The following is a 56,313-nucleotide window of genomic DNA, read 5'->3' as shown; positions in this document are numbered from 1 at the left end:
AAGCGCCGCGATCGGATCGCGGCGCTTTTTGATTGGTTATGGCGATGTGGCTAGACCGAGCTTAGCCCTGACGGTTTTTGGCGTTGTTGCCCTTGGGCTTGGGTTTGAAGCCGCCGTCCTTGCCGGCGTTCGGCTTGGCCTTCTTCTTGGTCCAGGCCTCGCGATTTTCCGGCGGCTTGTCGTCGGTGTGGGCCGGGCCGGCGGCGTAAGCTGGCTTCTTGTCGAACTTGCGCTTGGGCTTGAAGTCGCCGTCGCTGCGCGCCGTATCGTCGGAATAGGGGCGCTTCTTGGCAAAGGCCGGCTTCTCCTTGGAGAAGGCTGGTTTTTCCTTGGAGAAGTTTGGCTTGTCCTTCGAGAAGCTCGGCTTCTCCTGGCGCTGCTGCGACAGGTCGGGCGCGCCGGGAAGCGTCTTCACCCGGATGCCTTTTTCGAGCATGCCTTCCTTGCCGATCGACGACAGGAAGCGCTCGGCACCGTCGGCCGTCATCTCGACGAAGGTTTCATCCTGCTGCATGCGGATCGCGCCGATGTCGCGCTTGGTCAGTTTGCCGTGGCGGCACAGCATCGGGATCAGCCAGCGCGGCTCGGCGCTCTGCTTGCGGCCGACCGAAAGCGAGAACCAGCTGCCGTCGCTGAAATCGGCGCGCGGTGCGTCATAGTCTTCGCGCGGCGCAGATTTCTCGTCGCGGCGCGGCTTTGCGCGGCTGTCGCCGACGGCAACCTCGATCAGGTCTTCCGGAGCGGAACGACCCGAGCGGAACTGGCGCACGAAGGCAGCAGCCATCTGCTCGGCGCCATGACGCTCGATCAGGGCGCGAACGATCTCTTCTTCGTCTTCGCGGATCGGCTCGGCAAAGCTGGTGTCGGCGAGCAGGCGTTCGTCGTCGCGGCGGCTGACCTCGTCGGCTGACGGCGGGCGGGCCCAATTGGCGGTGATGCGGGCGTTTTCGAGCAGGCGCTCGGCCTTGCGGCGCTGGCTCACCGGCACGATCAGGGCGCTGACGCCCTTCTGGCCGGCGCGGCCGGTGCGGCCGCTGCGGTGCAAAAGCGTGTCCGGATTGGTCGGCAGGTCGGCGTGAATGACCAGCTCCAGGCCGGGCAAGTCGATGCCGCGGGCGGCAACGTCGGTCGCAATGCAGACGCGGGCGCGTCCGTCGCGCATGGCCTGCAGCGCGTGGGTGCGTTCGTTCTGGCTGAGCTCGCCCGACAGCGCCACGACCGAGAAGCCGCGGTTGTTGAAGCGGGCGGTCAGATGGTTGACGGCAGCACGGGTCGAGCAGAAGACGATGGCGTTCTTCGCCTCGTAGTAGCGCAGGACGTTGATGATCGCGTTCTCGCGGTCGTTCGACGCAACGGTCAGCGCGCGATATTCGATATCGACATGCTGCTTCTGTTCCGAAGCGGTGCTGATGCGCACGGCGTCGCGCTGGTAGTTCTTGGCAAGCGTCGCGATCGAGCGCGGCACGGTTGCCGAGAACATCAGGGTGCGGCGGTCATCAGGGGATTCCTCGAGGATGAATTCGAGGTCCTCGCGGAAGCCGAGGTCGAGCATCTCGTCGGCCTCGTCGAGCACGACGGCACTCAGCGAGGAGATGTCGAGCGAGTTGCGGCGGATATGGTCGCAAAGGCGTCCGGGCGTGCCGACGACGATGTGGGCGCCGCGCTCCAGCGCGCGCTTCTCGGTGCGCATGTCCATGCCGCCGACGCACGAAGTGATCGTCGCGCCGGTCTGCTCATAGAGCCATTCGAGCTCGCGCTTGACCTGCAGCGCCAGTTCGCGTGTCGGTGCGATCACCAGCGCCAGTGGCGCGCCGGGAGCGCTGAAGCGGCGTTGGTCGCCGAGCAGGGTCGGTGCCAGCGCCAGGCCGAAGGCGACGGTCTTGCCGGAGCCGGTCTGGGCCGATACCAGCGCATCCTTGCCCGCCAGATCCGGGTCGCGCATCGCCTTTTGAACCGGCGTCAACTCGTTGTAACCGCGTTTTGCCAACGCCTCGGCGATCGCAGGCGCGATCCCTTCGAATTCTGTCATCTCTCGTCTTTCGGATTTCGGTTTTCGCGCCGGTAAACGAACAAGACCTTGGATCAGGTCGTCATCAGGCGCCGATTGCCGCGGCCAGCATCTTGTCGCCAGCCTGTTCATGGCGCGCTACATACGCGTTCGGGCCTGAAATGTACAGTGCGCCGCTCAGGCGCCGGGTTCGTCGCTGCGTTGGCCGAATTCGTTCGGGCCCTCAGTGCCCGGCCAGAGGCAGAGCGCGATGAAGACGATGGGGCTCAGGACCGGGATGAACAGGCAAAGCGCCAGCGGTCCGGGATAGCCGATATCGTGCAGCCGCTTGATCGCCAGCATGGCGATCGAGAGCGTCGAAACGATGCCGGAGACGATCAGCGCCAGCGTCCAGAGCGCCAGTGCGGTCTTGTGGCTCTCGTGGGCGAGCATCTGCGCGACGAGGAACCCGCCGATCAGAAGCCAGAAAAGCCAGGAGAGAAAAAAGGGCAGGCGGGTGATGCGACCGGAGGGGCTGAAGAACAGCCAGGTCATGCTCGACCGCCGCCCCTCCGGTGTCATCTGATCAGTCTCGAAGCAGTTCGTTGATGCCGGTCTTGGAGCGGGTCTTCTCGTCGACGCGCTTGACGATGACGGCGCAGTAGAGGTTCGGAGCCGGCTGGCCGTTGCCCATGGTCGAGCCCGACGGCATCGAGCCGGCGACGACGACGGAGTAGGGCGGCACTTCGCCATAGGTCACTTCGCCGGTGGCGCGGTCGACGATCTTGGTCGACTTGCCGATGAAGACGCCCATACCGAGAACCGAGCCCTCGCGCACGATGCAGCCCTCGACGACCTCGGAGCGGGCGCCGATGAAGCAATTGTCCTCGATGATCGTCGGGCCGGCCTGCATCGGTTCCAGCACGCCGCCGATGCCGACACCGCCGGACAGATGAACATGCTTGCCGATCTGGGCGCAGGAGCCGACGGTGGCCCAGGTGTCGACCATCGTGCCTTCACCGACATAGGCGCCGAGGTTGACGAAGGACGGCATCAGGATGGCGTTCGGCGCGATATAGGCCGAGCGGCGCACGACGCAGTTCGGCACGGCGCGGAAACCGGCCTTCTCGAATTCGTTGACGCTCCAGCCGTCGAACTTGGAAGCGACCTTGTCCCACCAGACGGATTCACCCGGGCCGCCCCGGACGATTTCCATCGGGTTGAGACGGAAGGAGAGCAGCACGGCTTTCTTCAGCCATTGATTGACCGTCCAGTTGCCGTCGGCGCCACGCTCGGCCACCCGCACCTTGCCGCTGTCGAGCAGGTTCAGTGCCGTCTCCACGGCGTCGCGCACCGCGCCGCGCGTCCCGGTGTTTACGGAATCGCGGTCATCAAAGGCGGCGTCGATCGTCTGCGACAGGGAGGCGAGGTCGTGGTTCGTCATCGGAATTCCTTAAAGTTCGGCGGTTATCCTGCGAAAGCTCTACTGCATAATTCGGCAAATCGGAATCGATTTAAGGACAAAATTAAGCAGCGACGCAATGAGCGGCCATGGTGTTCTGCATCGGCTGGAATGCGTGGCGCCCGAGGCCCGTTCCGGAAAAGTTGAACCGCTTTTCGGCGGGTCCGTTCCGGCAGGGCTTGGCAAGCCCGGACGACTCCGGCATCAGAGGCATTCATGAGCGATGAAACAGGATAGGACGCGTCCGCCCGAGATGCCGATTGTCCGGAACGCGACGGGAAGACGATAGCATGGCACGCATGAAGAAGCGCAATCTGCGCCGTAAGGATGGGGTTTGGGATCCGCTGTCGGATAGCTCGCAGAGCCGGCAGCGGGCGCGGACGGTGCCGGTGACGCCGCAATCGGCCTCTCCCTCTTACCGCCTTGCCTATATCGACGACGATTTCCTCTGCCGCGAGGAACTGCGCCCCGTGCGGCTGCAACTCGAACTCTTGAAGACCGAGATGATGCTCGAAGAGTACGGGATCAACTCGACCGTGGTGATGTTCGGCGGCGCACGCATTCCCGAGCCCGGCGGCGACGCCTGGGCGGCCAAGAACGATACCCAGCGCCGGAACCTCGAAGCCGCTTCGGTCTACTACGAAGAGGCGCGCAAGTTCGCGCAGATCGTCTCGGAACATTCCGCCAAGCTGCACTACAAGGAATATGTCGTCGTCACCGGCGGCGGCCCGGGCGTGATGGAGGCGGGCAACCGCGGCGCCGACGATGTCGGCGCGCCGTCGATCGGCCTCAACATCGTGCTGCCGCATGAACAGGCGCCGAACCGCTTCGTGACGCCGGAGCTGTCGTTCAACTTCCACTACTTCGCCATCCGCAAGATGCATTTCCTGCTGCGCGCCAAGGCCGTGACGGTGTTTCCGGGAGGTTTCGGCACACTGGACGAGCTGTTCGAAACGATGACGCTGATGCAGACCGGCCGCCTGGCGCTGGTTCCGCTTATTCTCTTCGGGGAAAAATTCTGGCGCTCGATTATCAATTTCCAGGCGCTTGCCGAATTCGGCACGATCGCGCCGAATGATATCGACCTGGTCCACTTCGTCGAAACCGCCGACGAGGCCTGGGATATCATCGCGCGTTTCTACGAGACCGTCGATCCGCGATCGGTGCCGATGGCAAACGGAAGGCGCTAAAGAGCCTTACCCGTTCGGGCCGAATGCATCGTCCGATGCAGGGAAGACGCCGCGCGCCATATCTGGTGCGCGGCGTTGTCGTTTCGGGAGGATTCGAATTCACGCCTCCTCCTTGCGTTCGCGTCCGATGCGAGGAGGAGGCGCCACGCAGACGACATGCTCACCGGGCGGGGGAGCGTGTCGCCATCCGGGTTAGATCTTCTTCGTCTCGATCTTTTTGGTGAAGTCGGCGGCGTCGATGACGCCGTCACTGTTCTTGTCGCGGCGCTTGAACATCTTCTCGCTCGCGCTTGCGACTTCGGCAGCGCTTAAGGAACCGTTGCCGTCGGTGTCGACCCGCTTGAAGGCCTTGGGCCGCATGCCAGGCACCATGGCTGGTCGTGCTTCCCTAAGCTGGGCAAGCGCCGCGTTGCGCTCCTTGCCTTCCTTGGCCTTGGCTTCGAGCCAGGCCTTGCGGGCGTCGCGGAATGCCTGGCGTTTCGCCTTCATCTCGTCGGCGCTGATCTGGCCATCGCCATTGGTGTCGAAGGTTTTGAAGTTCGTGGTCATGCGCGCCTGAAACTCGTCGAGCGAGACCTTGGAATCGCTGTTGGTGTCCAGTCGCTTGATCATGCGTTCGGCCCGCTGCTCGGGCGTCATCTTGTCTCTGGCGGCAAATGATGGCGCAGCCATTCCCGTGACGGCGACGGCAAGGGCGGTTACGCCAAGGATCAGGGTTCTGTTCCGCATCATGCTTCCTTTCGATCGGGTTATCCCTGAACGAATGATAGGCAGCCGGGCGGCGGGCACCAGTTAAACTTTGGTAATTTAAGTCTTTGGCGGGAAAGGGGTTTTTCCCTGGCCAAATTGTGTCGACGTCAGAGGTCGGCGACCACGCGCTTGAGGAAGCTGGCGAGATCCTCGGTGACGTAATCGATCTGCTCGTCCTCGTCTCCGGACTGCTCCCAGGATTCGGCGAACTCGTATTCGAAGTTGCGTGGCACCAGTAGAACCGTCTTCATCCCGAGCGTTTTCGGAACCAGGAGATTGCGCGGCAGGTCTTCGAACATCACGGCATTGCGGGTATCGACCCGGTGCAGGCTCATGAACTTGTCATAGGTTTCGCCGGCCGGCTTCGGCACGAAATCGGCAGCGACGATATCGAAGATGTCGTTGAAGTGATCGAGAATGCCGAGCGCCCGCGCGGTCATCTCCGCATGCGCAACGCTGCCGTTGGTGAAGATGAACTTGCGCCCCGGCAGCGCCTTGATCGCCTCGCCCAGCGTCGGGTCCGGCGGCACGATGCTGTAGTCGATCGCGTGCGCCTTTTCCAAGAAGTCGTTCGGGTCGATACCGTGATGGATCATCAGGCCTTTGAGCGTCGTGCCGTGGTCGCGGTAATAGTCTTTCTGCAGCTTCTTCGCATCCGCCGGCTCGAGCGACAGCAGCGCCGAGACGTAAGCCGTCATGTTGCGGTCGATCTGCGAGAACAGATTGACGTGATGCGGATAGAGCGTGTTGTCCAGGTCGAAGACCCAGTCGGTGACATGGGCGAATTCGTCGTGGGTCGGCAGGCGGTCGAGCTTTTTCATGACCGCCTTATGACATGGCGGTGAATGGCGGCAAACGACAAAATGCACGTCCCAGCGTGGGTTGTCCTGCCGACGCACACATTTCCACTTTGAATTGCCAAAACGGCATGGCATCTTTCGGCCGGCGCGGTTTTTGACCTGGGACGGCAGATGCCAATGTCGGATGAACTGTTCTATCTGCTGTTTCTGTTCGGATTTTACGCAACGACAGTCGTTACCTATTTCGCTCTCGGCTACGGCCTCACCTGGTTCAACGAGCGCAATCCAGAGAGAAAGATTCAGAAGGGACGCGGTTCTGACAAGCGCCGCAAGGCGGAGATCCGCCAGAGCCTGGCGTCGATGTTCAGCGCCTGCCTGCCGCTGACGATCGGCCTCTACGCCCAGCAAAAGGGCTGGGCGCCGGCGCCTTGGGCTCTCCACTGGTGGGCGGCGGTGCCGCTCTTCGTCCTGTGCATGCTCCTCTACGATGCCTGGTTCTATTTCATGCATCGACTGCTGCACACCAAGTGGCTCTACCCGCTGCACGCCCTTCATCACAAAAGCGTCGCACCGACGATCTGGAGCACCTATTCGGAGGCTGTCCTCGACAACTTCCTCTTGCAGAGTTTTTCAGCCGTCATCGTTTTCGTCGTCCCGTTTCCGCCAGCGATCCTCATCGGACACCGACTGTTCGAACATTTCAACGGCATGATCGGGCACTGCGGGTTCGAGTATTTCGCCTCGTCGACGGCGCGTTATCCGTCTCCTCTGTTGTGCACGACGTTCCATGATCAGCACCATTCCGGCTTCAAGTACAACTACGCCAACTATTTCTCCTTCTGGGATCGCGTGCTCGGCACGATCGCGCCGAACTACGATCAGCGCGTGAAGACCTTCGAAGAAGAGGGGCCGCCGCTCACGTTCCGTCAAGCCGGCGACCTGGCGGAAGTTCAGGAAAAGACGGAGTAAATCGCCGAGACCGTACGGAGTTCTTGGCAATGGCCGGACCCGCATGCTAGCTCGCAGCCATGGAAACCTGGGTACTCATCACCGTCGCTGCGGCCTTCCTTCAGAATGTCCGCTCCGCCATGCAGAAACACCTGAAGGGCGTCATGGGCACGACCGGCGCGACCTTCGTGCGTTTCGGTTTCGGCCTGCCTTTTGCGTTTCTCTATCTTTTCGTGCTCTGGCGTGTGGCGGGCCATCCGCTGCCGGTGCCGAATGGCACATTCTTCCTCTGGGCGGTGATCGGCGGGCTGGCGCAGATCGCGGCGACCTTCCTGCTCGTGCACCTGTTCTCCTTCCGCAACTTTGCGGTCGGCACCGCCTATTCGCGCACCGAGCCGGCGCAGGCAGCACTCTTCGGCCTCATCTTTCTCGGGGAGAGGGCAAGCGAGGGCACGCTGGTGGCGATCGCCATCTCCGTCGTCGGCGTGATGCTGATTTCGGTTGCCCGCACGACGCTCAGCCCACGCTCGCTGGTAACCTCGGTTTTCAGCCGCACCGCCGGCATCGGCCTTCTCTCTGGAACGTTCTTCGGGCTTTCGGCCGTTTCCTATCGTTCGGCCTCGCTGGCGCTCGCGCCCAGCCTGCCGGCGCCGGACTACATGATGCAGGCCAGCTTCACGCTCGGCTTCGTCATTCTGCTGCAGACGGTTGTCATGCTGATCTGGATTGCGGCTCGCGAACCGGCCGAGCTGAAGCGCATCGGTGCCGCATGGAAGCCTGCCTTCGTCGTCGGTTTCGTCGGCGCCTCCGCTTCCTTCGGCTGGTTCATGGCGATGACGTTGCAGCAGGCGGCGATCGTGAAAGTGGTGGCGCAGGTCGAGATGCTGTTCACGTTCGCCTCGTCCTTCTTCATCTTCCGCGAGTGGATCAATCGTCTCGAACTTGTCGGCTGCCTCCTGATCGTGCTCGGTGTGGTAACGCTCATCCTCCTCTGAGCTGTCGCCGGAAAAAATAGACGCCCGAAAACCGGCGCCCGCCCCGTCGGAGGCATGCTAGAAGGGCTGCATGTTGTTCGACCTTCCTTCCGACGAAACGCTCTACGATGCCCTGATCGCACGCAGCACCGAATACGAGGGCGCAGCCTTCGTCTGCGTCAAGACGACGGGCATCTTCTGCCGCCTCTCCTGTCCCGCCCGCAAGCCCAAGCGGGAGAACACCATCTTCGTCGGTTCGATCGGCACCTGGCTCGAGACCGGTTTTCGCCCGTGCCAGCGTTGCAAGCCGCTCGCGACCGTCGGTGCCAAGGATCCGCTGGTCGACGATCTGCTGCAGGCGCTGGAGGCGGCACCCGAGCGCCGCTGGACCGAGGACGACCTGGTTCGCCGCGGACACGATCCGTCGACCGTTCGCCGTGCCTTCAAGCGCAATCTCGGCATCACCTTTCTCGACCTTGCCCGACATCGACGCCTGGGCCTTGCCGCAAGGCAGCTCGCCGACGGCGGCCGGGTCATCGATGCGCAGATCGACGCCGGATACGAATCGCCGAGCGGCTTTCGCGCCGCCTTTGCCAAATTGCTCGGCGAGGCGCCGGCGATGGCGCAGGGCCGAGAGCTTCTGTTTGCCGACCGCATCGATACGCCGCTCGGACCGATGGTGGCGGTCGCCGACAAGACGCATCTGCACATCCTCGAATTTCACGATCGCAAGGCGCTGCCGACCGAGCTGGAAAACCTGAAGCGCAAGACCCGCTCGGCGATCGTGCCGGGCCGCACCGCGCCGATCGATCAGATGGCGACGGAGCTGAAGGCCTATTTCTCCGGCGAGACCACAGAGTTCCGCACACCGCTGGCGCTTGGCGGCACCGCCTTCGAGCGCGCGGTCTGGGCGAAGCTCGTGAAAATTCCGCTCGGCGAAACGCGTTCCTATGGTGACATCGCGCGCGAGGTCGATACGATCCAGGCCGTACGTGCTGTCGCCAAAGCCAACGGGTCCAACCAGATTGCCATCGTCATTCCCTGCCACCGCTGCATCGGCGCCGATGGCTCGCTGACGGGATATGGCGGCGGGTTGTGGCGCAAGCAATGGCTGCTCCGGCACGAAGGCAAGATGAAACCTGTGGGATTGTTTGCGGAGGAAATGCAATGAACCAGACTGAAAAGGCCACTGAATTCGCCGCTCTGCATCGCAAGGGCGATCCGGTGGTGCTCTACAATATCTGGGACGCCGGCAGCGCCAAGGCGGTCGCCGAGGCGGGAGCCAAGGCGCTCGCTACCGGCAGCTGGTCGATTGCCGCGGCGCATGGCTTTGGCGATGGCGAGAAGGTGCCGCTCGCACTGCTTACCGATATCGCACGGCTGATCGTCAGTTCGACGGAGCTGCCGGTCACGGTCGATTTCGAGGGCGCCTATTCCGACGATCCGGCAACGGGGGCCGCCAATGTCTCGCGGCTGATCGACGTCGGCGCCATCGGCATCAACTTCGAGGATCAGGTGGTCGGCAAATCAGGCGTGCATGCGGTCGAAAAGCAGGCCGCCCGCATCCGTGCGATCCGCGAGATGGCGGACCGCCGCGGCGTGCCTTTCTTCATCAACGCCCGCACCGATCTGTTCCTGCAGGAGAGCGATGCGGCCCGCCATGCCGGCCTCGTCGACGAGGCGATTGCGCGCGGAAAGGCCTTTGCCGAAGCCGGCGCCAGTGGCTTCTTCGTGCCGTGGTTGGTGGACGAGGGGTTGATCGCCAAGGTCTGCGATGCCTCGAGCCTGCCGGTCAATGTAATGATGCGGCCGGGCGCACCGGATCTGAAGACACTGGCCGGCGCCGGCGTCGCCCGTGTCAGCTACGGCCCGTTCCCCTACCGGGTGATGATGGAAAAGTTGAAACAGGAAGCCCAGGCCGTTTACCAGGCCTGAACATTTCCAGGAAAAGTATGAAGCGGTTTTCCGTCAGGAAATGCGCAGAAACAAAGAGACAAAGCCTTTCTGTGACTCCGTTCAAACCGGAAACGCTAGAAGCAACCGGCCAAAAATGAAAGCGGGAGACGGCCTGAAAACCGTATCCCGCTTTTTCATGCTTCTCGGCCTGCTGTCGATCAGGGAACGATCAGCGTGCCGGCGCCGCGCTCGGTGAAGATTTCGAGCAGCACCGAATGGGCTGTCTTGCCGTTGAGGATGACGACGCCCTGCACGCCGGCCTTGATCGCTTCGATGCAGGTCTCCACCTTCGGGATCATGCCGCCGGAAATCGTGCCGTCGGCGATCAGCGCCCGTGCCTGTGCCACGGACAGCTCCTTGATCAGCTTGCCTTCCTTGTCGAGCACGCCGGGAACGTCGGTCAGGAACAGGAGACGCGTGGCGTTCAGTGCGCCGGCGATGGCACCGGCAAAGGTGTCGGCATTGATGTTATAGGTGTGTCCGTCACGGCCGGGCGCTACCGGCGCGATCACCGGGATCATTTCCGAGCGGGCGAGCAGGTCGATCAGCGTGCGGTCGACCTCGACCACCTCGCCGACGAAGCCGAGATCAAGCACGCGCTCGATGTTGGAATCCGGATCCTTGATGGTCTTGCGCGCCTTTTCGGCGAAGACCATGTTGCCGTCCTTGCCGCACAGACCGATCGCCCATTCGCCGGTCTGGTTGATGAGGGCGACGATCTCCTTGTTGATCGAGCCGGCCAGAACCATCTCGACAATCTCGACGGTTTTTTCGTCGGTGACGCGCAGGCCGCCTTCGAACTTCGATTCAATGCCCATCTTCGTCAGCATCGCGCCGATCTGCGGACCGCCGCCATGCACGACGATCGGGTTGACGCCCGACTGCTTCAACAGCGCGATGTCGCTGGCAAAGGCGCGGCCGAGTTCGGCATTGCCCATGGCGTGGCCGCCGTATTTCACGACGATCGTCTTGTTTTCGTAACGCTGCATGTAGGGCAGGGCCTGGGTAAGCAGGCGTGCCTGGATTTCACTTTCATTGGCGGACATGGCGGACCCTCGAAAAATACCGGCTGCTGTTTAGCGCAAGTTCCCGGTCGATGGAATGATCGGCGAGCAACATAAAACAGCAATGACGATGCACGCTGGCAGATGGCGATTTGTGCCCTATGTCTGTCTCAGGAACGCATCGGGTCGGGTTGGCAATGATCGACGATGAAATTTCCGAGCTGCTCGGCCGTGTTTCGCTCAGGGATCGCGCGGCCTTTACCGAGCTTTACCGGCTGACCAGTCCGAAACTTTTCGCCATTTGTCTGCGTATCCTTGGAGATCGGAGTGAAGCGGAAGAAGCGCTGCAGGAAATCTACGTCAGAATCTGGCAGCACGCCGACCGTTTTTCTCCCGGCCAGCCGACGCCGATGTCCTGGTTGGCGGCAATTGCGCGCAACCGCGCCATCGACCTGATCCGGGCGCGGAAACCCATCGCCAACGCGATTGACGAAGCCTATGATTTGGCTGATCCTGCTGCCGATCCGGAAAAATCGGCAGTGATCAGAGCAGAGGGCAGGCGTATCGATGCGTGCATGGAGGAGCTCGAAACCGAGCGGGCGAACGCCGTGCGGAGTGCCTATGTCGAAGGTCTGAGTTACCAGGAACTGGCTGAAATATACGCTGTGCCGCTGAACACGATGCGAACCTGGTTGAGGCGCAGCCTGTTGAAGTTGAGAGAGTGCATGGAGCGATGACAGCGTCCACCCCCGACAAAGGAGATTTTCGCCGCGACGAGGTGATCGCCGGGGAATATGTGCTGGGCGTGCTGTCCGCCGACGACCGCCGCAAGGTCGAGGCTCGCCTTGCTTCCGACCGCCACTTCGCCGCCATGGTCACGCGCTGGCAAAACAACCTTTCCTCTTTCGACGAAGCCTATGATCCCGTCGTGCCGCCGGCACGGACGTTCGCCGCGATCGAGCGCAGGCTTTTCGAAACGGCGTCGTCGCCAACCGCGGTTCCGGTGCGGGCGGGTATCTGGCAATCGCTGGCCCTGTGGCGCGGTCTGGCACTCGCCTCGCTCGCGGCGGTCGCCATCATGGGCGCGTCCATGGCAGGCCTGTTTGCGCCGCCCTCCGGCGGCCGGCCGCTTGTGGCCGAAATGACCGGTAAGGGCATCTCTGTCGATCTCGTCGCCCGTTTCGATCGGGACTCGGGCCACCTGAGGGTGACGCCCGTTGCCACGCGACAGGCGGAGGAGAAGTCGCTGGAACTGTGGCTCATCAATGGCGATAACCCGGCCGTTTCCCTCGGCGTGCTGCCCCAGACCGGTGAGGGGGAGATCATCATCGCCCCGGCCATGCGGGAGAAATTTTCGCGAGGCTCGGTTCTTGCCGTCAGTATCGAGCCGCTCGGCGGTTCGCCGACCGGATCGGCCACCGGCCCGATCATCGCGCTCGGCAAAGCGCGCGACCTCTGATGCATGTCGCCCGAAAGTGTGCAGCGGTTTCGGGATAATGACCTGCATAAGGCCAATGGTCTGAAGCGCGCTCGTCCTCCTCTTTCTGCAGCCTCGGTCGCGTTCAAGGTGATTTTTCGCCAAACCGATCGGCAATCCGAAATTTCCTGAAACTCTTTTTCCAAGGCTTCCGTTGCTTGTCATGTTCCCGAGGAGGGAACGGCAGTTTCAACGAGGCGGCCGGGTGTCGTCTCACTGACAGGTTCAACAGGAAGGAAGACTAAGATGTTCATCTCTGGGATCCGTTCGTTCGCCGCCATCGCCATGCTGACTGCAAGCGCTGCAATCGCCCATGCCGAGAACCCGATGGTCGGTGGCGCTGCGATGTATGCGGACAAGAATATCGTCGAAAACGCCGTCAACTCGAAGGATCACACCACGCTGGTTGCGGCGGTCAAGGCCGCCGGGCTGGTCGAGACCCTGCAGGGCAAGGGGCCGTTCACGGTGTTCGCGCCGACCAACGAGGCCTTCGATGCCTTGCCGGCCGGCACGGTCGACACGCTCCTGAAGCCGGAAAACAAGGACAAGCTGACGACGGTTCTCACCTGCCATGTCGTGTCCGCCGATGCGATGTCTTCGGCGATCGCCAAGATGGTCAAGGACGATGGCGGCGAACATGACGTCAAGACGGTCGGCGGTTGCGTTCTCAAGGCCAAGGACGACGGCGGCAAGATCACGCTGACCGACGAGACCGGCGGCACGGCCACCGTCACCATCGCCGACGTCAAGCAATCGAACGGCATGATCCATGTGATCGACAAGGTGCTGCTGCCCAAGGGCTGAGGCTTCCACTTCCTCCGGGTCGCCGCGGCAGACATTCGCAGGCGATCCGCCGCCGGAGGTCCCGTGGCTTCGGCGCTCCTGCCACCGATCGCTTGCGGTCGGTGGCCTTTTCAACTCCGCTCCTTCACGGCGCTTTGATCGGTCTTGTTTTGCCGGGTGACCGGCCGGCGGCTATCTTCGACCACGGCGGCGCGAGGGGCATGACAAGGAGGGTTCGATTGTGAACCGGCGGAACTTTCTCATCTTCGGCGGAACGCTGAGCGCCATTGCGCTGGCGAAGGGCCTTCCGCTTTCGGCGCGCGCTGCCTCCGGCGAAAACTTCGAGGTCACCAAGACCGACGCTGAATGGCGGGCGATGCTGACCGACGAGCAGTACCGGATCCTGCGCCGCGAGGACACCGAGCGTCCGTTTAGCAGCGCACTCAACAATGAAAAGCGCAAGGGCACCTTTCAATGCGCCGGCTGCGCGCTCCCGGTCTATTCGTCCGAAGCGAAATACGACAGCGGCACCGGTTGGCCGAGTTTCTGGCAGTCCTTGCCCGGCGGCGTGGCAACACGCGAGGACACGTCACTGTTCATGACGCGCACGGAATGTCACTGCCATCGCTGCGGCGGACATCTCGGTCACATCTTCGACGACGGCCCGCCGCCGACCGGCAAGCGCCATTGCATCAATGGTTTCGCTTTGACATTCGTGCCGGCGACCACGTAGCGGCATTCATGCGGACGGCCGTAACGGCGCCCGCATGACAGCTTACCCGGCCGAAGCCTCATTTAATCTCAAAACGTTCCGGCTTGCGGCGAAGGTGTCTGGGCGTCGGAGAGTGCCGCCTGGAGCTTCTGCTCCTGCTCGGGCGACAGCGATGTTTTCAGAACGCGGCCGCGCAGGCCGGAGAACTCGGCCAGAACCTTTTCCGGCTGCACCTTGCGCACCAGAATGAACAGCGCCGACGAATTGTTCGGGATGGTGTTGCCGAGTGATTTGATGAATTCGTCGTCGATGCCGTAGTCGGTCAGCGAACCGGAAAGTGCGCCGGCACCGGCGCCAAGCGCGCCGCCGATGGCAAAACCGGCGAGCGGATTGAGGAACAGCAACCCGACAAGTCCGCCCCATATGGAGCCGGACAAGAGGCCCGAAGTCGCCCCGATCGCGGTCAGGTTGAGGCTTTGCTTGAGGTGGACCTTGCCTTCCGCGTCACGCACGACGACGACGGCATCCTCGAGATCGATCAGATACTCCTTCTTGAGCCCGGCGAGCTTGACGAGAACCTTGTCGGCTTCTTCAGGCGTGTCGAATCCCACAACGATCAAATCGGACATGTGTCTCTCCTATCCTTGACGCTATCGCGCAAGGAAACGCGCGACCGCACGGCAGAGATAGAGCGGTTTGCATGTCAGGGTAGTGACGGAGATCAAAGACTTTCGGGCGCTTGTCGCTCTCAGCGCGAAAGCGCAAGCTCGATCGTCGCGCGAAGCTCGTCGATGCCTTCACCCTTCTCCGACGAGGTCGACAGCACCTCGGGAAACGCGGCGGGATGCTTCTTGATCTTCTCGAGTGTCTCGGCAATCAGCCGCGGCACGCCGGCGGCCTTGATCTTGTCCGTCTTGGTCAGGATGATCTGGTAAGAGACGGCCGCCTTGTCGAGCAGCGAGAGCACGTCCTCGTCGTTCTTCTTGATGCCGTGGCGGGAGTCGATCAGCACGTAGACGCGCTTCAGTGTCGAACGGCCGCGCAGGTAGTCGAACACCAGCTTGGTCCAGGCATCCACCTGCTCCTTCGGCGCCTGGGCATAGCCGTAGCCGGGCATGTCGACCAGCGCCATCGGCGGCAGGGCGCCCGCCTCGCCGGAATAGCCATCGGGCACGAAATAGTTGAGCTCCTGGGTGCGTCCGGGGGTGTTGGATGTGCGCGCCAGTCCCCTTTGGCCGACCAGCGAATTGATCAGCGACGACTTGCCGACATTGGAGCGGCCGGCGAAGGCGATTTCGGTCGGCCCTTCCGGCGGCAGGAACTTCATCGCCGGGACACCGCGAATGAAAATCCACGGCCGGCCGAACAGCGGCTTGTCGTCTTTTGTCTTTGTGTCGGCCATCGGTCTTCATTCCTTCGTCAAGATTGGCTTTGGCTTCACGGTTTTGGCCGGCGATGTCAAGCTTTCGGCTCGGCGCAGCTAGCGAACCGGCCGGATTTGCTGGCGCAGCAGCTCGACCGTCAAATAAACCAACAGGGCCGCAAGGACGATCAGTCCGCCGACGACGGTGTTGATACGCGGGATCTCGCCGTGGATGACGGCGACCCAAAGCGGCGCCAGCACGGTTTCGAGCGTGCCGAGCAGAGCGGCGAGGGCCGAGGGAAGTAGCCGCGCACCGGTGACGAACAGTGCCAGCCCGAGACCGAAGTTGAGGGCGCCGAAGGCAACGAGGATACCGAACTCGCTAGGCGTGACAGCAAAGCCCGAGGCCTGCGTTGCCGCAATCGTGCCGGCGACGATGGTGCCGAAGCAGGCGGCGGGCGCCATGCGCACATGGGCGTAGCGGCGGGTGATCACGGTGGCCGAGGCAAAGGCGAGCGCAATCAGCAACGCCAGCGCATCGCCGACCGGCGACACGCCGCCACCGATCGAATCCGATACCATCACGACGACGCCGGCGATGACGGCGGCGATTGCCGCCCAGGTGGTGGTCGAAACCCGCTCGCGAAAGATCAGCCAGCCGATGAGAGCTGCGATCAGCGGCACGCCGGCCTGAATGAGCACGATGTTGGCGACCGTGGTGTAGGCGAGCGCCAGGATGAAGCTGGTCGAGGCCGTGGCAAAACAGCAGCCGACGGCAATGCCCGGCCAGCCCATCTCCCGGAAGAGGCGCGCCATGTTGGCCGCACCGTCGCGCACCAGCATGAAGCCGATCAGGAAAAGGGCCGCGAAGGTCGATCGCCAGAAAACGATCGTCCAGCCGTCTGCGATATCGAGGAACCGTGCAAGCGTGCCGCCGAAGCTCCAGACGATGGCCGAGCCGAGAACGAGCAGAACGCCGCCAGCGCCGCTTTGAACAGGCGTCGCCGCTGGGCGGAGGGTTGACTGCGACATAGTCAGGATCCGGATGGCGATGACTGAAGATAGATCGTCACGCGTGATCGGGCACCGGTATCCGCGACAACAACTCGTCGCAAACAGGGAGAAAGGCGAAAAGAAAATGGCCCCGGACCTTTAGGGTCCGGGGCCTTGTGCAGGCTCTGTTTGCCGGCGTCACTCCGCCGGCTTGGGTTTCTTCGAGAACAGGTTCTTCAGATTGTCGAACAGTTCGATCTTCACGCCCTGACGCTTCATGATGATCGACTGCTGCAGCACCGAAAGCGTGTTGTTCCACGCCCAGTAGATCACCAGACCAGCCGGGAACGATGCCAGCATGAAGGTGAAGACCACGGGCATCCAGGTGAACAGCATCGCCTGGGTCGGATCCGGAGGCGTCGGGTTCATGCGCATCTGCACGAACATGGTGACGCCCATGATGATCGGCCAGACGCCGAGATGCAGGAAGACCGGTACGTCGAACGGCAGGAGGCCGAAGAGGTTGAAGATCGTCGTCGGATCCGGCGCAGACAGGTCGTGGATCCAGCCGAAGAACGGCGCGTGCCGCATCTCGATGGTGATGTAGATCACCTTGTAGAGCGCGAAGAACACCGGGATCTGGATGAGGATCGGCCAGCAACCGGCGAGCGGGTTGATCTTCTCTTCCTTGTAGAGCTGCATCATTGCCTGCTGCAGGCCCATGCGGTCGTCGCCGAACTTCTTCTTCAGTTCTTCCATCTTCGGCTGAACCTTCTTCATGTTCGCCATCGAAGCGTATTGCTTGTTGGCGAGCGGGAAGAACAGGAGCTTGACGACGATCGTCGTGATCAGGATCGCGATGCCGAAGTTGCCGAACAAACGATAGAAGTAATCCATCATTTTGAACATCGGCTTGGTGATGAAGTAGAACCAGCCCCAGTCGATCAGCTTGTCGAAGTTGGGGATAGAATAGGCGGCCTCATAGTTGTCGACGACGGGCACTTCCTTGGCGCCGGCAAACACGAGGTTCTTAAGTTCCGAGGTCTGGCCGGCGGCAATCGTGATTGCGTCGCTCTTGTAGTCGCTCTGGTAGCGGGCGCGACCGTCGGTGAAGTGAGAGAAGCGCGTCTCGTAAGGCGTCGCCTGCGGCGGAACGATCGTTGCAGCCCAATACTTGTCGGTGATGCCGAGCCATCCGCCCGTCGCCTTGCCCGGCTCGATCGCCTTGTCGTCCTCGATCTTCGAATAGCCGACTTCCTGCAGGCCGTGGTCGCCGATAACGCCGATGAAGCCTTCATGCAAAACGTAGACACTCGGTGTCGTCGGCTTGTTGAAGCGCGTCACGCGGCCATAGGAGGCGAGCGAAACCGGCTCGGCCGTATCGTTCTTGATGCTGTCGACCACCTGGAACATGTAGCGTTCGTCGACCGAGATCGTCCGGTTGAAGGTGATGCCCTTCTCGTTGGTGTAGGTCAGGGTCACTGGCGTCGAGGGGGTCAGCTTGTCGCCGCCCGAAAGCGTCCAGACGGTCTGCGGACCGGGCACGCTGCCGCTTGCCGCGTCGCCGACATAGCCGATTTCGGTGAAGTAACCGTCGGTGGTCTCAGCCGGGCTGAGCAGGGTGATGATCGGGCTCTGCTTGCTGACGGTCTCGTGGTAGGCCTTGAGCTTGAGGTCGTCGAAGCGCGCGCCGGTCAGGTTGATGGAACCGGAAACCGCCGGGGTGTCGATCGCAACGCGGGCCGACTTCGCAAGCGCTTGGTCGCGGTTTTCGCCCGTTCCCGGAACTGTGCCGCCAGGCAGGGCCTGACCGGTCGCCGGCTGCTGCGCCGTTGTACCCGGCTGCGATTGGGTCTGCTGAGCCTGCTGGGCCTGCAGCGCTTCCGCAGCGATGCGTTCCTTTTCCATCTTCGGATTGACGTAAAGGAACTGCCAGGCGACGAGGATCAGCACGGACAGGCCAATCGCCACGAAATAGTTGCGGTTTTTTTCCATCATTGTTTCCTGGAACCGGCCGGCGGCCGCTTCTGTTTCGGCTTGTTTTCGATGCGCTCGCCAAGCCCCCGGGTCAAGGCGTCGAAGGGGGCATTCAGGAGATCGCGTCGCGCGACAATCACATAGTCGTGTCCGGGTTTCATTGCAAACCCGGCGGAAAGCCGCACCGCCTCTTTCAGGCGTCGGCGCATCCGGTTTCGCTCGACGGCATTGCCGTGTTTCTTGGTAACGGTGAAGCCGACGCGGGCTTCGCCCTCCGGATCGTTGCGGTCGAGCACTTCGAGGAGAAACAGCGGGCCTCTACGGCTTTCTCCTGCCCGAACGGCCAAAAACTGCGGACGGCTTTTCAGCCGCCCGACAGTCGTTTTGTCTTTATCTGACGTCATGTGCCCGGACACTGGTTTCGGGCAACTTCGGCTTAAGCCGAAAGACGCTTGCGGCCACGAGCCCGGCGGGCTGCGAGGACCTTCTGGCCACCCTTGGTGGACATGCGTGCACGGAAGCCGTGACGGCGCTTGCGAACAAGCTTGGACGGTTGGTAAGTACGCTTCATTTATTTTAATACCGCGGTGTGCGGCCCTTCTTGGGTTTGCCTATAGCAAGGAGCGTTTACGTTCCAGACATAGCTCCGCCTGTCGGGCAGGCAGGCTTGGCCGGACGTGGGCGGCTTATAAAGGCAAATTTCCCGGAAAGTCAATCATGCGGGCCCATTCGATGGGCAAAAGTGATCGGATCCCGTTCTGCGTGGCAGGCCGATTTCGCACGCGCAACCCGCAACGCGCTATCTCAGACTGGTAAACAGAGCGCTAACCGGCACTCCCCAGAATGCCGGCTGTCCACGGCGATCTTTATTAACCATGCATATTCTAGCGTGGCCGTGGTGCAATGAGGCCGCGACCCTTCCGATAACCGGGCAAGTCTTGCGGTGTCGTGGAGGCAGGGATGAAAATACGTGGTAAGATCAATCTGATCGTCGGGGTGATGAGCCTCCTGGCGATCGCGGTGACAGGCATGTCGCTGCTGGTCGTTTCTCAATACAACAATCGGTTCCATCAGTATCAGAACGCTTCGGAGCGCGCCTTCAACGGCGAGCACCTCAATCGACTGGTGACCGGCGTCGTCATGGAAGCGCGCGGGATTTACGCAGCGCCGACCATCGAAAAAGCAAAGCCCTTTGCGGAGGGCATTCTGAAGAACCTCGAAAAGATCGATACGCTGTTCAAGGAATGGCGCCCGCTGGTGCCGGCCGAAACGCGCGCCTCGTTTGATGCGCTGACCAAGCGCGCCGAGGAGTTCAGGACGTTTCGCGTCGAAACAGCGCGGCTCGGCCAGGAGGTTTCTCCGCAGGCGGCCAACGAACAGGGCAACACCGATGCCAACCGCGCCAACCGCAAGGCGTTCCAGGCCGAGATCGACGCCGTCGTCGAAGCCAACCTTGCGACGCTCGAGACCGTCAAGGCTGACATCGCCTCGTTCGAGCGCTCAGTCATCGTCATCATTCTCGGCATCGCCGGGCTCGGGCTTGCCGTCGGTATCGGCACCGCCTTCTACATTGGCACCAACCATCTGAGCCGGCCGATCCTCGATCTGACGGGCAAGATGAAGCTGCTGGCCGGCGGCGACCTTTCCGCCGACGTGCCCTTTGCCGACCGCAAGGACGAAATCGGCGAAATGGCTGCGGCCGTGCAGATCTTCAAGCAGAACGGGCTTGCCGTTCGTGATCTCAATGCCCAGGAAGCGGCGCTGCGCGAAAAGAGCGCCGATCTGCAGACGAGCATCGGCGTCGTCGTCTCGGCCGCGGCCGCCGGTGACTTCACCAAGCGCATCGGCAAGGACTACGAGAACGACGATCTCAACCGCTTTGCCTCGAGCGTCAACGAGCTCGTCGGCAGCGTCGATGCCGGCATTGCCGAAACGCGCCGCGTCATCGCCAGCCTTGCCGCCGGCGACCTGACGCAGAGCATGAACGGCCAGTTCCAGGGCGCCTTCGCCGAGCTGCAGAAGAACGTCAACGAGACGCTCTCGACCCTGCAGAAGACGCTGCGCGAAGTGCGTGTCACCACGGACTCGATCAACGGCAATTCGTCCGAGCTTCGTTCTGCCGCCGATGATCTGTCGAAGCGTACTGAGCAGCAGGCCGCCGCCCTTGAAGAGACGTCCGCCGCTCTCGACGAGATTACCGTGGCCGTCAGGAGTTCGACCGAGCGGGCGCAGGAAGCGACCGTGATGGTCAACGAAGCCAAGGAAAGCGCTGCCGAATCCGCCGCCGTCGTGCGCAATGCGGTCGAGGCGATGGGCCGGATCGAGCAGGCATCGAGCGAAATCGGCCAGATCACCAACGTCATCGACGAGATCGCCTTCCAGACCAACCTGCTGGCGCTCAACGCCGGCGTCGAGGCGGCCCGTGCCGGTGATGCCGGCAAGGGCTTTGCCGTCGTCGCCCAGGAAGTGCGCGAGCTTGCCCAGCGCGCGGCAAGTGCTGCCAAGGACATCAAGGCTCTGATCTCCAAGTCGGGCTCGGAAGTGGCAACCGGCGTCCGGCTCGTGCAGGAGACCGGTTCGGCGCTTGGCGAGATCGAGGAGCGCGTGCTCAAGATCAACGATCATATCCACTCGATCGCCACGGCTGCGCGCGAGCAGTCGACCGGTCTCGGCGAGGTCAGCACCGCCGTCAACCAGATGGACCAGGTCACCCAGCAGAACGCCGCCATGGTGGAAGAGGCCAATGCCGCGACCCACAAGCTGTCGGCGGAAGCCAACAACCTGGCGAGCCTGATCGCCTACTTCAAGCTCGATGGTGTTGCAGCTGCGCGCACGATCGCACCGGCGAGGGAAACCAGCCGACCGGTGGAATCGCCCGCACGCCGGATGATGGGCAACGTCGCCCGCGCCTTCAGCGGCGGATCCTCGGCTGCCGTCGCCAGGGACAACTGGGAAGAGTTCTGATCCGACCGGTTTGACGGATCGCACCCATTGACGCCCGCGGACGACTGACGTCTCCGCGGGCGTTTTCCGTGGATAAACTGCGATCGAGGTAGGAGTGCTGCCGCCGCGGCTCTCGTGTCACGGCAACGTGAGTTGTCTTGTCGGCCTGTTCACGCTGACGTTTTGCGACGCGACCATTCGTTATTGGTCCCCGGTATGGATTCCCGATACTGCAAGGACAGACTTTTCCAAGAAACGAAATCACATGCACCGAAGCGCCATCAACAGAGCCGGGGATGCCCGCCCAACGCCGCCGCAGGCGCTTGACGGGGGCTCGCCCGAAGACCGCGGCAAGATCGCGTGGCGCCTGGTGCTGGTTGCCCTTCTTGTCGCCGGCGGGTTTGCCGCCTACGCCTTCGGTCTTCAGCATTATCTGTCGCTGAACGCACTCGTCCATCACCGCGAGGCGTTGCGCCTCTATGTCGAAGCCTATCCGCTTCAGGCGGCCGGTCTGTTTTTCCTCGTCTATGTCGCGGTGGTGGTCTTCTCGATCCCGGCTGCCTCGGTTCTGACGATCTTTGCCGGCTTTCTCTTCGGGTGCGCCGGCGGCGGTTTTCTCGTCGTTGCTGCAGCTACGCTCGGCTCGTGCCTGTTGTTTCTGGCGGCTCGCACCATGTTCGGTGATCTCTTGCGGCGGCGCGCCGGGCCCTTTCTCGCGCGTTTTGCCGATGGGTTCTGCCGCAATGCGTTTGTCTACCTTCTCGTCCTGCGGCTGGCACCGATCTTTCCCTTCTTCATCGTCAACATCGCGCCGGCTTTTTTCGAGGTGAGGTTGAGGACGTTCGCGATGGCAACCTTGATCGGCATCATTCCCGCCACCTTCGCCTATGCCTGGCTCGGCGGCGGGCTCGACGAGGTGATTGCCCGCTCGACCGCTGCCGGTCGCGAACTGTCATTCTCGGATTTCGCCACGCCGAAGTTGACTTTGGCGCTTGTGGCACTTGCGCTCATTGCGGCATTGCCACTCGTCTTCAAGCGAGTATGGTCGCGCCGCAAGGCTGTTTGACGGGCGTGGGGCAGGCGTGGCGAAGGTCATCAATCCAGATATCTGCGTGATCGGTGGCGGTGCCGCCGGACTTTCCGTGGCGGCGGGCGCCGCTGCCTTCGGCGTTCCCGTGGTTTTGATCGAGCGCGGGCTGATGGGCGGCGATTGCCTGAACCATGGATGCGTGCCGTCGAAGACGCTGATCGCCGCCGCCAGGCACGCGCAGGCGATCCGCATGGCGGGTGGGTTCGGCCTGACCGCAAGCGAGCCCGTCGTCGACTACAAGCGCCTTCATGCCCGTATCCAGGCGGTCATTGCCGGCATCGCGCCGCACGATAGCGTCGAGCGCTTTACCGACCTCGGCGTCGAGGTGCTGCAATCCTCCGCCCGGTTCGTCGATGAGAACACCGTTGCTGCCGGCGATCACCTCATCCGGGCCCGGCGTTTCGTCATCGCCACCGGCTCCTCGCCTGCCGTCCCTCCCATTCCGGGCCTGGAAACCGTGCCGTTCCTGACCAACGAGACCCTGTTCGATCTGACCCGGCTTCCGGCCCATTTGGTCATTGTCGGTGCGGGACCGATCGGCATCGAGATGGCACAGGCCTATCGCCGGCTCGGTGCCGACGTCACCGTCATCGAAAGCCGGCAGGCGCTTTTAAATGCTGATCCGGAGCTGGCCTCGATCGCGATTGCCGCGCTTCGGCACGAGGGCGTGGTCCTGCACGAGGCAACGACGATCCTGGCGGCCGAACACGTCGGTAGCCGGATCATTCTCCGGTGCGAAAACGGAAGTGGCACTTTCCTGGTCGAAGGAAGCGACCTCCTGATTGCAGCAGGCCGTCGTCCGAACCATGCATCTCTCGGCCTTGCTGCGGCCGGTGTGGACCACAGCGACAAAGGCATCGAGGTCGGGCCGGATCTCAGGACCAGCAATCGCCGGGTCTACGCGATCGGTGATGCTGCCGGCGGGCTGCAGTTCACCCATGTGGCGAGCTACCATGCACGGCTGGTGCTGCAGCAGGTGCTGTTTCGATTGCCGGCGCGCGAAAACAGGGTGATCGTGCCGAGGGTCACCTATACCGATCCGGAAATCGCCGAGGTCGGATTGAGCGAGGCCGAGGCGCGGCAAAAATTCGGCGCCGTCGACATCGTCAGGACCGACCTTGCCACGAGCGATCGCGCCCGCACCGACGGCGTCGAGGCGGGCCTGATCAAGATCGTCGTCGGCCGCCGCGGACGCATCCTCGGTGTCGGCATTGCCGCCGCCAGCGCGGGGGAGCTGATCAACATGTGGTCGCTTGCGGTCGCCAACGGCATGACGCTCAAGCAGGTTCGCGGCTATGTCGCACCCTATCCGACGCTTTCCGAGATTGGAAAACAGGCGGTCATCTCCTATTATGCGCCCCTGGCGAAGACTGCCGTCGTACGGTCCGCCATCAGGGCCTTGCGGTATTTCGGCTGACGGACAGGGAATTTTCGGGACGATGAGCGAAGAGGCGCAGCCGACGACGGTGAGTGAAGCGCCGCGAGCCGCAGCGGGCTTCTTCCGCGGGCTTTCGGGCAAGCTGCTGCTTTTGACGATCGTTTTCGTCATGCTGGCCGAAGTGCTTATCTTCGTGCCCTCGGTTGCCAACATGCGCATCCGCTGGCTGCAGGATCGGTTGAACACCGTCGCTGCCGCTGCCGTCGTCGTCGACGGCCTGCAGAATGTCGAGCTGCCGCGCAACGTGCAGGATGACACGCTGATGGCGACGGGCACCAAGGCGATCGTCATTCGCCGCAAGGATGCCTCGCGGATGATCGCCGCCGCCGACATGCCGTCCGAGATCGACGGCGAATACGACACGGCCAATTTCACTGCCTTTGCGGCGATCCGCGATGCGTTCGATACGCTGCTGTTCGGTGGCAACCGGGTGGTGCGCGTCTACGGACCGCTCGGTGAAAGCGACGCGGTGATCGAGCTGGTCATGGCAGATGCCAGCCTGTACAAGGCGATGCTCGTCTATTCCCGCAACGTGTTCTTCCTGTCGATCATCATCTCGCTGATTACCGCGACCCTGATCTTCCTTGCCATCAACCGGATGCTGATCGTGCCGATCCGGCGGATGACCGCGAGCATGCAGGAATTCTCAAACGATCCCTCCAATCCGGCGCGCGTGCTCGTTCCGCCGGAGGGGCGTGACGAACTGGCTGTTGCCGGCCAGCATCTGGCCAGCATGCAGCGCGAACTGCAAAAGACGTTGAAACAGCAGAAAAGCCTCGCCGAGCTTGGTCTGGCGGTGTCGAAGATCAATCACGACATGCGCAACATCCTGTCGTCGGCGCAACTGATCTCCGATCGTCTCGCCGATGTTGATGATCCCGTCGTCAAGCGCTTCGCGCCGACGCTGCTGCGGGCGATCGACCGGGCCGTCGGCTATACCCGCGAGGTTCTCTCCTACGGCCGTACGACCGAGGCCGAGCCGCATCGCCGTTTCGTCGCCTTGAAGCCGCTGGTCTCCGATGTCGCCGAGCTGCTTTCGATCGATCCGCAGTCGGGAATCGAATTCCAGATTCAGGTGCAGGACGACCTCGAGGTCGATGCCGACAGCGAGCAATTGTTCCGGGTGGTGCACAATATCTGCCGCAACGCCGTTCAGGCACTGACGAATCACGAGGCCGGGGATGGCCGGCCACGCGTCGTCAGCGTTTCGGCGATGCGCATGGGCAGCGTCGTCACCATTTCCGTCGACGATACCGGCCCAGGTATGCCGCCAAAGGCGCGCGAGAACCTTTTTGCCGCCTTCCGCGGCTCGGCGCGTTCCGGTGGTACCGGTCTTGGGCTGGCGATTGCCCGCGAATTGGTGCTCGCCCATGGCGGCACCATCGCGCTTGTGGAAAAGCCGACGCCCGGAACGCTTTTTCGCATCGAATTACCGGATCGTCCGGTGCCGCTCGATGCATTTCGCTCCAAAGCCCGCCATTGAAGGGGTTTGCGGGCGATATCGCGCGCCGATTTCACTTGGCCGTTCCACAGTTTCAGACCTCGCCGTCGTAAAAATGAAATTTTTTGCGGAGCGGCGCTTGCAATCCCCGAAAGGACCCTTTAGAGAACCGCTCACGCAAGCGGTTCGACCGCTTCAGGCAAGCACCCGTAGCTCAGCTGGATAGAGCACCAGACTACGAATCTGGGGGTCAGGAGTTCGAATCTCTTCGGGTGCGCCAACAATTTCAAAGCCTTAGCTGAAGGCACGTTCCCCAGCATTTCCTAGGCGTTCTCCATCTATGTCTTTGGTGCATTCTTCTGTGCCAGTCTTTCAGTCCTCCGCGAACTTAAAGATCGCAGAGTGAAAGGTGGCTTCCAGCGCGCTCTCTGGCCCCCGCAGGCACCAACTCCACGTCGGCCGCTGCGAGGCGCACGACGCAGGATCGTGGCATCTACGGTAGGTGGCTGAAGCGAGCGACCTGCGCATCCTTCATCAGGCTGCGAAAGTTAGGTCCGGTGACATGCACCAGTGTTTTGTGGTCGCCGCCTTCGAAATAGACGTCGCTGGCGTCGCCGAGGCTTTCGTCGAGGATCATCGGCACATCGTAGGCCGATCCGATCGGCGGCACCGCGCCAATGTCGCAATCGGCGAAAAGCGAGCTGACCTCCTCCTCGGAGGCGAGGCCAAGGCGCTTGTTCATAATACTCTGCAATGTCGAGAGCTCGATCCGGTGCGTGCTTGGAACAACGGCGAGCACGTAGCCCATTTCGTGGTGTACGACCACGGACTTGGCCAGTCTGCTGCCCGGAACATGCGCGGCTCGCGCCGACTGGCTGGTTGTTGCTGTACGATGATGGTCGACGGTGTCGTAGGCGACCCCCTCGCTGTCGATATAGTCCTGAAGTTTCCTTGCGATAGTCATCGTTTGGCGCCCCTTGTGTTAGGTTGTGACGCATAAAGCGACATTTTCCTCTCATCATCTGCGAAGTCAACGACGAGCCTGCGGCGACAAGCGCACGCGCGCCCGATTCGGTTGATTGAATATCCGGCTATGTTTGCGAGGTTTTTTCGTCGGCGCCTCTCTTGTGCCGCGGATCAAAAAAAGCAGGGGCTGGCTCGCCCTTCCATCCGGCTGTGATGTGCCTCGGTGGGCCGTATGAACGGTTGTGACAAATCTATATATTAGTATAATATAACTTAGGGGTTGCGGACTTGCGTTGCTGCTGCTGCATGATTCCTCAAATCGGAATCGATTTAAGGTATTATGCAGCAAATTTATAGTGTTACAGCGTCCTTAGCGCGCCATATCTGGCGGTCGGCGCTGTAATGAGGGGCGGACGAAAGCGATCCGGAGGCGTCTGCGGCGGCCGGAAAAGGGGAGGGCATCCTCACGATCTTTTGAAGCCTGCGACTGAAAAACGGCCGGTCCGATTCCCATATGAAAGGGAGCCGTACGGCTGATGGAAAGGAGGCCCCGATGTATCGTTATATGATGAAAGAGCTGCTGGTGATCGTTGCCGGGCTTTCCGTCTGCGCTTTCGTGATCCTGTTCTTCCTCGTGAGCGCCGCGCACGGCGTGTAACCGGGATCCGCAAACCGAACGCCAGTGGCGCCTGCCGCCACCGAGCGTCAGAGTACTATCATGACGGAGACCGGCCGAGCAGCTCGAGCGTCCGCCGATCCTCTTCTCCCGCGAAATAAAGATCGAGCGCTTGCCCAAAGACGTTGCCTGCAGCTGACGCCTTCGAAAACAGTGTCATCGACGAGCGGAACTTCATATCGTCAGGGCTTGCGAAGATTTCGTGTGCCGAACGCCCCGTAATCCCGTTGACGGTCTCGGTGCAGTCGATGAGCCTTGGCCCGAGGATTGGATGGGCGAGGTAGGCCCTGGTTTCGGCGAGCCCGGAAACGGCGAAGCGCTCGGCCATTGGCGAATTCCCGAGCCCCGCAAGCTGGGGGAAGACGAACCACATCCAGTGGGTCTCCTTGCGGCCGCGCCGCAGTTCGTCGAGCGCTGCCGCATAGACGCGCTCCTGAGCGTCGACAAATCGTTGCAGCATGAAAGGGTCGGCCATGGTCCCTTCTTCCGCCCTGGCGCGTCTGTGTGCCCGCGCCAGGGCCGTGTCAGCCCCTGTTGGTCACGCCTGTCGGCAGCGGCGATGCATTCTACCAGCGGTGATGAACATGAACCTTGACCAGCCGCTCGTAAAGCGCGGCGATGGCGGCCCTGGTTTCTTCGTCGATGGCGGACAGCGCGCTGGCAGCCGCATTGGATTGCGCCTGCGCCTCGTTGCGGGCGCCGGGGATGACGACGGAGACGGCTTCCTGCTCCAGGATCCAGCGCAGCGCGAACTGCGCCATGGACACGCCTGCGGGCACCAGCGGGCGAAGCTGCTCGACGGCTTCCAGCGCCGCCTCGAAGGGCACACCTGCGAAGGTCTCGCCGACGTCGAAGGCTTCGCCATGGCGGTTGAAGTTGCGATGGTCGTCGGCGGCAAATGCCGTGTCGCGGGTGATCTTGCCCGACAGCAGCCCGGAGGCGAGCGGCACGCGCACGATGACGCCGACATTCTTCTTTTTCGCTTCCGCGAAGAAGAGGTCCTGTGGGCGCTGGCGGAAGATGTTGTAAATGACCTGCACGGTGGCAACACCCGGATATTCGATCGCCTTCAGCGCTTCTTCGACCTTCTCGACCGAGACGCCGTAATGGCGGATCTTGCCCTTGGTGACGAGCTGGTCGAGCGCGCCGAACAGGTCCGGGCGGTAATAGACTTCGGTCGGCGGGCAGTGAAGCTGCACGAGATCCAGCGTTTCGACGCCAAGATTGCTGAGGCTGCGATCGATGAAGGCCTCGATATTGGCGCCAGTATACCCTTCGGCGACGTGCGGGTTCAGCCTGCGTCCGGCCTTGGTGGCGACGAATGGTTTTTCGCCGCCGCGCTCCTTCAGGACGGCGGCGATGATCTTTTCGGACCGGCCATCGCCATAGACGTCGGCCGTGTCGACGAAGGTGACGCCGCTGTCGAGTGCTGCATTCAGCGCGCGCTTGCCGTCCGTTTCGCTGACGTCGCCCCAGGATCCGCCAATCTGCCACGCGCCGAAGCCAACCTCGGAAATCGTCGCGCCTGTCTTGCCCAGAATTCTCGTTTTCATGCTGATCATCTCCCTGGCATCGATATTGTTATCCGATGGAATATTATTCAGTTTGTCGGTCGTTTTTATGATGATTTGACCTGCAAAGGGAAGTCGTCAATCTTCGGTCGAAATGACCGCGCGCCCGCGACTGAGATCGGTGACCATGGCAAAAATGCCGTCCGCCTCGTCCTTGCGCATGTCGACGGTCATCACCGGCCCCTTGTCGGTGAAGGTTTCGCCGGCGATCGTCACGTCACGGGCAAGAAGACGGGCCTTGATCAGTGCCAGATCGGCGAAGTCGCAGGCAATGGTGGCGTGCACCGTCTCGATCATTTCGATCTTCTCGGCCGCGCGCAGGCAGAGCGCCGCAGTGCCGCCATAGGCGCGGATCAGGCCACCACTGCCAAGCAGGATGCCACCGAACCAGCGCGTGACCACGACGACGACGCGATCGAGCGATTGCCCGTCGATTGCAGCAAGGATCGGCTTGCCGGCGGTGCCACTCGGCTCGCCGTCGTCGTTGAAGCGATAGGCCTGACCGATGCGCCAGGCCCAGCAATTGTGATTGGCCGTCGGATCCGAATGCGCCGCGAGGAAGGCCTTTGCCGCCTGCTCGTCGGGCACGGGCGCGCAGATCGCCAGAAACCGGCTCTTCTTGATTTCCTGCGTCGAGGTTTCTGTGCGCTTGAGAGTGAACATCCGCTGCTTCCGTTTGTTCAACGCTGATAGCGGATTGTGCGGATTGGTGCCATCCCAGGTTATCCAGCCCTCATTCCTGTGCCTGTCACAGTTGCCAGTCACGGCGCGTCTGCGTCGTGAGAGACTCGTTTCTCATTCTTACTGAAGCGGTTTTTCGCGCCGTGGACACAGCGCGGCTGGATCCCTGTGACAAGCACAGGGATGAGGAGGGGGGGCTGTGCGTCTCGTGTTGCGTCGGTCTGAGCGGAAGATGGACCAGATTGCTCCCTCTCCCCGCGTGCGGGGAGAGGCGTCGTCAATTCCAGCGCTGCAGCGATCAGCCGATCGCCATCAGGCTGGCATTGCCGCCGGCGGCGGCCGTGTTGATCGAGGTGGACACCTCTTCCAGCAGCCAGTTGAGGCAGTAGGCGTCGGGGTTGCGGCCGATCTCGTCGGTCGAGGCGGCCTGGACCAGAACCAGCGGCCCCGGCAAGCCGGCAATCACCTTGCTGACCTGGCGGACGCGCTCGCCGTCGCCTTCGACCAGCGCCCCGGCAAACGGACCATCGGCCGACCAGTTCTTCGACCAGGACAGGCGGACAGAAACGCTGGCCGGTAGGTGCTTCAGCGAGGACTGCAGCCCCGATGCCGCGTCGATGACGACGGTGTTGCCGGTCGCAAGCGCGGCGCCGAGCTGGTGGTAGAGGCCGGTTTCGGTGGTGGGCACCAGGAGCACGCGGCCGCGCGGATGCAGGGCGTAGAGATTGCGTTCGCCAACCGGGCCTGGAAGCTCGGAGACGAGGCCGAGTGCCGAATTGCTGCCGGCGGTGCGGGCCGCCTCGGCTTCCGTCTTGGCACCCTTGCCGTCGAGCCATTTGGCGAAATCGAGCAGCGCCGGATCGGTGTGCACGGAGCTGTGCTGCGGCGGCACCGGGGCGGTGACAACGAGGCGGCCGAGATAAAGCGGACCGCCCGCCTTCGGGCCGGTGCCCGAAAGGCCGCGGCCGCCGAAGGGCTGCACGCCGACGACTGCGCCGATGACGTTGCGGTTGACGTAGAGGTTGCCGGCCTTCACCCGTGCGGTGACATGGGCAATCGTTTCGTCGAGGCGGGTGTGCAGGCCGAAGGTCAAGCCGTAGCCTGTCGCGTTGATATCGTCGATCAAAAGATCGAGGTCGTCGCGGCGGTAGCGGATGACGTGCAGCACGGGGCCGAAGACCTCACGCTTGAGATCGGCGAGCTTTTCGAGTTCGACGATCGTCGGCGGTACGAAGGTGCCGAGGCCGGTTTCAGATGCGAGGCCGATCTGCTCCACCTTGCGGCCCATGCCGCGCATGGTTTCGATATGCTTCTCGATGATCCCTTGGGCTTCCGCGGTGATAACCGGACCGACATCGACCGAAAGCCGGTCGGTACGGCCGATCTTCAGCTCGTGCAGCGCGCCCTTGAGCATGGCGAGAATACGGTCGGCGACATCTTCCTGCAGGCACAGCACGCGCAGCGCCGAGCAGCGCTGGCCGGCGCTGTCGAAGGCCGAGGCGATTACGTCGCCGACGACCTGTTCGGCAAGCGCCGAGCTGTCGACGATCATGGCGTTCTGGCCACCGGTCTCTGCGATCAGCGGGATCGGCCGGCCGGACGGCGACAGCCGGTCGGCAAGCTGCGCCTGGATGAGGCGTGCGACTTCGGTCGAGCCGGTGAACATGACGCCGGCGATTTCGGGGGCGGCAACCAGTGCCGCGCCGATGCGACCGTCACCGGGCAGGAGCTGCAGCGCGTCGGCCGGGATGCCGGCTTCGTGCAGGATGCGCACGCCTTCGGCGGCGATCAGCGGCGTTTCTTCCGCCGGCTTTGCCAGCACCGGGTTGCCGGCGACCAGCGCCGCGGCAATCTGGCCGGCAAAGATCGCCAGCGGGAAGTTCCACGGGCTGATGCAGACGATAGGGCCGAGCGCCTTGTGGGCAGGACCAAGTGTGCGGCGGGTCTGCTCGGCATAGTAGCGCAGGAAGTCGATCGCTTCGCGCACTTCGGCAATCGCGTTCGGCAGCGACTTGCCCGCTTCGCGCACGATCAGGCCGAGCAGCGTCGGCATGCGGGCCTGCATGATGTCGGCGGCACGCACCAGGGATGCGGCACGTTCTGCCGGCGAAACCGCCGACCAGCTCGTAGCCGCCTTCAAGGCAAGGCTTGCCGCCTGGCGGGCGTCCGCTTCCGATGCCTCGGTGACGGCGCCGACGATATCGCGGTGGTCGCCGGGGTTGACGACGGGACGGGTCTCGCCGGCTGCCGGACCGGTTGCCAGCTGCGGAACTGCGCGCCAGTCGACGGCAGCACTTGCCTGCAGCGCCTCGGTCAGCGATGCCAGCGAGGTCTCGTTGGAGAGATCGAGACCGGCGGAGTTCGGACGGGAATCGCCGAACAGGCCGACCGGCAGGGCGATCTGCGCATGCGGCGCGCCGACCACCGGCATGGCGCGCACGATGTCGACGGGATCGGCGACCAGCTCGTCGATCGAGACCTTGGGGTCGGCGATGCGGTTGACGAAGGAGGAGTTGGCGCCGTTTTCGAGCAGGCGGCGAACGAGATAGGCAAGCAGCGTCTCGTGGGTGCCGACCGGCGCATAGATGCGGCACGGCCGGTCGAGATTGCCCTTGCCGACGACTTCGTCGTAAAGCGGCTCACCCATGCCGTGCAGGCACTGGAACTCGTACTTGCCGACCTGGAAGTCCTTGCCGGCCAGTTCGTAGATGGTGGCGAGCGACTGGGCATTGTGGGTGGCAAACTGCGGGAAGATCACGTCCGTTGCCGCCAGAAGTTTTCGGGCGCAGGCGATGTAGGAAACGTCCGTGTAGATCTTGCGGGTATAGACGGGGAAGTCTTCCAGACCGTCGAGCTGGGCGCGCTTGATCTCGGCGTCCCAATAGGCGCCCTTGACCAGGCGAACCATGACGCGGCGGCCCGAACGGCGTGCGAGGTCGATGATGAAATCGAGCACGAAGGGGCAACGTTTGCCATAGGCCTGGACCACGAAGCCCATGCCGTCCCAGCCGGCGAGGTCCTTGTCGAGGCACAGTTCTTCGAGCAGGTCGAGCGAGAGCTCCAGGCGGTCGGCTTCCTCGGCGTCGATATTGAGACCGATGTCGTATGTTTTGGCGATGACGGCCAGTGCCTTCACCTTCGGCAGAAGCTCTTCCATCACGCGGGCCGACTGCGCGCGCACATAGCGCGGATGCAGCGCCGAAAGCTTGATGGAGATGCCGGGGCCTTCATAGATGCCGCGTCCGGCCGATGCCTTGCCGATGGCATGGATCGCCGTTTCGTAATCCTTGTAGTAGCGCTCGGCGTCGGCGGCCGTGGTCGCGGCTTCGCCCAGCATGTCGTAGGAGTAGCGGAAGCCCTTCTGCTCGAGCGCACGTGAGCGGCGTAGCGCCTCGTCGATCGTTTCGCCGGTGACGAACTGCTCGCCCATCATGCGCATCGCCATGTCGACGCCACGGCGGATCACCGGTTCGCCGCAGCGGGCGATCAGGCGCGTCAGCGCGGCCGAAAGGCTGCGGTCGTTGACGGTGGACGTCAGCTTGCCGGTAACCACCAGACCCCAGGTCGCGGCATTGACGAACAGCGAGCGGCCACCGCCCAGATGCGACTTCCAGTCACCGTCGGAAATCTTGTCGCGGATCAGCGCGTCGCGCGTCGCCGTGTCGGGAATGCGCAGCAGCGCTTCGGCCAGGCACATCAGCGCCACGCCTTCCTGGCTCGACAGCGAATATTCGTGCACCAGTCCTTCGACGCCGGAACCCTTGTGTTTTGCACGCAGGGCTTCGATGAGCTTACGCGCAGTCCTGGCCGCTGCCTTCTGTGTCTCGGCCGGAAGCGTCGCGGCTTCGACGAGCGGCGGCAGGGCTTCGGTCTCGGGCCGGCGGTAGGCGGCGGTGATCGCCTGGCGCAGCGTGCTCTGCGCGCGGATCGGCGGTGCGAAGTCGGCAAAGGGTGCCGGGGCCGCATCGGCCTTTGGGCTGGATTTTTGAAGCTGGGTCTGGCTCATCGAACGCGGTCCTCCGGAAGGCGGTGACAAGGCGCAATGCGCCTTGGTTTTCATGGGCAGAAAATACGCGTCGTGCCGCCGAACATCCATCCGGCAAATTTCGTCATTCTCGGAATGTTTCACTACCGCAGCGCCGCCAAACCGATGGGAATGCGGAGGGTGACCTTGAGTGCCGGATGATCCGAAGTTCTAAGCGGCCTGCCCGAAGTGCCGTTCGCGCGCCATCAGACACTCGTCGTCACCGGGCATGCAGGTGCGACAGACGATCGGCCTGACCGCGTAAATCTTGCACGAGACATGCACGCCGAGCTTGCCGCCAAGGGCCGTGCAACGGTTCTCCTCGCAGCGCATGCCGCCGAGATCCGCGGCGACATACTCCGCCGGTATCAGATCGAGCTCCTCGTCCGTCTCCATCGAGAATCGCGGCCAGTCGGAAGAGTAGGCGCAGCAGGCGCCGCAGCTCTGACAGTCGAGGATTTCATCGGTGGCGGTGGCTTGGGTCATGGGCCAACTTAGCATGAAGGGCTGCCGGCCGAAATGCCCCGTCATGCCACGGCGGCATCCCTGCGGGCGATTTCGTAGTCCTCGGTATGAACAAGGACGCCGTCCATCGTCACCACGGCAATGCCGTAGGCGGCGGGTTCATCGACCGAAAGCGAGGCATCCGGCGCATCGAACGGCATCGGCTGCTGGTGAACGGGGCTCTTGAAGACGGAGAAGGGTATGCCGCGGCTGGAGCCACTGATCGTGCGATGCACGTGGCCGGCGAAAATATGGCGCACATTGCCGTGTTTTTTCACGAGCGCATAGAATTCGACTTCGTTGACCAGGCGGATCATGTCCATGCCGGTGAAGCCGGTCGCGTGTGGTGGGTGATGCATGAAGATGAGCACCGGTTTCTTGCCCGCATCTGCCAATTGGCGATCGAGCCAGGCAAGGCGTTTGTGGCACAGAAGGCCGGCATGGCTGGTGGGGTAGTCGTAGGGCGGCGCAAGCAGCGTGTCGAGCAGGATCGCCCGGCAATCGTCAAAGTCGATCACCTGTTGCACGAATCCATCGTCGTCTGTCACCACATCGGCAAAAACCTCGAGAAACACGTCGCGCCGATCGTGGTTGCCGACCATGGTCGCGGCGGGGGGCAGCAATTGATCGATCAGCGTTTTCAGCCGCTCGTAAGAGGCGCGATCCGCATAGTGGGCCAGATCGCCGGTGAAGATCACCCGGTCGGCATCCGCGTGGTAGCGGTTCACATGCGCGATGCCGTTGGCGAGGCGCTGATAGGGGTCGAGGCCGATGATGGTCGTGCCTTCGGGCACCATGTGCAGGTCGGTAAAGATGATCAGTTTCGTCATGGAATTTCCGGAAGATGGATGTTTCCCGCCCAAGCTGTAGTGCGACTGGCCGCACGTCAAGCTGCATCTTTGGGCGGGATTTGCCGGTCGTGCGCCACTCGCCAGTTGGCGCGAGATGGAAAGCGATCGTCCGGACGTGGGCTGATACATTGCGTCGCGGACCGCGTTGTTCGCGCGTTTTGGAGGACGCGGCGGGATTGCCTGGGGAACGCAGCCAAGAGGAACATCGTCGATACGTCAGGCGGGCCGACCCCTGGGGGCCGGCCCGCTATGCTCACTTGATCCGGCTCGTCTTGTCGAGCATGGCTGTCTCGAAATTGTTGGCTCCGCTGAGTTCGGCGAACTTGCGCCCCGCAAATGCGTCGCCCTCGGCCGCAGCCTTGCGGAAGACGGCGCGTGCGGCGGGCAGGTCCTTGGTCATGCCTTCGCCGCTTTCCAGCATCAGGCCGAGATTGACCATGGCGTCGACGTTGCCGCGCTCGACGGCGAGCCGATAGAACGTGGCGGCCTTGGCGTTGTCTTCCGGCACCAGCTTGCCTTCATCCAGGATGACCGCAAGGTTGAACGCGGCGACATCGTCGCCGGCGAGCGAAGCCCGCTCGAACCATTCGATTGCCAGCTTGCCGTTCGCGGTCGTGCCCATGCCGTCACGGTAGGCGACGCCAAGATTGTAGGCGGCAAGGACGTTGCCGGCTGCTGCGGCTTCCTGGTTGAGCGCGAATTCGGTTTTGATGTCGCCCTGTTCGCCGACAAGCACCGCATAGTTGGTCATGGCGAGCGCGTGGCCATGTTCGGCCGCTTCGCCAAGGATGCGCAACGACTGGATCTTCTGGCCGGCCTTGTCGAGAACGCGCGCCAGCTGAAACTCTATGCGGGCGCCGGCATGCTGGTTATAGGCCTCGCGGCAGGCCGAAAGCGCAATGCCGATCTTCATGTCTTCGGTCGCGACAGCCGGGTAGGCCTGGTTGCGCTGCAGGTCGAAGACGCTGCCCGCCTCGCGGTCGCAGATGTCGGCGGCCGAAAGGTCGGCTGCGCGAGCCGGAGGAAGCGCGATCGCTGCAAGCGCCAGGAAGCTGACGATGGCAAGAAGCAAGCCGTTGAAGATGCGAATGCCTGTTTTGCGCTGGTTTTCCATGGTGCTCTCCCGTCTCCTGAGGCCAAGTTAGCCTGACGGTTCCCCACTGCCTGTTCCGGTGGTAACAGCCGGATTGCCGGGGGTCTGGCGAAGTGGGAGAGTGTGGCAAGCAACCTATCAACGCGCATTCGGCTTGTTTCCCCCGGTATCGGGAATATCCTCTGGGAAAGTCGGCCGCTCGAAGGCTCTACAGCGCCGCGCGTCAAATATGACGCGCTAAAGACGCTGTAGCACTTTAAATTTGCTGCATAATTTTGGCCTTAAATCGATTCTGATTTAAGGAATTATGCAGTAGCAGGGAGAAGGACCATGATGGACCGGAAGCCGATGCGGCAGATGCTGGTGAAGAGGCGCGCCGTCGTTGGCGGCCTGTTGTTGGTGGCCATGGGCGGCGGCGTTGCAACCACCATGGCGAGCCCGGTGATCGGCAAGGCGACGGAAATCCGCGGCGATGTTCGCCGTCGGCAGGCCGAACAGGAAGAGGCTCTGGCTGTCGGCGCGCAGATCTTCGACAACGACCATGTGCGCACAAAGGTCGAAAGTTTCGCAACGCTGGCCCTCGGTGCCGACACCCGCGTCCTGCTGGGCGCGGAGACGGATCTCCTGGTCGACAGTTTCATTGCCGCTCAGGGCGGGACGCTGGAACTCGGCGTCGGCCGAATGGTGTTCGATCGTCCCGCGGGGCTGCCCAAGGTCGACGTTGCCGTCAGGACCGCCTTCGGCATGATCGGCGTGCGCGGCACCAAGTTCTTCTGCGGCCCGAGCCGGGTCGCCTTCGCCGTCTTCGTCGAGCATGGCAGCGTCTCGGTTGAGGCGGGTGGCGTTACGCGCGTCGTCGGTGCGGGGCAGGGCGTCGAGTTCCGACAGCCAGGCGATGCGCCGAGCGAGCCGGTCAACTGGGGGCAGGCGCGGATCCGCGAAGCCTATGCCAGTGCCGGCGTACAATAGCTCTTGCGGCACGGCGGGTGAAATATCATGCGCTGAGGATACTGCAACACGTTAAACTTACTGCATAATTCTCTCGCTAACTCGATTGCGATTTATGGAATTATGCAGGAGCGCTACACCTGTTCGGGATCGGCGACTGTGAAGAGTTCCATGGTGGCAAAGCCGCGGATTTCATGGCTGCCAAGCGAGCGGAGCGGCTGCCTGGTTTCAGCGGCCGCTGCCGGGCCGACGCAGATGGCGGTGCCCAGAAACTTGTTTGCCTCCTGCAGTCTTGCCGCAAGGTTGATGGCGTCGCCATGGGCGGTATAGTCGAGCTTGCCGCCGGCGCCGACCTCGCCAAGCACCGCCAGGCCCGTCTCGACCCCGATGCGCGTGCGCCCGAAGTTCCGTGCTGCGAACTGCGGTCGCCTGCGCATTTCTTCCGTCAACGCATGGATCGCCTTGGCGCATTCGATCGCCTTGTCGACATGATTGGCCAGATCCTCCGGCGCGTTGAAGAAGGCGTGCACGGCATCGCCGACCACCTTGTCGACCATGCCGCCATATTGCGCCACCAGCCCGTTGACCTCGGTGAAATAGATGTCGAGCAGGGCGATGAGGTCGCGCGGTCCGAGTTTTTGCGAGAGTGTCGAAAAGCTCTCGATGTCAGTGAACAGCGCCGTCACCGCCCGTTCCTCGCCCGCAACCCGGGCAGCACCTGGATTGTCGATGTAGCGCGCGACGACGGATTGCGGCAGATATTGCGAGAATTTTTCCCGCGCCGTCGCCTCCGCCCGCCTGATATGGCCGAACTGCAGCGTGCTCGTCACCGCCAGAACGGCGGCAAGCGCGACCGAAACGCTCACCGCATCCACGAGCCAGCCGCTGCTGCGGTAGATGGCGGCAGCCGTGGCGACGACGACGGCAACCGCGATGATGCCGAGTGCCGCCGAAGTCATCGGCCGGAGCCTTGCCGCGCCGTAGGCGGCGGCGATGCCCGCAGCGAGCGAAAACAGGGCTTCGATCACGGGAAGCCGCGCGTCACGCCGCGGAATGAAGCCGGTGGCGATCGCATTGGCGATATCGGCGTGGATCTGCACCGAGGGCTCGAGCGGCATGGAGGCGCTGGGCCTGAGGCCGCCGAGATTGGGCAGGCTGCTGCCGATGAAAACGAGTTTGCCCGAAAGCCTGTCTGGGGCTGCTTTGTTTGCAAGAATGCCGGCCGCCGAAATCGTGCGAGCGCCGATCTCGTCAGGGTCGCTCGCGACGAAGCGCAGGCTGCCGGTATCATCGAGTGTCCCCCCCTGCCGGTCGAGACGCAGCCAGGCCGGGTCACCGCCGAGGATCGGCGTTCCGGCGCCGACCAGCCGCCGCGTCGCTTCGATCGCAAGCGCCGGATAGGCCTCCTGGCCGAGAACAGCGAATGCCTGCACCCGTCGGATGCGCGCATCCTCGTCTCCGACCAGAAACGATGCGGCGGCCGCCTTGGCGTGGTCCATGAAGGAGGGGCAGGAAGTTTCTGCGCCGTCGAGGAACCAGAGCTCGGGTGCTGCGAACGGCCGGCTGAGGGCCAATGGCGGAACGGGGCGAGGACGCTCCTGCAGCGTATCGGCAATGAGAAAGCCGAGGACGACGGGCACTTTTGAGAGCGCTTCCGAAAGCGAAGCGTTGCCTGGCAGCTCTGCCGCACAATCGGAGCTGAAGACGAAGTCGACGGCGACGACCTTGGCGCCGGCCTCAGTCAATCTGGACAGGAGGTCGGCGGTTGCTGCCCTGTCCCAGTCTCCCGTCGGCCGGGATTGGTAGGCGGCCCGGTCGATGTCGACGACGATGATATCGGGTGATTGCGGCGATGGCACCCATTGCGTCAGGCTGTCGAAGAACAGTTCCCGCTGGGTTTCGAACACGGGTCCTGCATAGAAATAGAGCGCCAGTGCGACGATCAGGCTCGTCAGGATCCCGCCGGCCAGCGGAGTGAAGCGATAGTGCCGGCGAGACTGCGGGCTCATATCGCCTAATCCTCTTCCGGATCGGCGATGTTGAGCAGCCGGCCGACCTTGCAGGCGATGATCCCCTCTACGCGCTTGATCGCGCCGCTTTCCTCGAGCCACAGGATAGCCCGGTTGACCTTTGGCCGGCTTGCGCCAAGAACGCCGGCGATATCCGTCTGGCTCATGGTCAGCCGCAGATTGGCGCTTTCGGGAAGCTCGTTACCATGGATCTGCCGGAGCGTGGCCAGGAAGAAGCGGGCGACGCGGGCATTGAGGTCGTAGAGCGCGATGGTTTCCAGCCGCTCGGTGGTGTCGCGCAGTTGCGCGCAGAGAAAGCGGATGACGGACTCGGCCGCCGCTGGCCGGGTGGTGACCATGTCGAGAAACGCCTTCTTGCCGATCACGTAGCCTTCGGACGCGGTCTGGGCCGTGGCATCGGCCGAGCGCGTCTGGCCGTCGAGCACCGCCATCTCGCCGAAAATCGCGCCGGCTTCATGCTGGCGCAGCATCAGCTCGCGGCCCTGCGGCGTGATCAGCGAGAGCTTGATGCGGCCCGATATGACGACGATCATATAGTTGCCTTCGTCGCCACGCTGGAAGATCGCCGTGCCCGCCGGCCACTTTCGATAGGTGGCGATCTCTGCAAGATCCTCGATCGTTTTCTTGTCGAACCCTTCGAAGATCGCGAATGACCGCCAGAAGGCCGGGCTCCTGTTGATTTCGTTCATGAGATGCCCCCTCGCGGCGTCCCCTGCCGCGCCTGAATTTCGCCCAGCAGCCGCGTCCTTGCAACAGAAAAGAACACTTGAGGCCGAACCCGCGCTCCCAGCGAAGAAAAGGACTGCACAGACAGTGCCGAGACCCGAATGTCGGTTGACGATAAATCCCGGTTGTCTCTACGTTGTGAACGATCTGTCGCCGGCCGTGCGGCTAGATGAATTTGAAAATGCTGATACTTCTGCTGCCAACACTCGTTTCTCACAGGAGCCTCGCATGTCTCAGAATGTCGTCGTCCTCATCGGGCGCATTCTCCTTTCGATCATGTTCATCACCGCCGGGTTCGGCAAGCTGACAGATCCCGCCGGCACCGCCGGAATGATCGCCAATGCCGGCTGGCCGGCAGCAACTGTACTTGCCTATCTCGCCGGCGCCTTCGAGCTGATCGGTGGTCTTGCCGTTCTCGTCGGCTTCCAGACGAAGATTGCCGCCTACCTGCTTGCCCTGTTCTGCCTGGTTACCGCTTTCGTCTTCCACAGCGGCGCCATCAACATCCCGACCTTCCCGCCGGAAGCCAACGGCCTGCTGACCGTCTTCAACGGCCTGATGATGATGAAGAACATCTCGGTCGCAGGCGGCTTCCTGGTGCTTGCAGCCTTCGGCCCGGGCGCGCTGTCGATCGACGCACGCCGCGCCTAGAGCCTTTCCAGGAAAAGTGCGAAGCGGTTTTCCGTCAGGAAATGCTAATGCCTCCGTTATTTCAAACGAAAAGCCCGCCGGTTCCGCCGGCGGGCTTTTTCGTCTTGGTCGCCAATCCGTCAGGGATAGATAACGCCCTTGCGCAGGATGACGTTGCCATAAAGCCGTGGCTCGCTCGTCTGCACCACCGTGTGGGCCGCCTGCACCCGCGGATAGAATTCAGGGCCGAGCAGCGGAACGACCGTCCTCGCCGGCTCATGCTTGCCGCAGCAATTGATGATCTCCTGGTGAACCGGATCGAGCGCATCCCGGTCCTGCTTGACCGTGGCGCGGAAGATCGCCGCAGGCACGAAATCGTCGATCGGCAAGACGCTGAGAATGGCGTCGAGCACCGGGATCAGCCCGTGGCCGTCGAGCCGCACCAGTCGGCGGGCATGCTCCTGGCCGGGATAGTTACCGTCGACCAACGCGATCTCGTCGCCATGGCCCATTGCCCTGAGCGTCGCGAGCAGTTCGGGACTGAGGATCGGGTCTATGCCTTTCAGCATCAGCTGAGCTCCTTGAAGAGGACGTTGGTGTCGAGCAGGTAGCGGGAGAACAACGGCAGGCTCGCGCCGCCGATGGCGCGCGCATGGCTCCCGACCATGCCTTCCACCAGTTCCGGAATTGTCACGCCCTGGAGATCGAGGTCATAGAGAGCCTTGCGCGTTGCGGTCAGAAGCCGGGCGCGGACCCAGGGCGGGAAACCGCCGTCGATGACGACGGCGGAGAAATCGATGATCGAGGCGGCGGAGACGACCGCCTGGGCAAGGGCCGCGGCACTGTCGTCGATCCAGATGGTCAGCGGTTCGCCGAAATCGATCCAGTCGTCGGCCGAATACCACAGCGGCTTCGGGTCGATGCCGCATTTGCGCAGCAGGTTTTCGAGCACGAAGACCGAGGCGATCTTGAGGAGCTGGATGGTCTTGCCGTCCTTGCCGGAAACCGGCAGCGGGCCGACGGCGCCGGCGGTGCCGGTCCGGCCGGAAAAGAGCGCGGAATTGATGACGATGCCGCCGCCGATGAACGAGCCGATGTAGAAATAGACGAAGTCGGGATAGCTGGCGCCGACGCCGAAGGCGAGTTCGGCGCCGCAGGCGCTGGTTCCGTCGTTCTGTAGAAACACCGGATGTCGCGTGCGCTGCGCCACGGTCGCCTGCAGGTCCACCTCGCGCCAGCGATCCATTTCTTCGCGCGGCGCGCCCACTTCTTCCGCCCAGTTCCACAGTTCGAAGGGTGTGGCGATGCCGATGCCGGCGATGCGTTTGCGCTCGTCCGGGCTCAGTTGCTGCTCCAGTTTTTCGATGCCGCCGATGATGAAGTCGACGAGCTCGCCGGGCAGGGGGTAGGCATGGATCTGGTGCAGGTGCAGGCGGATATTGCCGACGAAATCCATCAGCACCAGGTCGGTACTTCGACGCCCGATCTTCACCCCAAAGGAAAACACCGCATCCGGGTTGAGCCGCATCGGTGTCGAGGGTTGGCCGACACGGCCGCGAACCGGCGCGCCGCGCACCAGCAGACCATCGCTTTCGAGCGCGCGCATGATGACGGAGACGGTCTGTGCCGAAAGGCCGGAACGCCGCGCGATATCCGCCTTCGAGAGGCCGCCGTGACGACGCACGAGCGACATCACCAGCCTCTCGTTATAGGCGCGCACGCGTGTCTGGTTCGCCCCGCCGCTCGGGTCGATGACTTCTGGCTGCGTCGGTCCCCTGTCGGGGCCGTCTGTCAATGACATGCCACCGTCTCCTCCCGTTGGCATAATGCCCGCTTGGCGCGGGTCTGTTGTTTCTGCTCCCGGCGGAGCTGTCAATTTCCGCGGCGGCCCGGAGCACGCCGGAGCGCCGTTATCCCAAGAATGCCATATCGAAATAATAATTCAATTTGATTTATTTATTGACACTCTCGAAATTTAGTGTTTGTTTTTGTCCCGGAAGCGCCGGCTGCAGCGGAGGAGAACGCTGTGGCGGCGAGGCCTGGGCCGGTCCGCCGGCGCGATTTTCATCCTTGGGAGGATTACATGAAGAAGACTGTTCTCTCCGCCGCGTTCGGCGTGCTGTCGCTTGGCGTCGTTTTCGCCGCTCCGGCACAGGCTGCTGACGTCGGCGCCTGCCTGATTACCAAGACCGATACCAATCCCTTCTTCGTCAAGATGAAGGAAGGCGCCGCCGCCAAAGCCCAGGAACTCGGCGTCACGCTGAAGTCCTATGCCGGCAAGATCGACGGCGACCATGACAGCCAGGTGGCTGCGATCGAATCCTGCATCGCCGATGGCGCCAAGGGCATCCTGATCGCCGCTTCCGATACCAAGGCGATCGTCGACCAGGTGAAGAAAGCGCAGGCAGCCGGTCTTCTGGTGATCGCGCTCGACACGCCGCTTGATCCGGCCACCGCCGCCGACGCGACATTCGCAACCGACAACCTGCTCGCCGGCAAACTGATCGGCCAATGGGCTGCTGCCACGATGGGTGAAGGCGCCAAGACTGCCAAGGTCGGCTTCCTCGACCTCACCCCGTCGCAGCCGACGGTCGACGTCCTGCGCGACCAGGGCTTCATGATCGGCTTCGGCATCGATCCGAAGGATCCGAACAAGATCGGCGATGAGGACGATGCCCGCATCGTCGGCCACGACGTCACCAACGGCAACGAAGAAGGTGGCCGCACGGCGATGGAGAACCTTCTGCAGAAGGATCCGGATATCAACGTCATCCACACCATCAACGAGCCGGCCGCAGTCGGCGCATATCAGGCGCTGAAGGCTGTCGGCAAGGAGAAGGACGTGCTGATCGTATCGGTTGACGGCGGTTGCCCCGGCGTCAAGTCGGTGGCCGAAGGCGTCATCGGCGCGACCTCGCAGCAGTATCCGCTGATGATGGCTGCCCTCGGTATCGAGGCGATCAAGAAGTTTGCCGACAGCGGCGAAAAGCCGAAGCCGACCGAAGGCAAGGACTTCTTCGACACCGGCGTTTCGCTCGTCACCGATAAGCCGGCGACCGGCGTCGAATCGATCGATACCAAGGTCGGCACGGAGAAGTGCTGGGGCTGACCGCCGGCGCACTTCGATGACAACGATCCAGTAACGGAAGGGCGGCCCCGGCCGCCCTTCGCGTAAGCGCCGACGTCTTTGACAAGGCGATGAAAACCGCGCAGCTTCTCTAACGAGTGCCGATGCCCGCCACACGGTGAGCGGGCTGTGCACTACAGCACCGCGCGCCTGTTCAGGCGCACAAAGGTCGCTGTAAAACTTTGATCTGCTGCATAATTTTGTCCCTAAATCGATTCCGATTTAAGGAATTATGCAGTGAGCAACATCTCAACCCCTTGGGAGTGGGGTTCACGGGAGGAAGGTCCATGGGCGAGCCCAACGCAGCCGCACAGCCATCCCAGGAATTCGAAAAGGTCCTGGTCAACAGTTCGACGCAAGTCGCGTCGTTCGATACGCATGACAAAACGCCGATCCAAAAGATCCAGCATTTCCTGCATTCGACACCGGCGGCCGTGCCGTTCATCGTGCTCGTTGCAGCAATCCTGATCTTCGGTGTGGCGATCGGCGGAAAGTTCTTCTCGTCCTATACGCTGACGCTGATCCTTCAGCAGATCGCCATCGTCGGCATCCTGGGGGCCGCGCAGACATTGGTGATCCTGACGGCCGGCATCGACCTTTCGATCGGCGTGATCATGGTGCTTTCGGCGGTGATCATGGGCAATTGTGCCGTCACCTACGGCCTTCCGGCGCCCATTGCGATCTTCATCGGGTTCGTCGTCGGCGGCGCCTGTGGCTTCCTCAACGGTTTCCTCGTCTCCAGGGTCAAGCTGCCGCCGTTCATCGTGACGCTCGGCACCTGGTACGTCATCATGTCGACGAACTTCATTTACTCGGCCAATGCGACGATCCGCGAGGCCGATGTGACCGCGGTCACCCCGATGCTTCACGTCTTCGGCGTCAGCTTCAAGGTGGGGCCCGCCGTCTTCACACTCGGCGTGGTCATGATGGTCGTGCTGGTCCTTGGCCTCTGGTATGCGCTCAATCATACCGCCTGGGGGCGGCACCTTTATGCGGTCGGCGACGATCCCGAAGCGGCCAAGCTTTCCGGTATCCGCACCAGCCGCGTGCTGCTCAGCGCCTATACGCTGGCCGGTCTGATCGCGGCACTCGCCGCCTGGGTCTCGATCGGCCGCAACGGCTCGATCTCGCCTTCGGCAGCCGTCACCGACTATAATCTGCAGGCCATCACCGCAGCCGTGATCGGCGGCATCTCGCTCTTCGGCGGACGCGGATCGATCCTTGGAACCCTGATCGGCGCTATGATCGTCGGTGTGGTCTCCATGGGCCTCAACATGCTGGGCGCCGATCCGCAATGGAAAGTCTTCCTCACCGGCGTGCTGATCATCACCGCCGTCGCAATCGACCAATGGATCCGAAAGGTAGCAGGCTGATGGCTCAGGAACCCATTCTCACCGCGCGCGGCCTGGTCAAGCGTTATGGTCGCGTCACGGCCCTCGATCATGCCGATTTCGACCTTTATCCGGGCGAGATCCTGGCCGTCATCGGCGACAACGGCGCCGGTAAGTCCTCGATGATCAAGGCGATCTCCGGCGCCGTCACGCCGGATGAAGGCGAGATTCGGCTCGAGGGCCAGCCGATCCACTTCCGTTCGCCGATGGAGGCGCGCACGGCCGGCATCGAGACGGTGTACCAGAACCTGGCGCTGTCGCCGGCGCTCTCGATCGCCGACAACATGTTTCTCGGCCGCGAAATCCGCAAGCCGGGCATCATGGGTAAGCTCTTCCGCACGCTCGACCGCACGGAAATGGAGAAGCGGGCACGGGCAAAGCTGTCCGAACTCGGCCTGATGACGATCCAGAACATCAACCAGGCGGTGGAGACCCTTTCGGGCGGCCAGCGCCAGGGCGTGGCCGTGGCGCGAGCTGCAGCCTTCGGCTCCAAGGTGGTGATCATGGACGAACCGACGGCAGCGCTCGGCGTCAAGGAAAGCCGGCGGGTGCTGGAACTGATCCTCGACGTGCGTTCGCGCGGCCTGCCGATCGTGCTCATCTCGCACAACATGCCGCATGTGTTCGAGGTTGCCGACCGCATCCACATCCACCGGCTTGGCAAGCGCCTCTGCGTCATCAATCCGAAGGAGTACACGATGTCGGATGCCGTCGCCTTCATGACCGGCGCGAAGGAACCGCCGCGCGAGGCGCTCGCCGCATGAATGTGGCGCCGGTGGTTGATCAAATCCTGCAACGGGCGGCCGGAGCCGCCCGTTTCGTCGTGGCGATTGCCGGCCCGCCCGGTGCCGGAAAATCGACGCTGTCCGATGCGCTTGCCGAAGCGCTGGTTGCAGCCGGTGAAAAGGCGGCGGTGCTGCCGATGGACGGCTTTCACATGGACAATGCGGTGCTCGAGCAAAAGGGCCTGCTTGCCCGAAAAGGCGCGCCGGAGACCTTCGACGCCAGGTCGTTCCTGGCGACGATCGCCGCCGTCAGGGCCAACGACGGCGAGGTGCTGGTCCCGGTCTTCGATCGCTCACGCGAACTGGCGATTGCCTCGGCGCGGGTTGTGGCGGCCGATACCCGCATCATTCTCGTCGAGGGCAATTATCTGCTGCTCGACGAGGCGCCATGGACGAAGCTCGACGGCGCCTTCGACTTCTCCATCTTCATCAATCCCGGCATCGAGGAGTTGGAGCGGCGCTTGCTGAAACGCTGGTACGATCATGGTTATGATGCGGAAGCGGCTCGGCGAAAGGCGTTTGGCAACGACATCCCGAACGCTCGTCGGGTTGTCGACCATCAGCGGTCCGCCGATCTCGTGCTTGCGGATTTCTGAGCGATGGTCGGATTGCGGATTGTGTTCCCGGGCGCATTGGTGATATCGAGACGCGGTTTCACCACATGAGTTACCGCCCGTCGCCCGCACCTGCCGGCTGCAAAGCTGCGCGCGCGGATCGGGCGCGAGCACGAGAGCTTGATGAGGAAAAGTGTAAGCGGTTTTCCGCCATCCTGCTCTGAGTTAGGAGAACGCTGACAATGCAAGACCTCGTTATCCGCCGGCCGGATGATTGGCACCTTCACCTGCGCGACGGCGACATGCTGAAGGGCGTCATCGCCGATACCAGCCGCCACTTCGCCCGCGCGATCATCATGCCCAACCTTGTGCCGCCGGTCGTCACCGCGGCCGATGCAGCGGCCTATCGCGACCGGATCGTCGCCGCCATTCCGGCGGGTGACCGCTTCGAGCCGCTGATGACACTCTACCTGACGGAGGGCACGGACCCCGACGATGTCGAGTCCGGCCACAAAAGCGGTCTCGTCAAGGCCGTCAAGCTCTATCCGGCTGGCGCGACGACCAACTCGAACAGTGGCGTTCGCGACATCGACAAAGCGATGCCGGTGCTGGAGCGCATGGCCAAGATCGGCTTGCCGCTCTGCGTCCACGGCGAAGTGACGACGTCGGACGTCGATATCTTCGACCGCGAGGCCGCGTTCATCGCAACCGTCCTCGATCCCTTGCGCAAGCGCCTGCCGGAACTGAAAGTGACGATGGAGCACGTCACCACCAAGGACGGCGTCGACTACATCAAGGCGTCGAAGGCCAATCTCGCCGGCTCGATCACCACGCACCACCTGATCATCAACCGCAACGCCATTCTCGTCGGCGGCATCAAGCCGCATTACTATTGCCTGCCGGTTGCCAAGCGCGAGAACCACCGCCTGGCCCTGCGCGCGGCGGCGATATCGGGTGATGCACGCTTTTTCCTCGGCACGGACTCGGCGCCGCATGTCGATCCGCTCAAGGAATGCGCCTGTGGATGCGCCGGCATCTACACCTCGATCAACACCATGAGCTGCCTTGCCCATGTGTTCGAAGAGGAAGGTGCACTCGACAAGCTCGAAGCCTTCGCGTCGCTGAACGGCCCGGCCTGGTACGGCCTGCCGGTCAACGAGGAGACGATCACGCTGCGCAAGCAGCAAGAGGCCGTCAGGTATCCCGCAAAGATCGACACCGGCGCCGGCCTTGTCACCGTTTTTGATCCGATGTTCCCGCTGCGCTGGGCCGTCGTCTGATCACTCGAAGAAATTGAAGGAGAGTTTGATGTTTTCCAACGCGTTCACCGACAAGGCCGTGATGGCCGATCTGGTCGCAAAAATGCTCTGGGAGATCAAGGCGGTGCATTTCAGCGCCGACAAGCCCTATAAGCTCTCGTCCGGCATGGCGAGCCCTGTTTATATCGACTGCCGCAAGCTGATCTCCTATCCACGCATCCGTTCGGCGGTCATGGATTTCGCCGCGGCATCCATCCTGCGCGAGGCCGGCTTCGAGCAGTTCGACGTCGTTGCCGGCGGCGAGACGGCGGGCATTCCTTTCGCGGCCATGCTGGCTGAGCGCCTCGGCCTGCCGATGATCTACGTGCGCAAGGCGCCGAAGGGCCATGGCCGCAACGCCCAGATCGAGGGCCACATGCCGGAGGGCGCCCGCGTTCTGGTGATCGAGGACCTGACGACGGCTGGCGGCTCGATGTTCAAGTTCATTGACGCGATCCGCGCTGCCGGCGGCATCGTCGACCACGGCATCGCGCTCTTCTACTATGACATCTTCCCGGAAGCCGTCGGCGACATGAAGGGCAAGGGCGTCGACCTGCACTGGATCGCCACATGGCGCAACGTTCTGGCCGTTGCCCGCGAGCAGGCGCTGTTCGACGACAAGACGCTTGGCGAAGTCGAGGCCTTCCTCAACGACCCGCTGGCCTGGTCGGGCCGCAATGGCGGCGTCACCGCGCTTGCCGCCCAGTAGGCGTCAGCGCACTGGGATTTCGCGGAAAGTCATTGAAATCAATTGAAATGTCTTCAGGGGAGAAATGCCGATGATCGTATGTTGTGGTGAAGCGCTGATCGACATGCTGCCGCGGGACACGACCGCGGGCGAGAGCGCCTTTGCGCCCTATGCCGGCGGTGCGATCTTCAACACGGCGATCGCGCTCGGTCGGCTCGGCATTCCCACCGGCTTCTTCACCGGCCTTTCCGACGATATGTTCGGCGATATTCTCCGCGAAACGCTGAAGGCGGCGAATGTCGACTTCGGCCCCTGCGCGACCCTGTCGCTGCATACGACGCTTGCCTTCGTCAAGCTCGTCAATGGCCATGCCACCTACGCCTTCTTCGACGAGAATACCGCAGGGCGCATGATCACTAGGGATCATCTGCCGGCGCTCGGCGATTTCTGCGAGGCGCTGCATTTCGGCGCCATCAGCCTCATCCCCGAGCCCTGCGGCTCGACCTATGAAGCGCTGATGACCCGCGAACACGAAAAGCGGGTCATCTCCTTCGATCCGAACATTCGGCCCGGCTTCATCAAGGACCGCGAAGCCCACCTCGCTCGCATGAACCGCATGGCGGCGATGTCCGACATCATCAAGTTCTCCGACGAGGACCTCGACTGGTTCGGCATGACCGGCAGCCACGACGATCTCGCCGCCGAATGGCTGAAGCGCGGGCCGAAGCTGGTGCTGATCACCAAGGGCGCCGACGGGGCCGTCGGTTATACCGCCCGCCATAAGGTCGAAGTCGCCGGCGAGCGCGTGACGGTCGTCGATACGGTCGGCGCCGGCGATACCTTCGATGCCGGTGTGCTGGCCTCGCTGAAGTTGAGCGATCTCCTGACCAAGGACGCCGTCGCAAACCTCTCGGAAAGTGCTGTCCGCGACGCCCTGGCGCTGGGTGCCAAGGCTGCCGCCGTCACCGTTTCGCGCGCCGGCGCCAACCCGCCCTGGAAGCATGAAATCGGGCTCTGACGATCAGTCGGCCGGTATCACTCATCCTCCGCCGGGCGATATTCGAGGATGTCGCCCGGTTGGCAGTCGAGAACGGCGCAGATCTTCTCAAGCGTGTCGAAGCGCACGCCCTTCACCTTGCCGGATTTCAGCAGCGAAATGTTCTGCTCGGTGATGCCGACCTGCTCTGCGAGGTCGCGGGAGCGCACCTTGCGTTTTGCCAGCATGACGTCGAGGTTTACGACAATCGGCATCGGTTAGACGAAGCTCCGGTTCTCGGCGTCGACCCCACGCGATGACCATGACGTGGCCTAGCACCAGAAGCAGCCCGGCCACCACCGGCAGAGCTGCGGGTTGCCTTGTTGGTGCCGGAAGCGCTTTCGCCGCGGCGCGGCGATGCGACCCTTGGGAGCTCGTGGAAGGCCGATGGCGCGTCCCTCGACACCCGTCGCTTTGCGCTTCAGATCCAGTCCGGCAATGCCGGAGCGCCGACGCTTACCGAGCGGATGCGGGACGGCCAGACGCTTTATGTCCTGACGTTGACACTTGCCGATGCCGAGCGCCTGCGCGACATGCAGGAAAGGATTGCGGCGACCAAGGGCGCCGAGGCCAAAGGGCGCGGCAGTCTCGCGTCGGTTTCTCCGGCGGTTGCTGGACCGGTCCGCTCCCCGCTGACCAGAAGGTCACGGTCGATGCCTGGATACGCACCCGCTCCGACGAAAGCTACTTCCAGATCCTGTCGGGGCTGGATCTGATGGATATGCTCCATCAGGCCGGCGTCAAAGCATTGCCGACCTGCGCGGCATGAGTGGACAGGGGCGGCGATCGCGCCCCTGTCGCCGCTTTTTACCGGGCAGCCTTGAGCAGCACGGCGACAAGACCGGCTGTCGACGAATCGTGACCTTCAGCACTTTCCTTGCCTTCAACCACCGGCAACAGGCCTGTCGCCAGCTCCTTGCCGAGCTCGACGCCCCACTGGTCGAAGGAGTTGATGTTGAACAGCGCGCCTTCGACGAAGACGCGATGCTCGTAGAGTGCGATCAGCCGGCCGAGCGCGAAAGGATCGAGCTGGTCGTAGACCAGCGTCAGCGACGGGCGATTGCCAGTGAAAACGCGGTGCGGCGCGATTTTGTCCGCCTTGGCGTCTGCCATGCCCTTGGAGGTCAGCTGTGCCTTCGCCTCGGCAAGCGTGCGCCCCTTCATCAGGGCCTCCGACTGGGCGAGGCAATTGGCAATCAGCAGTTCGTGCTGGTGGCGCAGGTTCTTCTCGTGGCCGTTGGCGGCGATCATGAACTCGGCCGGGATGACGTCCGTGCCCTGGTGGATCAGCTGGTAGAAGGCGTGCTGGCCATTGGTGCCGGGTTCGCCCCAGACGACCGGACCGGTCGAAAATTCGACCGGCTTGCTGTCGAGCGTGACCGCCTTGCCGTTCGATTCCATGTCGAGCTGCTGCAGATAGGCGGGAAAACGCGACAGGCGCTGATCATAGGGCAGGATCGCGCGCGAGGGGTAGCCGAGAACATTGCGGTTGTAGAAGCCGAGAAGGCCAAGCAGCATCGGCAGGTTCTGGCGGATCGGCGCGGTGCGGAAATGCTCGTCGATGGCATGGCCGCCATCGAGGAAGCGGCCGAAATTCTCCTTGCCGATGGCGATCATCAGCGGCAGGCCGATCGCCGACCAGATGGAGTAGCGGCCGCCGACCCAATCCCAGAAGCCGAACACGCGCGTCTGGTCGATCCCGAAAGCCGCGACTTTGTCGAGTGCCGTCGATACCGCGGCGAAGTGGTGGCCGACCGCGGCTTCGCCGAGCTTGCCGGCGATGAAGGCGCGGGCCGTCGCCGCATTGGTCATCGTCTCGATGGTCGTGAAGGTCTTGGAGGCGACGATGAAGAGCGTCGTTTCCGGATCGACGAGCTTCAGCGTATCGGCGATATGCGCGCCATCGATGTTGGAGACGAAATGCAGGCGCGGGCCGCCATGGAACGGTGCCAGCGCCAGTGTTGCCATCACCGGACCGAGATCCGAGCCGCCGATGCCGATATTGACCACATCGGTGATCTTCTTGCCGGTTGCGCCCTTGAGCGCCCCCGAGCGGACGCCATCGGCAAAGGCGCCCATGGTTTCAAGCACGCCGTTGACGTCGGGCATCACGTCCTTGCCATCGACCAGGACCGGACGATTGCCGCGGTTGCGCAGCGCCGTGTGCAGCACGGCCCGCTCCTCAGTGATGTTGATGATGTCGCCGCGGAACATCGCGTCGCGCTTTTCCTCGACCTTGGCGGCTTTTGCCAGCGCCTCGAGGCCGTCGAGCACCTGATCGTTCACCGCGCATTTCGAATAGTCGAGCAGCAGATCGTCGAGCGAGGTGCTGAAGCGGGAGAAGCGTTCGGCATCGCTCGCGAAGGCGGCGCGGATATCGGTCGCATTGGTCTGCGCGGCGGTTGCTTTGAGTTGATCGACAAGCGCTTTCATCGCGGGGCTCCTTGTGTCGGACATTCGCCTGCGTAGCTATTCGCTTTAAGCCGCTCAAATCAAGCCCGCAAAACCGCCGGGGTGGCGGTTTTCAGGATTTTTTAAATCGTTTTAATTTTGGGAGTAATTTACCCCCGTAGATCCTTCCTCAGGATCTTGCCGACATTGGTTTTCGGCAACTCCGTGCGGAATTCGACGAAGCGCGGCCGCTTGTAGTTGGTGAGATTGGCCGCGCAATGCCGCTTGACGTCCTCTTCGGTCAGAGCAGGATCCTTGCGGACGACGAACAGTTTGACCGCTTCACCCGAATGTTCGTCCGGAACGCCGATCGCCGCGCATTCGAGAATGCCGGGATGGGTCATCGCCACTTCCTCGACCTCGTTCGGGAAGACGTTGAAGCCCGAAACGAGGATCATGTCCTTCTTGCGGTCGACGATCTTGACGAGGCCGGCAGGGTTTATGAAGCCGATATCGCCGGAGCGGAAGAAACCGTCGGGCGAAATCGCCTTGGCGGTCTCGTCCGGCCGCTGCCAGTAGCCCGCCATCACCTGCGGCCCGCGAATGCAGATTTCGCCGACTTCGCCGATCGGCAGGCTGCTGCCCTGGTCGTCGCGGATGTCGACCTCGGTCGAGGGGATCGGAAAGCCGATCGTGCCGGTAAACTCGGTGGAGTCGAGAAGGTTGGCGGTGGCGACCGGCGACGTTTCGGAAAGGCCGTAGCCTTCGGCGATCGGGCATCCCGTCATCTTCTGCCAGCGTTCGGCGACCGGTCTTTGAATGGCCATGCCGCCGCCGAAGGTGAGCATCAGCGACGAGAAGTCGAGCTTCTGGAATTCGGCGTTGTTCATCAGCGCGTTGAACAGCGTGTTGAGGCCCGGGAAGATGTTGGTCTTGTACTTGCCGAGTTCCTTGACGAAGCCGGGGATATCGCGCGGATTGGGGATCAGGATGTTGGTGCCACCGGTGGCAAGGCCCATCAGCGAGTTCACGGTCAGCGCGAAGATATGATAGAGCGGCAGCGCGCACATGAAGACGAGATTGTCGGGGCGCGGGCGCGAGCGGAACGCCGTGTCGAACCAGATTTCCATCTGCGCCATGTTCGACAAGAGGTTGGAATGGGTCAGCGTCGCGCCCTTGGAAACGCCCGTGGTGCCACCGGTGTATTGCAGGAAAGCGACGTCACCAGGCGCGACGTTGGGCTTGGTCAGCTTCAGGCGGCCACCTTCGGCGAGCACGGACTTGAAGGAATGGTGACCGGGGATTGACCAGGCGGGCACGAGCTTCTTGACCCGGCGCACGACGAGATTGACGATTGCGCCCTTGAGGCCGAGCATGTCGCCCATCGTCGCGACCACCACATGCTTGATGCTGGTCTTGGCCGCCACCTGCTGGACCGTATGGGCGAAATTCTCAAGCACGAAGATTGCCTTGGCGCCCGAGTCTATGAGCTGGTGCTCGAGTTCGCGCGGCGTGTAGAGCGGGTTGACGTTCACGACCGTGAAGCCTGCCCTGAGGATGCCGTAGACGATCACCGGGTTCTGCAGGATGTTCGGCATCATCACCGCGACGCGGTCGCCCTTCGACAGCCCGCGTGCCTGCAGCCAGGCGCCGATCTTGGCGGATTCGGCATTGAGTTCGGAGAAGGTCAGCGATTTGCCCATGCAGGTAAAGGCGAAGCGGCGCGAATAGCGCGCGACGGCATGGTCGAAGAAGTCGCCGATCGATTTGTAGGGCAACGGGCCGATCTCGGCGGCAATGCCCGGCGGATAGGATTTCAGCCAGATCTTCTCCGGGCTGGTACCTGTTGGTTGCGTGTTGAGTTCCGCCATGACCTCTCTCCCTCTGGTCGCCACAGGCTGGCCTTGCTTGCGGCCAAAGAAGAAACCCTCCCGGTCTTCTCTTGCCGATGAAGATGATGCTTTTGCTGCACCTCTTCAAGCCAAGATTCGGGGTTATATGACTTTGACGTAAACGTCAACTAAGCTAACGGTTAACCGGCCCGGCTCGCGCGCGCTCGAAAAAGTATGACGAGTGCCGCAAACCCTTTGCCAGGTTGGTTTAATGCCTGTATTGCATTGCAGCATATCCCCATCGGATATCGTCCGATACCCGCCGCCAGCACCCACAGATTTGTTCTGCCCCATGAGGGCCGGACGACACAGGTCATTGCTCATGTGTGACGAAGCCTATTCTTCCGCCGTCGATCCGCGCCGAAGCCGCATCTCTGTTGCCGAAGTTGCGCTCGCCGTTGGCGGATTCGGGATCGGTACGGGCGAATTCGCCATCATGGGGCTGCTGCCGCAGGTGGCCGACGACGTCGGCGTTTCGGTGCCGAAGGCCGGCGCCGTGATCAGCGCCTATGCGCTCGGCGTGGTGGTCGGCGCACCGTTGATCGCGGTGCTTGCGGCGCGGTTTTCGCGCTTTCGCGTGCTTCTGGTGCTGATGCTGTTGTTTGCGATCGGCAATTTTGCAAGTGCCATCGCCCCGGATTTCTACACGCTGGTTGCGGCGCGCTTCTTTGCCGGCCTTCCGCACGGCGCCTATTTCGGCGTGGCGGCACTCGTGGCTGCCGGATTGGCTGCACCCAACCAGCGGGCGCGTGCCGTCGGGCGGGTGATGATGGGCCTGACGATCGCGACCCTGTTCGGAACGCCGCTTGTTGCCTGGTTCGGTCAGGCGCTCGGCTGGCGTTCGGCCTTCGCCATCGTCGGCGGCATCAGCCTTTTGACCATTGCGCTCACCTGGTCCTACGTGCCGCGCGACAGGGGCAATCCGCAGGCGACGCCGCTGCGCGAGCTTGGCGCGCTGGGCAAACTGCAGGTGTGGCTGATGCTCGGCATCTGCGCCATCGGCTGCGGCGGCATGTTTGCCGTTTTCAGCTACATCGCCCCGGCATTGACGGAGGTCGCGGGCGTTTCCGTCGCCAATGTGCCGATCATGCTGTCGGTGTTCGGCGCTGGCATGATTCTCGGCAACATCGTCGGTTCGCGGCTTGCCGACTGGGCGCTGCTGCCGGCGATCGGTATCGCGCTCGCCTTCAACATCTTTGCCTATGTGCTGTTCTATTTCACCATGGGCAATCCGTGGATCGCCATCGTCAACGTCCTGTTCATTGGCGGCGGCTTTGCCGTCGTGCCGGGGGTGCAGACGCGACTGATGGATGTTTCGGGCGAGGCGCAGACGCTTGCCGCCGCACTCAGCCATTCCGCCTTCAACCTCGCCAATGCGCTCGGCGCCTGGCTTGGCGGTTGGTCCATTGCATCAGGCTATGGCTGGACCTCGACCGGCCTTGTCGGCGCCGTCATGGGTGTTGCCGGCTTCGGTATCTTCCTGGCGTCGGTGTTCGTCGATCGCGCCGAGACGACAAGGCGGGCCGCGATACGTGCGGCAGAATGACCGCCGGCCTCAAAGAAAAGCCCTGAGCCTTGCACGCCGCTAAATTTTTCTGTCATGTCCCGCCGCTAGCGTCGGCCGCGGCCCTGAAACTACCGTAAACCGGGATCATTGCGACGCTACTGCATGATTTGCCTTAGATCGGGGGCGATTTAAGGGCAAAATCATGCATCAGATCGAGGTACAGCGACCTTTGCGCGTCTTTGTAGGAGACGCGTGGCGCTGTACAGGCTGGCAAGACCTCGGGTTTGATGTAAGCTCGTTGGAAGACGGAGGATCACTGGTGCAGTTGGGCAATCGCGAACGAGAGAATTTCCCCGTGGAGCCGCGGCTCTTCGGGCAGACGGCAACGTCGCGCCATGCCCTGGTCGGTCCCATGACGGCCGCGCGCTGGATGCTTGTGTTCGTGCTACTGGCCGGCGTCTATTTCTTCCATGGCTTCCTTGTTCCAGTGCTCGCCGCCGTGGTCATCGGCTTTGCCAGTTGGCCGATCTACCGACGGCTGCTCGCCGCCGTAAACGGTAATCGCACGCTTGCCGCGACGATCGCAATCGTCTGCGTCATTTCCTTTATCGTCGCGCCGATCTCGATCGCCGCCGTCTACGCGGTCGACGAAGTCCGCGATTGGCTGGTTTGGGCGGTCGAAACCAATGCAAACGGCGCGGGTGTTCCCGCCTGGCTCACCACCATCCCGGTCGCGGGCGCCTGGCTCGGCGAACAATGGGTGAAACACATCGGCCATCCCGGCGCGCTCGGCGAACTGGTGCAGCTCGTCAGCGGCTCCAACATCGGCAATATCTATCGCGGCGTGTTGGTCATCGGCGCTTCGGCGTTTCACGCTTTCCTGACGCTACTTTTCATGCTGATCACGCTGTTCTTCGTCTATCGCGATGGGCACTCCTTCTCCAAGCAGCTCGACCATCTCGGCGAACGCATCTTCCCGATGCGCTGGGAGCGGCTGTCGCGCGTGGTGCCTCTGACGATCAGCTCGACGGTCACCGGCATGGGCATCATCGCCATCGGCGAGGGCATCGTGCTCGGCGTCGCCTATTGGCTGGCAGGCGTTCCGTCGCCAGTCACACTCGGCATCATCACCGGCCTGATGGCGCTGATCCCCGGCGGTGCGCCGCTCTGCTTCACGCTGGTTTCGGTCTATCTCGTGGCCAGCGGTTCGCCGGTTCACGGCATCGCGCTGTTTGCCTGGGGCACGACCGAACTCTTCATCGTCGACAAGACGCTGCGTCCGCGCCTCGTCGGCGGGCCGATCAAGCTGCCGTTCCTGCCGACCTTCTTCGGCCTGGTCGGCGGCGTGAAGACCATGGGCTTTCTCGGCCTGTTCGTCGGCCCGGTGCTGATGGCACTGCTCGTCGCTATCTGGCGCGAATGGATGCGCGAAGTGACCACCGAAGCTGAGCCGACGGTAAGCCCGATCATCAAGGGCTGACGCCGCCAATGCGTCAGCCGCCTTTCGGCGGCTGCGGCGCCTTTATCTTTTCCTTATGCGCCCGCAAAACCATCCCAATCGATAATTGACCCGCACAGGGTGCATGATCCGGCTCTAATCCAGTCCTGGAGAATGCACATGTCCGATCTACTTTTTCTTGCCGCCGGCATCGGCGG

The 56,313-nt window shown here is 62.7% G+C and carries 52 protein-coding genes, 1 tRNA gene and 1 pseudogene; 26 read left to right on the top strand and 28 right to left on the bottom strand.

Annotated features, from left to right (window positions below; all coding sequences use genetic code 11):
* Positions 1-61: 61 nt before the first annotated feature.
* From AC244_RS10960 to dapD, 3 genes are all read right to left on the bottom strand, one after another.
* Positions 62-2,029: a DEAD/DEAH box helicase gene (locus AC244_RS10960; protein ID WP_053248852.1), complete on the bottom strand. Its 1,968-nt coding sequence runs from the start codon at positions 2,027-2,029 to the stop codon at positions 62-64.
* 156 nt (positions 2,030-2,185) lie between these two features.
* Entirely contained in the window at positions 2,186-2,569 is a 384-nt protein-coding gene (locus tag AC244_RS10955) for a DUF805 domain-containing protein (protein WP_053248851.1), read from the bottom strand.
* Between the two features lie 4 nt (positions 2,570-2,573).
* Positions 2,574-3,431 carry a 2,3,4,5-tetrahydropyridine-2,6-dicarboxylate N-succinyltransferase gene (gene dapD / locus AC244_RS10950; RefSeq protein WP_053248850.1) on the bottom strand — a complete coding sequence of 286 codons (858 nt, stop codon included), beginning with the start codon at positions 3,429-3,431 and terminating at the stop codon, positions 2,574-2,576.
* Between the two features lie 308 nt (positions 3,432-3,739).
* Here dapD and AC244_RS10945 point away from each other — a divergent pair, with 308 nt between their 5' ends.
* Positions 3,740-4,639 carry an LOG family protein gene (locus tag AC244_RS10945; RefSeq protein WP_053248849.1) on the top strand — a complete coding sequence of 300 codons (900 nt, stop codon included), beginning with the start codon at positions 3,740-3,742 and terminating at the stop codon, positions 4,637-4,639.
* A gap of 192 nt (positions 4,640-4,831) precedes the next feature.
* Here the strand turns inward: AC244_RS10945 and AC244_RS10940 are convergent, their stop codons facing one another.
* On the bottom strand, positions 4,832-5,368 hold the full coding sequence (locus AC244_RS10940; RefSeq protein WP_161807855.1) for an EF-hand domain-containing protein: 537 nt from the start codon (positions 5,366-5,368) through the stop codon (positions 4,832-4,834).
* A 128-nt stretch (positions 5,369-5,496) separates the two neighbouring features.
* Positions 5,497-6,210 (bottom strand): pyrimidine 5'-nucleotidase, encoded by a 714-nt coding sequence (locus AC244_RS10935; protein ID WP_082366815.1) that lies wholly within the window; start codon positions 6,208-6,210, stop codon positions 5,497-5,499.
* A gap of 156 nt (positions 6,211-6,366) precedes the next feature.
* Between AC244_RS10935 and AC244_RS10930 the strand changes: the two genes are divergently transcribed.
* The 4 genes from AC244_RS10930 to AC244_RS10915 all read left to right on the top strand — a co-directional run bounded on the left by AC244_RS10930 (position 6,367) and on the right by AC244_RS10915 (position 10,046).
* Positions 6,367-7,158, top strand: coding sequence for a sterol desaturase family protein (locus AC244_RS10930; RefSeq protein ID WP_053248846.1), 792 nt, complete (start codon positions 6,367-6,369; stop codon positions 7,156-7,158).
* 59 nt (positions 7,159-7,217) lie between these two features.
* Positions 7,218-8,132, top strand: coding sequence for a DMT family transporter (locus tag AC244_RS10925; protein ID WP_053248845.1), 915 nt, complete (start codon positions 7,218-7,220; stop codon positions 8,130-8,132).
* Positions 8,133-8,202: 70 nt separating this feature from the next.
* The gene (locus AC244_RS10920) at positions 8,203-9,282 is read left to right on the top strand and encodes a bifunctional transcriptional activator/DNA repair enzyme AdaA (protein ID WP_053248844.1); all 1,080 of its coding nucleotides are present in this window, start codon (positions 8,203-8,205) and stop codon (positions 9,280-9,282) included.
* Complete coding sequence (locus AC244_RS10915) at positions 9,279-10,046, top strand: isocitrate lyase/PEP mutase family protein (protein WP_053248843.1); 768 nt, start codon at positions 9,279-9,281, stop codon at positions 10,044-10,046. The genes AC244_RS10920 and AC244_RS10915 overlap by 4 nt, the downstream gene beginning before the upstream one ends.
* Before the next feature lie 179 nt (positions 10,047-10,225).
* Here the strand turns inward: AC244_RS10915 and argB are convergent, their stop codons facing one another.
* A complete protein-coding gene (gene argB, locus AC244_RS10910) occupies positions 10,226-11,113 on the bottom strand; it encodes an acetylglutamate kinase (RefSeq protein ID WP_053248842.1) in 888 nt (295 codons plus the stop codon).
* Positions 11,114-11,268: 155 nt separating this feature from the next.
* Between argB and AC244_RS10905 the strand changes: the two genes are divergently transcribed.
* The 4 genes from AC244_RS10905 to msrB all read left to right on the top strand — a co-directional run bounded on the left by AC244_RS10905 (position 11,269) and on the right by msrB (position 14,064).
* Positions 11,269-11,808 (top strand): sigma-70 family RNA polymerase sigma factor, encoded by a 540-nt coding sequence (locus tag AC244_RS10905; protein ID WP_053248841.1) that lies wholly within the window; start codon positions 11,269-11,271, stop codon positions 11,806-11,808.
* Complete coding sequence (locus AC244_RS10900; protein WP_053248840.1) at positions 11,805-12,530, top strand: anti-sigma factor domain-containing protein; 726 nt, start codon at positions 11,805-11,807, stop codon at positions 12,528-12,530. The genes AC244_RS10905 and AC244_RS10900 overlap by 4 nt, the downstream gene beginning before the upstream one ends.
* A 264-nt stretch (positions 12,531-12,794) precedes the next feature.
* A complete protein-coding gene (locus AC244_RS10895) occupies positions 12,795-13,352 on the top strand; it encodes a fasciclin domain-containing protein (protein ID WP_053248839.1) in 558 nt (185 codons plus the stop codon).
* Positions 13,353-13,569: 217 nt separating this feature from the next.
* Positions 13,570-14,064 carry a peptide-methionine (R)-S-oxide reductase MsrB gene (gene msrB, locus AC244_RS10890; protein WP_053248838.1) on the top strand — a complete coding sequence of 165 codons (495 nt, stop codon included), beginning with the start codon at positions 13,570-13,572 and terminating at the stop codon, positions 14,062-14,064.
* Between the two features lie 68 nt (positions 14,065-14,132).
* On the opposite strand, the gene AC244_RS10885 is transcribed toward msrB, so the two are convergent.
* From AC244_RS10885 to rpmH, 6 genes are all read right to left on the bottom strand, one after another.
* The gene (locus tag AC244_RS10885) at positions 14,133-14,672 is read right to left on the bottom strand and encodes a DUF1269 domain-containing protein (protein ID WP_053248837.1); all 540 of its coding nucleotides are present in this window, start codon (positions 14,670-14,672) and stop codon (positions 14,133-14,135) included.
* Between the two features lie 119 nt (positions 14,673-14,791).
* On the bottom strand, positions 14,792-15,445 hold the full coding sequence (gene yihA / locus AC244_RS10880) for a ribosome biogenesis GTP-binding protein YihA/YsxC (protein ID WP_053248836.1): 654 nt from the start codon (positions 15,443-15,445) through the stop codon (positions 14,792-14,794).
* Between the two features lie 78 nt (positions 15,446-15,523).
* The gene (locus AC244_RS10875; RefSeq protein WP_053248835.1) at positions 15,524-16,438 is read right to left on the bottom strand and encodes a DMT family transporter; all 915 of its coding nucleotides are present in this window, start codon (positions 16,436-16,438) and stop codon (positions 15,524-15,526) included.
* Between the two features lie 159 nt (positions 16,439-16,597).
* Positions 16,598-18,394, bottom strand: a complete 1,797-nt coding sequence (yidC, locus tag AC244_RS10870; protein ID WP_053248834.1) for a membrane protein insertase YidC — start codon at positions 18,392-18,394, stop codon at positions 16,598-16,600.
* Positions 18,394-18,792: a ribonuclease P protein component gene (gene rnpA, locus AC244_RS10865; protein ID WP_025425750.1), complete on the bottom strand. Its 399-nt coding sequence runs from the start codon at positions 18,790-18,792 to the stop codon at positions 18,394-18,396. Before rnpA ends, yidC begins: the two co-directional genes overlap by 1 nt.
* A gap of 20 nt (positions 18,793-18,812) precedes the next feature.
* A complete protein-coding gene (gene rpmH / locus AC244_RS35110) occupies positions 18,813-18,947 on the bottom strand; it encodes a 50S ribosomal protein L34 (protein WP_012706673.1) in 135 nt (44 codons plus the stop codon).
* Between the two features lie 389 nt (positions 18,948-19,336).
* Here rpmH and AC244_RS10860 point away from each other — a divergent pair, with 389 nt between their 5' ends.
* The 5 genes from AC244_RS10860 to AC244_RS10840 all read left to right on the top strand — a co-directional run bounded on the left by AC244_RS10860 (position 19,337) and on the right by AC244_RS10840 (position 25,568).
* Positions 19,337-21,340, top strand: a complete 2,004-nt coding sequence (locus AC244_RS10860; RefSeq protein WP_053248833.1) for a methyl-accepting chemotaxis protein — start codon at positions 19,337-19,339, stop codon at positions 21,338-21,340.
* 244 nt (positions 21,341-21,584) lie between these two features.
* Positions 21,585-22,385: a TVP38/TMEM64 family protein gene (locus tag AC244_RS10855; RefSeq protein ID WP_053248832.1), complete on the top strand. Its 801-nt coding sequence runs from the start codon at positions 21,585-21,587 to the stop codon at positions 22,383-22,385.
* A gap of 16 nt (positions 22,386-22,401) precedes the next feature.
* On the top strand, positions 22,402-23,826 hold the full coding sequence (locus tag AC244_RS10850; RefSeq protein WP_053248831.1) for a dihydrolipoyl dehydrogenase family protein: 1,425 nt from the start codon (positions 22,402-22,404) through the stop codon (positions 23,824-23,826).
* A gap of 22 nt (positions 23,827-23,848) precedes the next feature.
* Complete coding sequence (locus tag AC244_RS10845) at positions 23,849-25,330, top strand: sensor histidine kinase (protein ID WP_053248830.1); 1,482 nt, start codon at positions 23,849-23,851, stop codon at positions 25,328-25,330.
* Between the two features lie 161 nt (positions 25,331-25,491).
* Positions 25,492-25,568, top strand: a tRNA-Arg gene (locus AC244_RS10840).
* 213 nt (positions 25,569-25,781) lie between these two features.
* On the opposite strand, the gene AC244_RS10835 is transcribed toward AC244_RS10840, so the two are convergent.
* The 9 genes and pseudogenes from AC244_RS10835 to AC244_RS38760 all read right to left on the bottom strand — a co-directional run.
* On the bottom strand, positions 25,782-26,252 hold the full coding sequence (locus AC244_RS10835) for an aminoacyl-tRNA deacylase (protein ID WP_053248829.1): 471 nt from the start codon (positions 26,250-26,252) through the stop codon (positions 25,782-25,784).
* A gap of 718 nt (positions 26,253-26,970) precedes the next feature.
* Entirely contained in the window at positions 26,971-27,405 is a 435-nt protein-coding gene (locus AC244_RS10830; protein ID WP_053248828.1) for a DUF1810 domain-containing protein, read from the bottom strand.
* 91 nt (positions 27,406-27,496) lie between these two features.
* A complete protein-coding gene (locus tag AC244_RS10825) occupies positions 27,497-28,483 on the bottom strand; it encodes an aldo/keto reductase (protein ID WP_053248942.1) in 987 nt (328 codons plus the stop codon).
* Between the two features lie 96 nt (positions 28,484-28,579).
* Entirely contained in the window at positions 28,580-29,164 is a 585-nt protein-coding gene (locus AC244_RS10820; protein WP_053248827.1) for an IMPACT family protein, read from the bottom strand.
* 316 nt (positions 29,165-29,480) lie between these two features.
* Positions 29,481-33,188, bottom strand: a complete 3,708-nt coding sequence (gene putA / locus AC244_RS10815) for a trifunctional transcriptional regulator/proline dehydrogenase/L-glutamate gamma-semialdehyde dehydrogenase (RefSeq protein WP_053248826.1) — start codon at positions 33,186-33,188, stop codon at positions 29,481-29,483.
* A gap of 189 nt (positions 33,189-33,377) precedes the next feature.
* Positions 33,378-33,692 carry a YkgJ family cysteine cluster protein gene (locus AC244_RS10810; protein ID WP_053248941.1) on the bottom strand — a complete coding sequence of 105 codons (315 nt, stop codon included), beginning with the start codon at positions 33,690-33,692 and terminating at the stop codon, positions 33,378-33,380.
* A gap of 41 nt (positions 33,693-33,733) precedes the next feature.
* Positions 33,734-34,540 carry a phosphodiesterase gene (locus AC244_RS10805; protein WP_053248825.1) on the bottom strand — a complete coding sequence of 269 codons (807 nt, stop codon included), beginning with the start codon at positions 34,538-34,540 and terminating at the stop codon, positions 33,734-33,736.
* 274 nt (positions 34,541-34,814) lie between these two features.
* On the bottom strand, positions 34,815-35,153 hold the full coding sequence (locus tag AC244_RS38765) for a tetratricopeptide repeat protein (protein WP_321166224.1): 339 nt from the start codon (positions 35,151-35,153) through the stop codon (positions 34,815-34,817).
* Positions 35,130-35,675 (bottom strand): annotated as a pseudogene (locus AC244_RS38760) (sel1 repeat family protein); the annotation flags it as partial. The pseudogene AC244_RS38760 and the gene AC244_RS38765, both read right to left, overlap by 24 nt.
* Positions 35,676-36,002: 327 nt before the next feature.
* On the opposite strand from AC244_RS38760, the gene AC244_RS10795 reads away from it, so the two are divergent.
* Positions 36,003-36,623 (top strand): FecR domain-containing protein, encoded by a 621-nt coding sequence (locus AC244_RS10795; RefSeq protein ID WP_053248940.1) that lies wholly within the window; start codon positions 36,003-36,005, stop codon positions 36,621-36,623.
* Between the two features lie 113 nt (positions 36,624-36,736).
* Here the strand turns inward: AC244_RS10795 and AC244_RS10790 are convergent, their stop codons facing one another.
* Both AC244_RS10790 and AC244_RS10785 read right to left on the bottom strand, forming a co-directional pair.
* Positions 36,737-38,611: a CHASE2 domain-containing protein gene (locus AC244_RS10790; protein ID WP_053248824.1), complete on the bottom strand. Its 1,875-nt coding sequence runs from the start codon at positions 38,609-38,611 to the stop codon at positions 36,737-36,739.
* 5 nt (positions 38,612-38,616) lie between these two features.
* Positions 38,617-39,321 carry a Crp/Fnr family transcriptional regulator gene (locus tag AC244_RS10785; RefSeq protein ID WP_053248823.1) on the bottom strand — a complete coding sequence of 235 codons (705 nt, stop codon included), beginning with the start codon at positions 39,319-39,321 and terminating at the stop codon, positions 38,617-38,619.
* Between the two features lie 196 nt (positions 39,322-39,517).
* Between AC244_RS10785 and AC244_RS38600 the strand changes: the two genes are divergently transcribed.
* On the top strand, positions 39,518-40,009 hold the full coding sequence (locus AC244_RS38600) for a DoxX family protein (RefSeq protein ID WP_414735910.1): 492 nt from the start codon (positions 39,518-39,520) through the stop codon (positions 40,007-40,009).
* A gap of 119 nt (positions 40,010-40,128) precedes the next feature.
* On the opposite strand, the gene AC244_RS10775 is transcribed toward AC244_RS38600, so the two are convergent.
* Entirely contained in the window at positions 40,129-40,557 is a 429-nt protein-coding gene (locus AC244_RS10775) for an RbsD/FucU family protein (RefSeq protein ID WP_053248821.1), read from the bottom strand.
* Positions 40,557-41,789, bottom strand: coding sequence for an ROK family transcriptional regulator (locus AC244_RS10770; RefSeq protein WP_053248820.1), 1,233 nt, complete (start codon positions 41,787-41,789; stop codon positions 40,557-40,559). Before AC244_RS10770 ends, AC244_RS10775 begins: the two co-directional genes overlap by 1 nt.
* A 282-nt stretch (positions 41,790-42,071) precedes the next feature.
* Here AC244_RS10770 and AC244_RS10765 point away from each other — a divergent pair, with 282 nt between their 5' ends.
* The 7 genes from AC244_RS10765 (at position 42,072) to AC244_RS10735 (ending at position 48,849) form a co-directional block, all read left to right on the top strand.
* Entirely contained in the window at positions 42,072-43,097 is a 1,026-nt protein-coding gene (locus tag AC244_RS10765) for a sugar ABC transporter substrate-binding protein (protein WP_053248819.1), read from the top strand.
* Between the two features lie 305 nt (positions 43,098-43,402).
* Positions 43,403-44,488, top strand: coding sequence for an ABC transporter permease (locus AC244_RS10760; RefSeq protein WP_053248818.1), 1,086 nt, complete (start codon positions 43,403-43,405; stop codon positions 44,486-44,488).
* Entirely contained in the window at positions 44,488-45,270 is a 783-nt protein-coding gene (locus AC244_RS10755; protein ID WP_053248817.1) for an ATP-binding cassette domain-containing protein, read from the top strand. Before AC244_RS10760 ends, AC244_RS10755 begins: the two co-directional genes overlap by 1 nt.
* A complete protein-coding gene (locus tag AC244_RS10750; RefSeq protein ID WP_053248816.1) occupies positions 45,267-45,887 on the top strand; it encodes a nucleoside triphosphate hydrolase in 621 nt (206 codons plus the stop codon). The genes AC244_RS10755 and AC244_RS10750 overlap by 4 nt, the downstream gene beginning before the upstream one ends.
* 200 nt (positions 45,888-46,087) lie before the next feature.
* Positions 46,088-47,125 carry a dihydroorotase gene (gene pyrC, locus AC244_RS10745; RefSeq protein ID WP_053248815.1) on the top strand — a complete coding sequence of 346 codons (1,038 nt, stop codon included), beginning with the start codon at positions 46,088-46,090 and terminating at the stop codon, positions 47,123-47,125.
* 28 nt (positions 47,126-47,153) lie between these two features.
* Positions 47,154-47,852, top strand: coding sequence for an orotate phosphoribosyltransferase (locus AC244_RS10740; RefSeq protein WP_053248814.1), 699 nt, complete (start codon positions 47,154-47,156; stop codon positions 47,850-47,852).
* Between the two features lie 70 nt (positions 47,853-47,922).
* The gene (locus AC244_RS10735) at positions 47,923-48,849 is read left to right on the top strand and encodes a carbohydrate kinase family protein (protein ID WP_053248813.1); all 927 of its coding nucleotides are present in this window, start codon (positions 47,923-47,925) and stop codon (positions 48,847-48,849) included.
* Positions 48,850-48,866: 17 nt separating this feature from the next.
* On the opposite strand, the gene AC244_RS10730 is transcribed toward AC244_RS10735, so the two are convergent.
* Positions 48,867-49,082: a helix-turn-helix domain-containing protein gene (locus AC244_RS10730; protein WP_053248812.1), complete on the bottom strand. Its 216-nt coding sequence runs from the start codon at positions 49,080-49,082 to the stop codon at positions 48,867-48,869.
* Between the two features lie 105 nt (positions 49,083-49,187).
* On the opposite strand from AC244_RS10730, the gene AC244_RS10725 reads away from it, so the two are divergent.
* On the top strand, positions 49,188-49,583 hold the full coding sequence (locus AC244_RS10725) for a hypothetical protein (RefSeq protein ID WP_152975912.1): 396 nt from the start codon (positions 49,188-49,190) through the stop codon (positions 49,581-49,583).
* A 91-nt stretch (positions 49,584-49,674) separates the two neighbouring features.
* On the opposite strand, the gene pgi is transcribed toward AC244_RS10725, so the two are convergent.
* Both pgi and AC244_RS10715 read right to left on the bottom strand, forming a co-directional pair.
* Positions 49,675-51,300 carry a glucose-6-phosphate isomerase gene (pgi, locus tag AC244_RS10720; RefSeq protein ID WP_053248810.1) on the bottom strand — a complete coding sequence of 542 codons (1,626 nt, stop codon included), beginning with the start codon at positions 51,298-51,300 and terminating at the stop codon, positions 49,675-49,677.
* Between the two features lie 128 nt (positions 51,301-51,428).
* A complete protein-coding gene (locus AC244_RS10715; RefSeq protein ID WP_053248809.1) occupies positions 51,429-53,129 on the bottom strand; it encodes a long-chain fatty acid--CoA ligase in 1,701 nt (566 codons plus the stop codon).
* 343 nt (positions 53,130-53,472) lie between these two features.
* Between AC244_RS10715 and AC244_RS10710 the strand changes: the two genes are divergently transcribed.
* Positions 53,473-54,696, top strand: coding sequence for an MFS transporter (locus AC244_RS10710; RefSeq protein ID WP_053248808.1), 1,224 nt, complete (start codon positions 53,473-53,475; stop codon positions 54,694-54,696).
* 280 nt (positions 54,697-54,976) lie between these two features.
* Complete coding sequence (locus tag AC244_RS10705; protein ID WP_053248807.1) at positions 54,977-56,137, top strand: AI-2E family transporter; 1,161 nt, start codon at positions 54,977-54,979, stop codon at positions 56,135-56,137.
* Positions 56,138-56,313 lie beyond the last annotated feature (176 nt).

The organism is Ensifer adhaerens (genome assembly GCF_001270265.1).
Lineage (GTDB): Bacteria > Pseudomonadota > Alphaproteobacteria > Rhizobiales > Rhizobiaceae > Ensifer > Ensifer adhaerens_B.
The sequence above is the reverse complement of the archived record's forward strand: the minus strand, read 5'-3'. Positions and strand labels throughout refer to the sequence as shown.

Bases quoted from the DNA above. Each gene is read 5' to 3' on its own strand.
- AC244_RS10960 (WP_053248852.1), bottom strand. From the start codon at position 2,029: ATGACAGAATTCGAAGGGATCGCGCCTGCGATCGCCGAGGCGTTGGCA.
- AC244_RS10955 (WP_053248851.1), bottom strand. From the start codon at position 2,569: ATGACACCGGAGGGGCGGCGGTCGAGCATGACCTGGCTGTTCTTCAGC.
- dapD (WP_053248850.1), bottom strand. From the start codon at position 3,431: ATGACGAACCACGACCTCGCCTCCCTGTCGCAGACGATCGACGCCGCC.
- AC244_RS10945 (WP_053248849.1), top strand. From the start codon at position 3,740: ATGGCACGCATGAAGAAGCGCAATCTGCGCCGTAAGGATGGGGTTTGG.
- AC244_RS10940 (WP_161807855.1), bottom strand. From the start codon at position 5,368: ATGCGGAACAGAACCCTGATCCTTGGCGTAACCGCCCTTGCCGTCGCC.
- AC244_RS10935 (WP_082366815.1), bottom strand. From the start codon at position 6,210: ATGAAAAAGCTCGACCGCCTGCCGACCCACGACGAATTCGCCCATGTC.
- AC244_RS10930 (WP_053248846.1), top strand. From the start codon at position 6,367: ATGTCGGATGAACTGTTCTATCTGCTGTTTCTGTTCGGATTTTACGCA.
- AC244_RS10925 (WP_053248845.1), top strand. From the start codon at position 7,218: ATGGAAACCTGGGTACTCATCACCGTCGCTGCGGCCTTCCTTCAGAAT.
- AC244_RS10920 (WP_053248844.1), top strand. From the start codon at position 8,203: ATGTTGTTCGACCTTCCTTCCGACGAAACGCTCTACGATGCCCTGATC.
- AC244_RS10915 (WP_053248843.1), top strand. From the start codon at position 9,279: ATGAACCAGACTGAAAAGGCCACTGAATTCGCCGCTCTGCATCGCAAG.
- argB (WP_053248842.1), bottom strand. From the start codon at position 11,113: ATGTCCGCCAATGAAAGTGAAATCCAGGCACGCCTGCTTACCCAGGCC.
- AC244_RS10905 (WP_053248841.1), top strand. From the start codon at position 11,269: ATGATCGACGATGAAATTTCCGAGCTGCTCGGCCGTGTTTCGCTCAGG.
- AC244_RS10900 (WP_053248840.1), top strand. From the start codon at position 11,805: ATGACAGCGTCCACCCCCGACAAAGGAGATTTTCGCCGCGACGAGGTG.
- AC244_RS10895 (WP_053248839.1), top strand. From the start codon at position 12,795: ATGTTCATCTCTGGGATCCGTTCGTTCGCCGCCATCGCCATGCTGACT.
- AC244_RS10885 (WP_053248837.1), bottom strand. From the start codon at position 14,672: ATGTCCGATTTGATCGTTGTGGGATTCGACACGCCTGAAGAAGCCGAC.
- yihA (WP_053248836.1), bottom strand. From the start codon at position 15,445: ATGGCCGACACAAAGACAAAAGACGACAAGCCGCTGTTCGGCCGGCCG.
- AC244_RS10875 (WP_053248835.1), bottom strand. From the start codon at position 16,438: ATGTCGCAGTCAACCCTCCGCCCAGCGGCGACGCCTGTTCAAAGCGGC.
- yidC (WP_053248834.1), bottom strand. From the start codon at position 18,394: ATGGAAAAAAACCGCAACTATTTCGTGGCGATTGGCCTGTCCGTGCTG.
- rpmH (WP_012706673.1), bottom strand. From the start codon at position 18,947: ATGAAGCGTACTTACCAACCGTCCAAGCTTGTTCGCAAGCGCCGTCAC.
- AC244_RS10860 (WP_053248833.1), top strand. From the start codon at position 19,337: ATGAAAATACGTGGTAAGATCAATCTGATCGTCGGGGTGATGAGCCTC.
- AC244_RS10855 (WP_053248832.1), top strand. From the start codon at position 21,585: ATGCACCGAAGCGCCATCAACAGAGCCGGGGATGCCCGCCCAACGCCG.
- AC244_RS10845 (WP_053248830.1), top strand. From the start codon at position 23,849: ATGAGCGAAGAGGCGCAGCCGACGACGGTGAGTGAAGCGCCGCGAGCC.
- AC244_RS10835 (WP_053248829.1), bottom strand. From the start codon at position 26,252: ATGACTATCGCAAGGAAACTTCAGGACTATATCGACAGCGAGGGGGTC.
- AC244_RS10830 (WP_053248828.1), bottom strand. From the start codon at position 27,405: ATGGCCGACCCTTTCATGCTGCAACGATTTGTCGACGCTCAGGAGCGC.
- AC244_RS10825 (WP_053248942.1), bottom strand. From the start codon at position 28,483: ATGAAAACGAGAATTCTGGGCAAGACAGGCGCGACGATTTCCGAGGTT.
- AC244_RS10820 (WP_053248827.1), bottom strand. From the start codon at position 29,164: ATGTTCACTCTCAAGCGCACAGAAACCTCGACGCAGGAAATCAAGAAG.
- putA (WP_053248826.1), bottom strand. From the start codon at position 33,188: ATGAGCCAGACCCAGCTTCAAAAATCCAGCCCAAAGGCCGATGCGGCC.
- AC244_RS10810 (WP_053248941.1), bottom strand. From the start codon at position 33,692: ATGACCCAAGCCACCGCCACCGATGAAATCCTCGACTGTCAGAGCTGC.
- AC244_RS10805 (WP_053248825.1), bottom strand. From the start codon at position 34,540: ATGACGAAACTGATCATCTTTACCGACCTGCACATGGTGCCCGAAGGC.
- AC244_RS10795 (WP_053248940.1), top strand. From the start codon at position 36,003: ATGCGGCAGATGCTGGTGAAGAGGCGCGCCGTCGTTGGCGGCCTGTTG.
- AC244_RS10790 (WP_053248824.1), bottom strand. From the start codon at position 38,611: ATGAGCCCGCAGTCTCGCCGGCACTATCGCTTCACTCCGCTGGCCGGC.
- AC244_RS10785 (WP_053248823.1), bottom strand. From the start codon at position 39,321: ATGAACGAAATCAACAGGAGCCCGGCCTTCTGGCGGTCATTCGCGATC.
- AC244_RS10775 (WP_053248821.1), bottom strand. From the start codon at position 40,557: ATGCTGAAAGGCATAGACCCGATCCTCAGTCCCGAACTGCTCGCGACG.
- AC244_RS10770 (WP_053248820.1), bottom strand. From the start codon at position 41,789: ATGTCATTGACAGACGGCCCCGACAGGGGACCGACGCAGCCAGAAGTC.
- AC244_RS10765 (WP_053248819.1), top strand. From the start codon at position 42,072: ATGAAGAAGACTGTTCTCTCCGCCGCGTTCGGCGTGCTGTCGCTTGGC.
- AC244_RS10760 (WP_053248818.1), top strand. From the start codon at position 43,403: ATGGGCGAGCCCAACGCAGCCGCACAGCCATCCCAGGAATTCGAAAAG.
- AC244_RS10755 (WP_053248817.1), top strand. From the start codon at position 44,488: ATGGCTCAGGAACCCATTCTCACCGCGCGCGGCCTGGTCAAGCGTTAT.
- AC244_RS10750 (WP_053248816.1), top strand. From the start codon at position 45,267: ATGAATGTGGCGCCGGTGGTTGATCAAATCCTGCAACGGGCGGCCGGA.
- pyrC (WP_053248815.1), top strand. From the start codon at position 46,088: ATGCAAGACCTCGTTATCCGCCGGCCGGATGATTGGCACCTTCACCTG.
- AC244_RS10740 (WP_053248814.1), top strand. From the start codon at position 47,154: ATGTTTTCCAACGCGTTCACCGACAAGGCCGTGATGGCCGATCTGGTC.
- AC244_RS10735 (WP_053248813.1), top strand. From the start codon at position 47,923: ATGATCGTATGTTGTGGTGAAGCGCTGATCGACATGCTGCCGCGGGAC.
- AC244_RS10730 (WP_053248812.1), bottom strand. From the start codon at position 49,082: ATGCCGATTGTCGTAAACCTCGACGTCATGCTGGCAAAACGCAAGGTG.
- pgi (WP_053248810.1), bottom strand. From the start codon at position 51,300: ATGAAAGCGCTTGTCGATCAACTCAAAGCAACCGCCGCGCAGACCAAT.
- AC244_RS10715 (WP_053248809.1), bottom strand. From the start codon at position 53,129: ATGGCGGAACTCAACACGCAACCAACAGGTACCAGCCCGGAGAAGATC.
- AC244_RS10710 (WP_053248808.1), top strand. From the start codon at position 53,473: ATGTGTGACGAAGCCTATTCTTCCGCCGTCGATCCGCGCCGAAGCCGC.